The sequence below is a fragment of the Denitratisoma sp. agr-D3 genome (assembly GCF_054658675.1).
The window spans coordinates 111,933-167,424 of the sequence record NZ_BAAGIA010000002.1; the positions used below are offsets into that span (position 1 = coordinate 111,933).

The following is a 55,492-nucleotide window of genomic DNA, read 5'->3' on the forward strand; positions in this document are numbered from 1 at the left end:
AGCAGAACTACCGTTCCCACGGCAACATCCTCGACGCCGCCAACGCCATCATCAAGAACAACACCGCCCGCCTCGGCAAGAACCTATGGACCGACGCCGGCGCCGGCGAGCCCATTCGCGTTTACGAATCCGCCTCGGACCTGGAAGAAGCCCGCTGGATCGTCGAAGAGGTCAAGGCCCTGGCCCGGGACGGCCATGCCCGCCGGGAGATCGCCCTGCTCTACCGCAGCAACGCCCAATCCCGCGTCCTTGAACATGCCCTATTCAACGCCGGCCTGCCCTACCGGGTCTATGGCGGTCTGCGCTTTTTCGAGCGGCAGGAAATCAAGCACGCCCTCGCCTACCTGCGCCTGATCGCCAACAGCGACGACGACACCGCCTTCGCCCGGGTGGTGAACTTTCCCACCCGGGGCATCGGCGCCCGTAGCCTGGAACAATTGCAGGATGCCGCCATGAGCGCCGGCAGTAGCCTGTTCGGCGCCATTCCCCTGGTGCCGGGCAAGGCCGGGGCTTCCCTGGCCACCTTCGCCCAGCTCATCCACAAGATGCGCGAAGCCATGGACCTGCCCTTGCAGGAACTGGTGGAACACGTGGTGGAGCTATCCGGCCTGCGCAGCCACTACCAGAACGAACGGGAAGGCGAAGACCGTCTCGCCAACCTGGACGAACTGGTGAATGCCGCCGCCGGTTTCGTCGCCGAGGAAGGCAACGTCGGCGAGGAAGGAGAACTCTCCGCCGACCTCGCCGCCTTCCTTACCCATGCCGCCCTGGAAGCCGGCGAACACCAGGCCGGCGAACAGGACGACGCCCTGCAACTGATGACCGTGCACTCCGCCAAGGGCCTGGAATTCAACATGGTCTTCCTGAGCGGCCTGGAGGAAGGGCTGTTCCCCCACGAAAACTCCGCCATGGAGGAAAAGGGCCTGGAAGAGGAACGCCGCCTCATGTACGTGGCCGTCACCCGCGCCCGTCAGCGGCTGTATCTCTCTTTCGCCCAGACCCGCATGCTCCACGGCCAGACCCGCTACAACGTGCCCTCCCGCTTCCTCGACGAAATTCCCGAAGGCCTGCTCAAGTGGCTCACGCCCAAGGCCAAGAAGGGTTTCGGCGGCGGTTACGAGCGCAGCCATGGCGGCGACTACGGCGACGATTACAACCAGGTAGCCGAAGCCAGCAGTTATCGCGGACGCCGCGAAACAACGAGTGGCGGACGCGGCTTCCACATCGGCCAGACCGTCATGCACGCCAAGTTCGGCCTCGGCGTCATCGTCAATGCCGAGGGCGGTGGCAGCGACGCCAAGGTGCAGGTCAATTTCGGCAGCCACGGCATGAAATGGCTGGCCCTGGCCATCGCCAAGCTGGAGCCGGTGTAATGCCCATCGCCCAACTCCCCGGCGTGGACCTGCACTACGAAGTGAGCAGCCAGGATGCACCGTTGCCCTGGCTGACCCTGGCCCATTCCCTCGCCGCCGACCACACCATGTGGGACACCCAGGTGGAAGCCCTGGCCGGCCAATTCCGCATCCTGCGCTACGACCTGCGCGGTCATGGCCGCAGCAGCGTGCCCCCCTCGCCGTGGACCTTTGCCGACCTGGTGCACGACGTACTGGCCCTGTGGGACCACCTGGGCATCGCCCGTTCCCACTTCGTCGGCCTTTCCATCGGCGGCATGATCGGCCAATACCTGGCCCTGGACGCCCCGCAACGCCTGGACCGGCTGGTGTTGTGCAGCACCAGCAGCGGCTACGGCGGCAACCGCGAAGCCGTGGCCAAGCTCTGGGAACAACGCATCGCCCAAGCCAGCAGCGCCGGCCTGGACGCCATGGTGGACGGCACCCTGGGGCGCTGGTTCACCGAGCCCTACCGCCTTGAAGCCAAGGAGGAAATGGCTCGCATCGGCGGTCTCATCGCCGCCACCCCCGTGGCCGGCTACGCCGCCTGCGGCCGCCTGGTCGCCAGCCTGGACACCACGGACCGCCTGCCCGCCATCGCCACGCCCACCCTGGTGCTGGTGGGCGACGAAGACGCCGGCACCCCGCCAGCCATGGCCGAGGCCATCGCCGCCGCCATCCCCGGCAGCCGCCTGGAAGTCCTGCCCCAAGCCAGCCACCTGCTCAACATCGAGCAGGCCGAACTGTTCAACGCCCTGCTGGATGCCTTCCTCGCGCCAGCGTCCTGACGCATCCCGCACTCCTCCTTTGGCAGTAGGTACGCGGATCTGGCGAGCTTATTGCGTAAGCTGAAGGAACTTTCACCGCGACGCAGCAGTCAGTCCCCCGCCATGATGTCCATTCCCGCCCCCTTCCGCCGCCTGATCGCCCGCCTCCTGGCGGCAACCCTGCTCGTGGTGGGCCTATTGGACCCGTCCGCCGTACTGGCGGAGACCCTGCAAGATCATGCACCGCAACAGTGCGCCTCCCTGATGGCCGATCCCCACCCCGCACCGCCGGTAACCCTGACCGACGTCGACCTGGGGGACTCGGCCGGCGACCTGGAACAACTGCTGCGTCCCAGCAGCCTCGCCGTCCTGCCCCCTCCCCTCCCCCGTCTGGCCTTTCTTCCCCCCGCGACCGGCAGCGTGCCCGTCGTCGTCGCCCCCCTCCTGCGCCCGCCCATTTTCCGCGCCTGAAGCCCGCTGCTTGCCATTGGAATACCCCTTGGCATAGCCCTTGCGGACGAGACCGTTGAACCCTCGGTTCAACGGGCCCCGTTCTCTCTTCAGACCTTTCGGAAGTCGCCATGAATCGCCCAACCATCACGCTGTCGCGTGCCCGGTTCCGCCTCTGCTGCGGAGCGCTGGCCTGTGCCCTGCTGCTCCCGGCGGCCCAGGCCGAGGACAAGACCGCTGCCCGCTACAGCCTGCAACAACTCACCGCCCTGGCCCTGGAGAACAACCGGGGCCTGCACGCCGCCGCCGACCAGGTGGACGCCGCCCGGGCCGGCATCGACACCGCCCGGGCCTTTCCCAACCCGGAACTGGAAGCCCTGCGCGGCACCCAGCGCGCGCGCCTGCCCGGCACCACCGAGGGCGACACCAAGGGCGTTTGGGTCACCCAGCGCCTGGAATACCCCTGGGTCCGCAGCGCCCGTATCGACGCCGCCGACGCCGGCTACGACGCCGCCCGCTCGGAACAGCAACTGACCCGCAACGAACTGCTGGCCCGGCTGCGCTACCGCTTCTACGAACTGCTGCGACAGGAGGCCGAGCTCAAGGCTGCCCGGGAAGACCAGGACACCATGGGCCAGATCGCCAAGCGCATCCAGCTCAAGGTGGACAGCGGCGAGTCGCCCCGTTTCGAGGCCATCAAGGCCGACACCGAACTGCTCAACGCACGCAAGGTAGCCCAGAGCGCCGAGCTGCGCATCCGTCAGACCCGCGCCGTGCTGCGCCAATTGGTGGGCGCCGCCCTGCCGGCGGGTTTTGAGGTGGCGGGCAGTTTGGAAACGCCGGCCCCGGTGCCGGCCCTGGACGCCCTGCGCAACGAGCTGCTGGAGCGCAACCCCGAGTTGGCGCGGATGCGCGCCCTGACCCGCCAGGCGGAAAGCCTGCGCGACCACGAAAGCCGCCAGCGCTGGCCGGCCCTGGCGCTCAAGGGCGGCTACGACCAGACCCCGGACAACCGCGACACCCGCCTCGGCCTGGTACTCACCGTACCGATCTGGGATTGGCGCGGCGGCCCCGTGGCGGAAGCCACGGCGCGCCTGGCCAAGGCCCGCAACGAGGAAGCCTTCGGCGAATTCACGCTGCTGCAAAACCTGGAAACCGCCTGGCAGCAATGGCAGATCGCCACGGCCCAGGTCGGCGCCCTGGAGTCGGGCATCGTCAAGCAGGCCGAGGCCGCCCTCAAGGTGGCCGAAGCCGCCTACCGCTACGGCGAGCGCGGCATCCTTGAATACCTGGACGCCCAGCGGGTCTACCGCGCCGCCCGCAACGAACTCATCGCCGCCCGCTTCGACCAGCAGGTGGCCGCCATCGAAATCGATCGCTTGCGGGCCGCCCCCGCCGAAGCGAACACCGCCGTCAAAGGAAACGCCCCATGAGCACGCCCGTCCTGCTCCCCCGCCTGTTGGCCATCGTCCTCGCCTGTAGCCTGGGCATCGCCGGCTGCGACAAGGAAAAGCCCGAAGCCGTCAGCAACGCGCCGGCCCCCGACCCCAATCTGGTGACGGCCCCCGACAGCCTGCTCAAGGTACTCAAAGTGGCCGAAACCGGCACCGCCCCGGTCAGCGAAACCCTGCGCGTCGCCGGTCGTATCGACTTCGACGAACAACGGGTGGCCCGCATCGGCGCCCCCGTCACCGGCCGCGTCATGGAACTGCTGGCCAACCCCGGCGACCCGGTAAAGCAGGGCCAGCCCCTGGCCCAGTTGCATAGCGTCGAGCTGGGCAACGCCCAACTGGCCTACGTCAAGGCCGCCGCCCAGGCCAAGCTGCAAGCCCAGAACGCCGAACGGGCGCGGCTGCTGTTCAAGTCCGACGTGATCGGCGCCGCCGAATTGCAGCGGCGCGAATCGGAACACGCCATCGCCCAGGCCGAGCAACGCGCCGCCGCCGACCAGTTGCGCGTATTGGGCGTCTCGGCCAAGTCCCTCGACACCATGGCCAGCAGCGGCGGCATCAACTCCGTCTCGCCGGTGGTCGCCACCCTGTCGGGCATCGTGGTGGAACGCAAGGTGGCCAAGGGCCAGGTGGTGCAACCCGCCGACGCCCTGTACACCGTGGCCGACCTGTCCCGGGTATGGGCCATCGCCCAGGTGCCGGAAGCGGAAAGCAGCGCCGTCAAGGTGGGCCAGACCGTGGAGGTGGAAGTGCCCGCCCTGGGCAACGGCCCCCTCACCGGCAAGCTGATTTTCGTCAGCGACATCGTGAACCCGGAAACCCGCACGGTGACCGTGCGCACCGAGATGGAAAACCCCCATCGCGACCTCAAGCCGGCCATGCTGGCCACCATGCTGATCCAGTCGCGGCCCCAGGAACGCCTGGTGGTGCCGGCCGCCGCCGTGGTGCGCGAGGACAACGACGACTACGTCTACGTCGCCACCAGCGACAAGCAGTTCCGCCTGACCCGGGTCAAGCTGGGCAGCGAGCACAAGGGCTTGCGTGTCGTCGAAACGGGCCTCAAGCCCGGCGACAAGGTGGTGGTGGAAGGCGCCTTTCACCTCAACAACGAGCGCAAGCGGGCCGAACTGGAAGGTGCCGCCCCCGCCGCCGAAACGCCGGCCGGCCATTAACGGAGAGACACCATGATTGAGAGTCTTGTCCGTACCGCCCTCCAGCAGCGGCTGGTGGTAGCGGTCATCGCCGTGGTGTTGCTGGCCTTCGGCCTCAACGCCGCGCGCAAGTTGTCGGTGGATGCCTTCCCCGACGTGACCAACGTCCAGGTGCAGATCGCCGCCGAGGCGCCGGGGCGCTCCCCCGAGGAAGTGGAGCGCTTCGTCACCGTGCCCCTGGAAATCGCCATGACCGGCCTGCCCGGGCTGACGGAAATGCGTTCCCTCAACAAGCCCGGCCTGTCCCTGATCACCCTGGTGTTCACCGACGAAACCGACGTGTACTTCGCCCGGCAACTGGTGATGGAGCGCCTGATGGAGGTGGGCGGCCGCATGCCCAGCGGCGTGACGCCGGTGCTGGGGCCCGTGTCCACCGGCCTGGGCGAGGTGTACCAATACACCCTGGACCGGCCCGACGACGGCAACCGGGAACTGACCGAGAAGGAACTCACCGAGCGCCGCATCGTCCAGGACTGGGTGGTGCGCCCCCTGCTGCGTTCCATTCCCGGCGTGGCGGAAATCAATTCCCAGGGCGGCTTCGAGAAACAGTACCAGGTGCTGGTCAGCCCCGACCGGCTGCGTCACTACCAGCTCACCATCCAGCAAGTGTACGAGGCCCTGGCCCGCAACAACGCCAACTCCGGTGGCGGCGTGCTGCCCCGCTACGCCGAGCAATACCTGATCCGCGGCGTCGGCCTGATCAAGGACCTGGACGACGTGGGCGCCATCGTGCTCAAGGAAGTGGGCGGAACGCCGGTGTACATCCGCGACGTAGCTGAGGTGAAGATCGGCGCCGGCACCCGCGCCGGGGCGGTGGTGAAGAACGGCGTGACCGAATCCGTCGGCGGCGTGGTGATGATGATCCGCGCCGGCAACGCCAAGGAGATCGTCTCCCGCATCAAGGAACGGGTGGCCGAGATCAACGCCAAGGGCATGCTGCCCGACGGCCTCAAGATCGTGCCCTACTACGACCGCTCCGAGCTGGTGGACGCCGCCATCCACACCGTGGTCAAGGTGCTGCTGGAGGGCGTGGTGTTCGTGGTCGCCATTCTCATCATCTTCCTCGGCGACATCCGCTCCGCCGTGGTGGTGGTGGCGACCCTGGTGCTGACGCCCTTGATGACCTTCCTGGTGATGAACCACTACGGCCTCTCCGCCAACCTCATGTCCCTGGGCGGCCTCGCCATCGCCATCGGCCTGATGGTGGACGGCTCGGTGGTGGTGGTGGAAAACGCCTTCGCCCACCTGGGTCGCAACGAAGCGGGCGAATCCCGGGTGCGGGTGATTTTCAACGCGGTGAAGGAAGTGGCGACGCCGGTGATCTTCGGCGTCGGCATCATCATCCTGGTGTTCCTGCCGCTGATGACCCTGGAGGGCATGGAGGGCAAGATGTTCGCGCCCCTGGCCTACACCATCGCCATCGCCCTGTTCATCTCCCTGGTGCTGTCCCTCACCCTGTCGCCGGTGCTGTCCTCCTACCTGCTCAAGGTGGAAGTGGGCCACGGCGACCACGAGACCAAGGCCATCGCCAAGATGAAGCAGCCCTATCTCAAGCTGCTGCACTGGGCCCTGGCCAACCAGAAAAAAACCCTCATGGCCGCCGCCGGCCTGCTGCTGTTCACCCTGGCCCTGTTCCCCTTCCTCGGCACCGCCTTCATTCCCGAAATGAAGGAAGGCTCCGTGGTGCCGGGCATCAACCGGGTGCCCAACATCTCGCTGGAGGAATCCATCAAGATGGAAATGGAGGCCATGCGCCTGGTGATGCAGGTGCCCGGCGTCAAGTCCGCCGTGTCCGGCGTCGGTCGCGGCGAATCGCCGGCCGACCCCCAGGGCCAGAACGAATCCACCCCCATCGTCAGCCTCAAGCCCCGCGACGAATGGCCCCGGGGCTGGACCCAGGACGACATCGCCGAACAGATGCGGGAAAAGCTCAAGGCCCTGCCCGGCGTGCAGATCGTCATGGCCCAGCCGATCTCGGACCGGGTCGATGAAATGGTCACCGGCGTCCGTTCCGACGTGGCGATCAAGGTCTTCGGCGACGACCTCGACACCCTCAAGAAAAAGGCCGAGGAAATCGCCAAGGTGGCCCAGGGCATCCAGGGCGCCGAGGACTTGCGCGTCGAGCGGGTAACCGGCCAGCAGTACCTGTCCATCGACATCGACCGCCAGGCCATCGCCCGCTACGGCCTCAACGCCAGCGACGTGCACGACGTGATCGAAACCGCCATCGGCGGCAAGGAAGCCACCCAGATCTTCGAGGGCGAACGCCGCTTTGCCGGCGTGGTGCGCCTGCCCGAGCGCTTCCGCAACGACGTGGAGGCGATCCGCAACCTGATCGTGTCCGCCCCCAACGGCGCCCAGGTGAACCTGGAATCCATCGCCAAGATCCAGGTGCTGGACGGCCCTTCCCAGATCAGCCGCGAGCTGGGCAAGCGCCGCATCGTGGTCGGGGTGAACGTGAAGAACCGCGACCTGGGCGGCTTCGTCGCCGAGTTGCAGCAGAAGGTGGAAAAGAAGGTGAAGCTGCCCGAGGGCTACTACCTCGAATGGGGCGGCCAGTTCCAGAACATGGAACGGGCCCTGGGCCACTTGGCGGTGATCGTGCCGGTGACCATCGGCGCCATCTTCTTCCTGCTGTTCCTGCTGTTCGGCTCGGTGAAAATGGCCGGCCTCATCATCCTGGTGCTGCCCTTCGCCTCCCTCGGCGGCGTGATCGCCCTCTTCCTCACCGGCGAATATCTGTCGGTGCCGGCCTCGGTGGGCTTCATCGCCCTATGGGGCATCGCCGTGCTCAACGGCGTGGTGCTGGTCAGCTACATCCGCAACCTGCGCCAGGAAGGCTATTCCGTCGCCGACGCCGTGGTGCACGGCGCCACCCAGCGCTTCCGCCCGGTGATGATGACCGCCACCGTGGCCCTGCTGGGCCTGATCCCCTTCCTCTTCGCCACCGGCCCCGGCTCGGAAGTGCAGCGCCCCCTCGCCATCGTGGTGATCGGCGGCCTCATCACCTCCACCCTGCTCACCCTGGTGATGCTGCCCACCCTGTACAAGTGGTTCGACGAGGAACCCGTGGAAACCTGACCCGTCGCTCCCTGCCCCCACGGGCAGGGAGCACGACCGCGCAATTTGATCGACAATACGCCGACCGTGAGAGCCGCCATGAAAGAAATCAAAGCCATCATCCGTCCCAACAAACTGCCCGCCCTGCGCGAGGCCCTGCGCAGCGTGCCCGGTTTTCCCGGCATGACCGTGAGCAAGGCAGAGGGCCTGTCCGCCCCGGAACGGGTCGGGCCGGGCAAGAGCAGCATCAAGGAAGAACTGACCGACTACACCGCCAAGACCCGGATCGAGATCGTCGCCCCCGACGAACTGACCGATCAGATCGTGGACCGCATCGTCGCCGTGGCCAACACCGGCCACATCGGCGACGGCCTGGTCTGGGTCACCCCCATCGACCGGGCCGTGTTCGTACACAAAGTGATGCCGGGCGCCGAGGCGGTGAAGGATTATCCGAAGTAGGCACACGCCCGCAAACGATCCTTCGCCAAGCAAAAAAGAAAGGCCTCCATATGGAGGCCTTTCTCATTGGGTCGCCGTGGACTTCATAAAAATACTGTGTTTATATGCAAGCCTTTACATGACAAACGGGAAGAGGTCCATGTGTCCAATCATCTCTTTACTTCCCGTTTTGTCGTCTACAACACGTTAGGCCTATGGCGACAATGACAATTCTTGAGGCTGTCACTCTTGCAATTGCTGTTCTAGGAGCAGTGCTTGGTCTCATTAACACCTGGCATCAGCTAGATCGCACGCGCGTAAAGTTGAAGGTCGTGCCCAAGCACGCAATACCTTACGGGGCCGCAGATGCCAGGCTAACCTTCTGCATTGAAATTACAAATCTCAGTGCGTTTGCGGTTACCGTTGAAGAAGCTGGTGTTTTCTACAAAGGCACAGACTCACGTGGTGCATACACTCAGCCCATCCTTATCGACAACAGACCTTGGCCTCGTAGACTCGAATCCCGCGAGTCCGTCACCGTCTATGGTCAACCACCGTCAGTGAAGCCGGGGCATCCTCTGAAGTGTGCCTACGCCCGTACCGCATGTGGCGTAGTACGTCGGGGCAGTAGTCCGGCCTTTAGGCAGTTGGCTGCAAATGCGGCCTAACCCTTCGCTCGAGACGACCTGCGCAAAAAGCTGCACAGGCGCCTCAATTCCACGTTATGCATCGGAGATTCATCTATGGAACTAGCGCCGCAGGTTGAAGACTTAGCGAAGGCGATTCAAAGCCTTCCGTCGCTGCTGGACGCCGTATCTACGTTACCTCTGTCCGGGTGGATTGTTCTCGTCGCATTTTTTCTCTGGCTCTTGGCGAACAAGAATATTCCCCGCGTTTTCGATGTACTTGAACGAAAGGAAAAGCGACGGCTTGAGCAGTTTGATGCTTACGTTTCATCGCCAAACTCTGGTGACGCAAACACAATTAAGGTAATCCAAGACCTCAGGGATGCTCACTATTTCAAGATAGCCACAGGCATATACGCTGAAAGTCGTGTCCGGAATGCTTTCATCAAGTTGCATGAAGCGACTTCCCACCTCATTACATGGCGCCATATTTGTCGAGCGCATCCTTACCTGAAGGTTGCTGCGGATGAAACCGTTACAGTCAGAGAGTTGGATTTTTCTGAAAAACTCAGTTACTGGTACAACCAGCTATCCGCGTATTTTTTCTTGCTTCTCTCCGCAACGTTAATCAGCCTTGTCATTCTCTCCGGGAGCAAAACTCTAACGTCGTTCTCCTATGGCTTTGGCGGTGGAATCGTGTCGGCACTATTCGCCATGTTCATCTTTTCGCAGAATTGGCCCGTCCATGCAGCAAAGAAAATTGCTAAAGAGCTTGAAGGTCACCGGAGTGCAGGCCCCGATGCATAACCCTGCGGTTCGCTGGATGCTGCGCGATAAAGCCACGCAGCACCAGTGACCTTCACGTTAGCCCCCCGACATTTTTCCTTCATATGCCGCCAGCAGAACTAAAAGAATGGATCACTCTTACTAAGGATGCCTTGCTTGGTGTAGCGGCATTTATTACCACCATCGTTGCTGTCTACGGTGCGCTGATATGGAAGCGCGAGATGGCGGGAAAAGAGATTTATGCTGCAACGAAGACTCTGATCATGGAAAGCCATCTTCTCACCACGGCGACAAATCAGGCACGACGTCCGATTCAAGACCATGAACGAAAGGCGTTCTCTGCTGAGGAGATTAAGCAGACGACAGAAAATGAAAGATGGCGCGTATCTGAAGCCGATGCCTACAAGATGCGAATGAATGCCTTATCTCTTGCCAGAGAAAGATATCAAAGCGCATTACTTGAGGTTCGAGTGCTTGTCGGAACGAAGGTCTATCTTGGTTTTATTGACTTCGGTGAACTCGTAACGGAGGTAGTCCGTCGTATAGGAAACTACATTACTCTACTGCAAGACCACACAAAGATAGTTCTGCCAGAATCGCCTGAGGTTCAGGAAGCGTTGCGTGGTTTGTGTTCGTACGACGATAACTCCGATGAGCTTTCTTTGAAAATTGGCTATGCTCGTCTAGACGGAGAAAAGCACTTGCTTCCCTTTTTGCATCGAAAGAGTATCCGTGGCTAACCCATCATTCCACCGGACCTGCGCAAAAAGCCGCGCAGGCCGGTTATCTCCACTTTAGGTGCTTCATGCCCATCATCGACACGCTGCTAACTGCCGCTTACGAAGACACTCAACTACTCATCAAGAACGATGCGCTCGGTGACGATTTCTCTGTGCCAAGAGATGTTGATTTTGTATTACGAACAAAAGAGAAGGAAAAGGCAGAAACCATTTCATTGTTTGTTCAGGACAACCAGTACGGTGTCCCACGCATCGAAGAAGTAGAAGGTGACTTTCGAATCGTTGTGACAATTCATATGCCGATCACGCAGCAAGTGCTCTGCTCCGTATCTGGCCTAATGGGATGCCTCTCTGAAATATTCGGCGCTGAGTACGATGGGTGGGGCTGTGTCATTCAGCGGCACACCTAACCTCTCAGCCAACCGGACACCCAGCAAGCTGAGCTTTGGGGGGCCTCTCCTCTGGATTTTCGGCGTGGTTGCCTCCAAAGTTAGCCTCGCCTAACCCCATGCCGGCAAGAGAAAAATTCTGCTCCCACGAGGAATACATTGCCGCCGCCGCTCCTGACGTCCAGGAGATACTGCGGGCAGTGCAGGCGGTGGTTGAAGCCAACCTGCCCGATGCGCAACGCTGCATCGGCTACGGCATGCCCGCCTACCGTCACGGCAAGATCTTTTTCTACTTCGCCGCCTTCAAGCACCATCTGGGCATTTATCCGCCGCTGCGGGCGGATGCGGCATTGGTGCGCGAGCTTGCGCCCTATCGGAACGAGAAGGGGAATCTCGCCTTCCGGTACAAGGAACCGATTCCCTACGCCCTGATCGCCAGGGTGGCCGTGGCGCTCCACGATCAGTACGCCACGGGCCACGAGGACACCTAGCCATACCAATGCACTGACTGCGCTTGGCCTGGTGCGGCGACGGCCATGGCGCGACTTGTTGCGCGCCTGGTCGTATCATGTCGGTCGTCATGGGTTCATACCGTCTTTCCCCACTGCAAATGGTTGTTGGCGCGGCGGCCATCGTCGCCCCGGTGCTGCACTCCGTCACGGACGTGATGGAGTGGTATCAAGGCGGGTTCTCGACGCCACAGCTTTGGCTGAACTACCTGGCCTTCCTGCCGATGTGTTGGTTGCTGTTGGGCGTGTACGTTATCCAGCAAAAGCGCCTCGGCTACGCGGCCCTCGTGGGGGCACTGCTTTACAGCGTCTCCTTCGCTTATTTCACCCACTCAACGCTGTACGCCTTGGCGCTACATGTTGCCGACTATGAAACCCTTTGGCGTGGTCTCGGTACGACCTATACGGTTCACGGCGGATTCATGGTCGTCGGCGGCCTTCTCTTTGCCTGGGAGGCCTATCGCGCCAGCAATCTGCCACGGATTGCGGTTCTGCTCTTCGCTGGCGGCCTGTTGTTGAATCTCGTCCTCACGGGATTGCCGACCCCCGACCTGATGCAAACCCTTGGCACGGGGCTGCGCAATGCCGGTCTGGTGGGCATGGGCCATGCCATCCTTTTCCGCCGCACGCCGGATGGGGCCTGACCTTGCCGTGGGCCCGTTCGGCGATGACACGCCAACCTTCCTTTCCGCCTTTTCCTGATCGCCCATGAGACTTTCCCGCCTGGTCCGTTTCTCCCTGCTCATCCTGTCCATCCTCGGCGCATCCAACACCTTGGCCCAGCCGGCGTTTCAGCTTTCCTCCAAGTTTTACGAGGTCAGTTTTATCCAGGGAAACGTCTGGAAGGGGCAGCATCGTTTTGGCAAGGTCTTTTGTCTGACCTTTCCCCGCAGCGCTGAGGCGGAAAGCCTGGCCGAGGCCCTGTACAACAACAATACCCTCTACTTCAGCCGTGCCGCATACAAGGACCAGACGGCCCTGTACGTCGCCACTTCCATGGTGCCTGTCGGACGCACCGCCGAGGTGGAGATTGGCAACCTGGCCGCGCAGAACCAAAGGAATGTGGACGCCTACCCCGCCAACTTCGCCCAACGCCAGCTCACGGGGGTGCTGGGGCCCTCGCTGGTCCTGACGATACGCAACTCCACCGAGGGGGCCAAGGGCTCGCCGTTCCCCTTCGCCCGCTCGATCGCGAACCGACCGGATGGCCTGCTTTACTCCCTGTCCGTTCACCGGCTCTTCGTGCATGGCCGAGACCGCATCGAGGTGGCCGGGCTGCGCTACTTCAAGACGCCGCTGGGCCCTGAGGGAGAAGCGGACGCCGTGGCGGAATTGTCGAATCTCGTCGAGGCCGCCGCCGACTCCCTGCAATCCTGCACGGCCAGCCTGCCGACCCAGGCGCCCTAGCCTGGCGCGATTGACGGCACGCAAACCCGCCACGGCATTTCCCTTCACCATGAGACGACCCGCCATGAAAACAATACGACTGCTGCTGCCCTGCCTGCTGATTCCCCTGGCCCAGAACGTCGGCGCGCAGGAAGCAAAGTCCGGGGCGAATACCAACCCGGTCCTGGAAGAACGGCTGAAGAACGCGCAGGTGAAGGAAACCCAGCTCAGCAACGGGGCGGTGATCCGGGAAGTCCGCGTTGCCGGCAGCCTGCAACCGAACGTCGACCTGGGGTGCGTTACGATGAAGGAAGTCACCAGCGAATTCAATCCGCCTGCCCTGCTGTACGCGGCCAAGCAATGCATCAAGGCGCAGGAATACGCAAAGGCGTGGGCCTTGCTGACCACCGGCTACGGCTTTGCCTATTACGACTTGAAACGGCTGGCGGATAAATCCACCCAGGGGGCCAGGACGGTACTCATCATGAATACCTTCGCCGACTTGACGAAGGAGGAAAGGGAACAGTCGTCGAGGACGAGCAAGGAGATCCAGGCCGATCCCGAACAGGTCAAGGTCTACTGCGCGGAGCTGACGAGAATCGGACCGCCCAGCTACGAACCCCAATGGGCCATTCTTCACGGCATCGGCGCCTACCAGGAGCCACGCAACGGCCACTACCTGACGAACGTGGACACCAAGGCCCTGTGGCAAGAAGTGCTGCGGAACCGCTGCACGCCGACGCAATCCTGATCCGGTGCCGCCAGGGGCCACCGGGGCGAAGCAACCCGATGCAATCCGGGTGCGGGTGTTGGCGGGTTGGACGACCCGAGCGTCATCGTTTACGCTTCACCATCGCTGCCGATAAAAGGAACCTCCATGATCTACAAAGGTAGTTGTCACTGCGGGAACATTGCGTTCGAGGTGGACGGGGAGCTGACCCAGGTCGCGGATTGCAACTGTTCCATTTGCTCGCGGATGGGATCGCTGCATTGGTTTGTCCCCCGGGAAGCGCTGCGGCTGCTCACTCCCGAGGGCAACCTGGCCACCTATACCTTCGGCAAACATGCCATTCAGCACCATTTCTGTCCGACCTGCGGCATTCATCCTTTTGGCGAAGCGACCGACCCCGCGGGCCAGCGCAAGGCGGCGATCAATGCCCGTTGCCTTGAGGGCGTCGATCTTTCGGCCTTGTCGGTCATGCATCTTGATGGCCGTTCCCGCTAGCAGCGCTGCCGTCCCCCGGCGCCGACCGTCTTGCACCGCCCTTCAACCCGTTTTCCCTTGCGCATGCTGATGGCCGCCCCATGAAGATCAGTTTCCCCATCAACGTCGTCCAGGCGTTCCGTTGCGGCATGACGGGCATGCGCGCTTTGCGCGTGTCCGATCGCCCCTGGCAGCGCAGGATGCCATTCCGCGCCGTTCTGTTCCTGGCCGCTGCGCTGTTGCCCGTCCTGGCCCAGGCTGCGGGCTGGCAGGAACGCCCCGACTGGCAGGCCATCTTCGCCACCCAGGGCGCCAACGGCACCATCGCGGTGGCGGATGAGCGCAAGGGCGGCAGCCAGTGGTGGGTGGTGGACGCCGAGCGCGCCCAGCAGCGTTTTATTCCCGCCTCCACCTTCAAGATTGCCCACGCCCTGTTCGCCCTGGAAGCAGGCGTGGTGCGGGACGAGTTTCAGGTGTTCCCCTGGGACGGTCAGGTGCGTGACTACCCAGCCTGGAACCGGGACCAGGACCTGCGTTCGTCCATGCGCAATTCCACCGTGTGGGTCTACCAGTGGATCGCCGGCCAACTAGGCGAGGACCAGGCCCGCCGTTATCTGCTTGCCAGCAACTACGGCAACGCCGACCCGTCCGGCGGCAAATATGGCTACTGGTTGGACGGTCGCCTGGCGATTTCGGCCCAGGAACAGATCGCCTTTTTGCGCCGCCTGTATCGGAACGAACTGCCCTTCAAGCTGGCCCACCAGCGCCTGGTGAAGGACGTGATGATCGTGGAGGCGGGCCGCGACTGGATACTGCGCGCCAAGACCGGCTGGAGCGGCAGCCTCGGCTGGTGGGTGGGCTGTGTGGAAAAACCCGACGGGCCGGTGTTCTTCGCCCTCAACATCGACACGCCGCAGCGGGCCGACGATCTGCCCAAGCGCGAGGCCGTCGGCCGCGCCGTGCTGCGTTCGCTGGAGGCCCTGCCGTGACGCCGCAGCAGATCGCCGCTTACCTGCGGTAACAGGCCGTCCCCCGGTGGACACACCCCATTCATACCTCGGCGCTAACATGGCCTTTTTGTTTCAGGGAGACAATCATGACCCTCAGAGAATGGGCCACCCCCCTCACCATGGGCAGCTTCGCCTTGATGGCCGTCACCGGCGTGCTGATGTTTTTCCACCTCGACAGCGGCCTCAACAAGCCCGCCCACGAGTGGCTGGGCTGGGCCATGGTGGCCGGCGTGGTCTTGCATAGCGCCGCCAACTTCGGTTCCTTCAAACGCTACTTCAGCCAACGCGCGGCCCTCGCCGTGATCGGTGCCTTCCTGCTGGTGCTGGTGCTTTCCTTCCTGCCCCTGGGCGACAAGGGCGGTGGCGGCAAGCCGGCGCCGGTGAAGGCCGCCGAGGCCCTGATCGACGCCCCCATCCCGGTGCTGGCCCAGCTCACGGGCAAGGATGCCCAGACCCTGGTGGCGCAACTGAACCAAGCCGGCATCCCGGTCGCCGCCGACGGCAACCTGCGCCAGGCCGTGTCCGGCCGCAAGCAGCAGATGCAGGCCCTGGGCCTGGTCCTGGACAAGGACAAGTAAGCCGCCCGCTCAAGCCCCCTCCCGGGCCGCCGATTCCGGGTGCTAGGCGCGCCCGGCGTTGTGTGTTGAAATGGCATCGGTATATGCCGATGAGGTGAGCCATGGCAACCGTCAGCCCCGAGCAACTCCAGCAACTGGCCCCCAGCGCCCGCTCCAGCTACCGGGAGGCTTTGCTTTCCGGCGCGCCGGTGCTGGAACAATTCGACATCGCCGCCAACAACCTGCGCCTGGCCCATTTCCTGGCCCAGGTGCTGCACGAGTCGGGCGGCCTCACCATCCAGTTCGAGAACCTCAACTACAGCCCCGAGCGGCTGGTGAAGGTGTGGCCTTCCCGCTTCCTGCCCAAGGGTCCCCTCGATCCCCAGGCCTACGGCCACAATCCCGAAAAGCTCGCCAACGCGGTGTACGGCGGTCGCATGGGCAACGTCGCCCCCGGCGATGGCTACGCCTATCGTGGTCGCGGCCTGCTGCAACTCACCGGCAAGGATAGCTACCGGGAGGCTACCGACATCCTGCGCCAGGCCACCCCGACCGCCCCCGACTTCGTCGTCGAACCCGACCAGGTGGTGGCGGCCCCCTGGTGCCTAGCGGTGGCCGCCGCCGAATGGCGCAGCAAGGGCTGCAACACCCTGGCCGACCAAGACGACCTGCGCCGCATCACCCGCGCCATCAACGGCGGCTACATCGGCCTCGCCGAGCGGGGCGAATGGCTCAAGCGCACCAAGGCCCTATGGCCCTGAGTAGCCCTGATCGGCCCTGATTTCCTTTTCATCCACCCACGCAACGGAGGCAAGCATGGCATCGTTCAAGGAAGCATTCGACAAAATCGCCGAGGGCATCAGCGACCTCACGTCTCTCGAAGTCACCACCTACAAGGGCACGGTGAAGCTCGCCGCCGCCGACGTGAAGGCGGCCAGCTTCGACAAGATCCTCGACAGCGCCATCAGCCAGGGCAACCTGACCCTGGTCGCCAGCACCCGCGCCAAGCTGGACGGCGACACCACGGTGTTCTACGACAAGGACGCCAGCCCGGCGGAGATCAGCGCCCATAACCAATTGGTGGATAGCGCCGCCGCCAAGCGGACCGCCTTGGTGCAACTGTTCCAGGCGGCCATCGTCAAGATGGTGGACAACTAGTCCGCCGCCATGGACGGCGATCTCGCCGAGCTGGGGGACGGCCTCGACCAGGCCAGCCAGGCGCGGCAACTGCCCGACCCCTGGCTGGCCGTGGCCGGCGACGAGGGCAACAACCAGGCCAACAGCGCCCTCTACCTGCGGGCCCTGGGCGCCCGTCTGGCCAGCCTCGGCTACCTGACGGCAGAGGCGGCCAAGCGCGAGCAACTGACCCCGGAACTGAGCGCGGCGATCCGCGCCTTTCAACAGGACGCCGGCTTCAGCGGCGCCGATGTGGACGGCTGGGCCGGCCCCCAGACCAAGCGTCGTCTGCAACAACTGGTGAGCTTCGAGGAGGAGCAATCGCCCGCGCAATGGGGCGAACTGGGCCGCGATCCCACCGCCTATCCCGCCGTGGGCCGTGCCGTATACCTGCGGCTTTACTGCCTGGGCTTTCTGCCCGATGCGCCGGCCTTGTCCGCCACCAGTGAATGCCAGTTGGCACACAACCCGGCCCTGCGCGACGGCCTGGGCCGTTTTCTCGCCAGCGCCCAAGCCCTCGGCCTGGCGGTGGCGGACACCACACCCCGCCTCGACACGACGGTGCTGGAACTGCTCTACGGTCACGACGCCCTGATCGCCGCCCTGGCCGACCACCCCGGCTTCATCGACGACCCGGCCAATGACGGTTTCGTGAATGCCATCGCCCGGGTCGAGCTTTGGCTGCTGGGCTACGACGTCGCCCTGGGTCCGAGCCAACCCCTGGTGCGGCGCCCGCAGGGCAGCCACGGTCCCCACAACGTCCCCGACTACGTCTGGATGGACCCGGTGGCCGAGGCCCTGGCGGACTTCACCGAAAAATTCCCCGAGGCCCGCAGCGCGTTGCCGAATCGACGCTTTTCCACGGCCTTCTTCGCCCAGTTGGCCGCCCTGGATGCGGCCGACGACGAGGACCACGATCCGGCCCTGGTGGACGCCCTGCTGGCCCGGGCCGCCAAGCACAGCAACGACCTGATGGATAAGCTGGGGCAACTGGCCAGCCGCCTTTGGGATGGCGCCAAGCGGCTCTGGGCCTGGCTCAAGCGCGCGGTGCGCGGCGTCTGGCAGCGGCTGGAGGACGAGTTGTGGAACCTGGCCCGCTTCATCGCCAAGGGCGCGCGGGAATCCTTCGTCCTGGTGACCCAGGCCATCGACATCGTGCACCGGGGCGCGGTCTATCTGCGCGGTACCTGCTTCCCCGGCAGCGATCCGACCCGGGCCGTACTCGGCTACGACCACGACTTCGACGCCCGCCTGCTGCTGGCGACCGGCGCCGGAACCGCGGCCGCCCTCAACCTGGTGCAGCAGGACGCCGCCGAGACGCCCTATTTCACCGCCGCCTGCCGCATCGTCGGCCTGACCCTGGCGGCCCTGCGCGACACCGCGAGCACCCTGGCCGTGGGCGCCGTCGCCTGGTTCACCGTGTTGCTGGCCCTGACCCGGATCGCCGCCGACCTGCGCGCCATCGGCGCCACGGTGCAGGGCCTGGCGGACTACAACACCGGCGCCGCCACCCTCTACGCCAACCCGGTGCGCTGATCCCGCACCGTCCCGCGAGGCGCCTTCCGCGCCGCGCCGCCGCCCGCGCGGGGCGGCAAGAAACACCGCTGGTCCGCATCCTGCAAATGGATGGGTATTCGAACCCGGAGCCCAACCATGAGCTTGACCGTTGCCGGCTATGCCAATTCTTCCGCCTCCGCCGCCATGGCGGCGCTGCAAAAAACCTACGCCCTCGGCGAAGCCGCTGCCCAAGCGGATTCCCAGGGGGATAGCAGCACCGACGGAACCCGCGTCAGCCTTTCCTTCACCGGCCGCAAACTGGCGAACAGCGTCGAAAACCTGGGTAATGACAACGCCCTGACGACCCCGACCAGCGCCACGGTGCAGGACCTTTCTGCCGCCCTCGCCGACAAAATCGGCAATCTTTTCCGCGACGCGGGCATCAACAACGATCAGCCCGTGCAGTTCAGCGTGGACGGCCAGGGGCAGGTGCAAGTGAGCGGCGTCGATACCGCCACCCAGCGTCGCGTTCAGAATCTGTTGAGCCAACAGCCGACCCTGGCCAACGACATCCGCACCCTCAGCGCCGTGGGCGCCCAGGTCCAGGCCCAGGAAAGCCTGGGCGGCCAAACCCTCGGCACCGCCGCCAGCGGCGACGCTCAACAGGTGGCGGCCCGCTACGCCGCGCTGTTTTCCGGCATGCGCCCCGCCGCCGAGATGACCATCAACTACGGCAGCAACCAGGTGTTGTTGATGGCGGACGGCAAACTCTGGCGCGGCAGCATCCAGGCCGGTTGAGTCGGAACTGCATCAACGGGACTAATTAGCACGGCACCGTCAGCCGGCAACTTGCCGCGCGCTACGGCGCTGTACCCGCATTTGAATATCCGTGCAGGGACGTGGCGCAATGATCGGCACTTCCTCGGCCGGTCAGCCATACCCTTGGAACAATCTGATCAAGTCGCCGCCGTTCGGGCTGAGCCTGTCGAAGCCCAGCGTTCACACACTACGCGGTTCGACAAGCGCAATGGACTTGGTCCAACCTTCCCTAGCGCACGACGATGGTGGGCTTGACCCCGAGGCTGGAGACGATGCGCGCCACGGCAGCCTCGGCCTCGGCCCGGCTGGCGAAGGGACCGATCTGCACCCGGTGCAGGCTGCCGGCCACTTCGGTGCGCAGCTTGTCGGCAAAGGCATCCAGCTCCCGCGCCATGTGAGCGCGGAAGGACTCGGCGTTGTCCGGGTTGCCGAAGGCCCCCAACTGGATGAAGGTGCCCTTGCTCTCGGCCACGGCCACCGGCGCGGGCGTCGGGCGGGGCGCGGCTTCCGACCTGGCCTGCGCAGCCATGGGCTCTTCCCTGGCTGCCGGCTTGGCGGCGTAGGCCGGCAGCTCGTCGCCGGGCAACACGCTTTCGACGATAACGAAGCCAGAGCCGCCACCCACCAGGTCGAGTTTCCAGGCGGCGGTGTAGGACAAGTCCATGATGCGGTCGGCGTGGAATGGGCCCCGGTCGTTCACCCGCACCACCACCGACTTGCCGTTGGCCGGATTGGTCACCCGGGCGTAGGAGGGAATGGGCAGGATGGGATGGGCGGCGGTCATGCCGTACATATCGTAGGGCTCGCCGGAGGAAGTCTTCTGCCCGTGGAACTTGCGCCCATACCAACTGGCGATGCCCTGGGCCTTGTATCCGCCCAGGTTGCGCAGGGGTACGTAATCCTTACCCAGCACCGAGTAGGGATTGTTGGCGAACTTGTGCAGGGGTTCGATGCGCGGCACCGCATCGGGAATGGCGTCCATGTCCTCGGGCGGATTGTCGCCGGGGCCGTCGTCCAGGTAGAAGCCACCACCCTTCTTCAAGGCGTAGTTGGGCTTGGCGGCGGCTTTCTTGGCCACGGGCTTGGCTGCTGCTGGCTCGCTCTCCACCGCAACGGGGCGCAGGGCGGACGTACCGCAGGCGGACAGCAGCAAGAGGGCGACGAGGGCGAGACAGGTGGAGGAAGAAAAGGGAATCCGCATGGCAGGACGGGGTTTGATCGGGATCGGCGGTCGCCCATCTTCCCACAAGCAGGAACCGGACAGGCGCGGAAAAAGCCGAGATGTCCGATCTTCTTTGCTGTTGCCGGTGATCGTCGATGACCCGGCTGGATCACCCGTCATTGACCGTGGACACCTACCAAATCTTCCACCAAGGCCGGCTCGGGTTGAAGGCGGCGTTGTCGCGTTGGCTGCGGTGGAAGTAGGGGTAGAGCAGGTCTTCCATGGTGTAGAGACCCGTGCGGCGGCTGGGGAGATTGTCCAGGGCAAACAGGATGCCGTTGCCGAAGGCCTCGCGGGAGATGGACTCGTGCTTGAGCCGCACGGTCTGGTAGGGGAAGCCGAACAGGATTTCATGGGTGCCGATGATGCCGCCGGCACGCACGGTCTTGATCGCTCCCTGATCCACCCCCAGCTTGTTGGCGATGACCTTGGCCGTGCCCGAGACTTCGGGCTTGGTCTTGAAGTGTTCCTCGATGATTTCCACGTCGGTGTGGGGTGCGATGTTCTTGAGGATCTTGGCGGCGATCAGCAGGAAGTTGATGCCCAGGGTGATGTTGGGGGAATGGATGATCCGGGTTTTTTTCGCCATCTGCTTGAGCCGGGCGATGATGGTCTCGGGGTAGTGAGAGACGGCGGTGACGATGCTGATGCCGCGCTTCACCGCCTCGTCGCCGTAGTAAGCAATGCCTTCCGCCGACGAGAAGTCCACGATCACGTCCACTGGGTGGCGGTCCAGTAGTTCCCCGGCGCTGAACTCCTCCGCTGAAAAGATGATACCGGGCTCGTCCGACTCCACACCAAGGAACTCCGGCACCGAGCGATGCTCCAGGGTATGGGAACGACGGACGACCCAGCGCAGGTTGGTTTGCTTGGATTCCAGCAGGATGGAGGCAACCGCCTTGCCGGTCTTGCCAAAGCCAATGAGCCCGATGTTCATGTCTCTCTCCTTTGTGTGTGCTGCGCTCGCGGAACGACACCATGGCAACCATGGCGGACGGGCGAGCGTCAGTTCTTGGCGGAGGCCGCTGCTGCGGCCTGTTTTGCCCTGTCGCAGAGGGCGTCGATGCTGCGCTCGAAGCTGAAGCCGAGGGCAAGCTGTTGGTAAAGCTCGGGGCCGAGGCGGGCGCTGACGCCCTTGGCGATCAAGGCCACCGCCATCAGGCTGATGACCAGTCCGTGACCGTCCACCATTTCCATGACGATGATGGCGGAGGTGATCGGTGCCTGGGTCACGGCGGCCAGCAGGCCGGCCATGCACAGGGGAATGAGAGGCAGGTTGGGGTCGGCGAAGAGGGGGGCGAGATCGGCCCCCACCGCCGCGCCCACGGCGAGGGACGGCGCGAAGATGCCGCCGGGGATGCCGGAAAAATAGCTGACCAGGGTGGCAAGAAAGCGGCTTATTGGGGCGTACCAGGGCAACACGGTTTCACCGGCGATGGCGCTGGCGGTGATGGCGTAGCCGCTGCCGTAGGAAATGCCGCTGCTGACAAAGCCGATGAGGGCGACGGCAAAGCCGCAGCCGCCGGCGAACCACACCGGATGCTGACGCCGCCAACGCCAGATGGAAAGATGGGCGTGCTGCTGCGGCCACAGCATCATGCGGCTGAACTGGCCGCCGATCAGGCCGCAGGCCACGCCGGACAGCACCACAGGCAGCAGCACCGCGACGCCCACCTCCGCCGCTTGCAGATGGCCGAAGTAGCTGTAGTTGCCGACCAGGGCGATGGAGACCAGGCCGGAAAGAATGATGGTGCTGACGAGCACGCCGCTGGTGCGGGTTTCCAGTCGCTTGCCGAGTTCCTCCACGGCGAAGACGATGCCGGCCAGGGGCGTATTGAAGGCGGCGGCCACTCCCGCCGCGCCGCCGGCGAGGATGAGGTCCTGCCGGCGCAGGGCGCGGGAGTAGGGCAGGAAGCGATGGGCAAAGTGCATGATGGACGCCGCCACCTGGACCGAGGGACCTTCCCGACCCGCCGAAAAACCGCCCACCAATGCCAGGCAGCCGAACAGGATTTTCCCCAGGGCGATGCGTAGGGAGACCAGGGTGTCCACCGGTTGGCCCTTGGCGGCACGGCGGGTGGCGGCGATCACCTGGGGAATGCCGCTGCCCTGGGCACCTGGTGCGTAGCGCGTGGTCAGCCACACCGTGGCCATACCCACGGTCGGTGCCAGAATAAAGGGCACCCAGGGCCTTTCCCGGGACAGCCAGAAGAACAGGGCCAGGGCGCCGTCGGCCAGCTTGGCGAAGGCCACCACCAGCAAACCGGCGCAGGCCGCCGCGCCCCAGAGGGCGATGCGGGTTTGCCAGCGCGCGCTGCTGACGGTGCGGCGCATGACGGCCAGCTTGATCATCGCAGCAGCCGAACCTCGACCCGCTCTTCCGGGTCATTGCAGGTGCGGGACGGGCAGGCCACCTGGGCAACCTTGGGGTTGTCGCAGCTCATGTTCTGCTGCCGCAGCTGATCGCCGCGCGCGCCGAGCTGCACCAGCTTTTCCGCCACCGCGTTGAGGCGCTGGGTGGCCAGGGCGAGACACAGCGAACGGCTGCCGACAAAGCGTGCCCGCGCCGTGAGTTGGGCATCCTGCTGCCGGTCCGCCCGCAGTTGATCGGCAATGCCGCGCAGGCCATCGAGGGCTTCGGGCGAAAGCTGAACGACGCCGGTGGGGAAGTACACCGTCAGGTCCGCCGCCACCTGGTTTTGCACCGACGGTTCTTCGCTCAGGGGCTTGCGGGCACTGCCCGGACGACGGGAAGTGGGGCTGCTTGTCGTGGTGGCATTGACGGTCGACGTCGACGCGGTGGTCGCGGCGCGGTCGTCGGCGGGTTTGCTGCCCGTGGTGCCGCAACCCGCCAGCGCGAGCACGACAAGCCATGGCAGGGTTTGGCGAGAAAAAGTGAATCGGCGCATTCAGAGGTCCGCCAATGGTTGGTCGGCGAATGCGTCGTCACCGATGTGCAATTGCTCGATCAAGGCCTCCAGGGAGGCGTCGAGGTTCAACAGGGTTTTGGCGGGCAGGGCGGCCAATGCTTCCGGCAACAGCCCCGCCGCCGGCCCCGGCGCATTGGCGAGTACCGTGCGCGCCGCGCCGGTCAAGGTCAGGCCCACCCGGCGCTGGTCTTCCTGGCTGCGCTGTTTGGCCAGATAACCTCGGGTCACCAGCTTTTCCACCAATTGGCTGCACGTGGACTGGTGGATGGACAGTCTTTGGGCCAGCTCCGACACACCCACCTCCGGCGTGTTGGCAACCTCCTGCAATATCCACAACTGGGAACCCGACAAGCCGCAGGTTTCCTCCACCACGCGGAAGTGCTGACGCACCGCGCCGAAAATGAGGCGGAATTTCTTCAATACCTGGATGGGCAATTTCTTGCCAGCCGCTTTTGCCATTTGCTTTGCATTCCCTCATCGAGGCCGTCCGATGACGGCAGATGGTGAAATGGTACCAAATATATTTATATCAATGTAAGTTGGCGTGACGCCCAAAAGAAAACGCCACACCGTTTTCGGTATGGCGTTTCGTGTGGCTGATGCGAGAAATGCGGCTCGGTAGGCTACTTCTGCACGAGCATGCGATTTTTGTGCACGCTCATCAGGATGCCGATGCCGAAGAACAGGGTCACCAGGGCGGTGCCGCCGTAGCTGATGAGGGGCAGGGGCACGCCCACCACGGGCAGGATGCCGCTCACCATGCCCATGTTGACGAAGGCGTAGGTGAAGAAGATGAGGGTGATGGAACCGGCCAGCAGACGGGTGAATAGGGTGGGTGCGTTGCCGGCGATCATCAGGCCGCGGGCGATGAGCATGGCGTAGACCACCAGCAGCGCCAGGTTGCCGAGCAGGCCGAACTCCTCGGACATGACGGCGAAGATGAAGTCGGTGTGGCGTTCGGGAATGAATTCGAGCTGGGCCTGTGTACCCTGGCCCCAGCCCTTGCCGAGGATGCCGCCGGAACCGATGGCGATGGTGGACTGGATGATATGGAAGCCCTTGCCGAGGGGATCGGACTCGGGATCGAACAGGGTCATGATGCGTGCCCGCTGGTAGTCGTGCAGCTTGGCCCAGGCCAGGGGCGCGGCGGCACCGGCGGCGGCGGCGAGGCCGATCATCACCTTCCAGGGCAGGCCAGCGAAGAAGATGACGTAGAAGCCCGCCGCCAACACCAGGATGGCGGTGCCCAGGTCGGGCTGCTTGGCGATCAGGGCCACCGGCGCCAGCAGCAGTAGGGCGGCGATGCCGTAGTCGCGGAAGCGGATCATGGATTCGCGCTTCTGGAAGTACCAGGCCAGCATGAGGGGCATGGCGATCTTCATCAGCTCGGAGGGCTGGATGCGCATGAAGCCGAGGTTGAGCCAACGCCGCGCACCCTTGGAGATGTCGCCGAACAGGGCCACCGCCACCAGCAGCAGCACGCCGAATAGGTAGAGGGGCAGGGCGATGTGCATCAGCCGCTGGGGTGGGAACTGGGCGGCCATGCGCATGACGGCCAGGGCGGCAATGATGTTGATGAACTGGGCCGGCAAGCGGTCGGGCGAGGCGCTGGCCAGCACCACCAGGGCGATGCCGATGAGTATGCCGGCCAGGGTCATCAGTGGCGGATCGATGGGGGCGATGAGCTTGTACCAGAGTTGTCGCAGCATCAGTCGCCGTCCCCCGCTTCCTGTTCCCCGGCGGGACCCTTGGGCATCTTACCGAGGAGGTAATAGTCGAATACCTGGCGCGCGATCGGCGCCGCCGCCGCCGCGCCGAAACCGCCGTTTTCCACCAGTACCGCCAAGGCGATGCGCGGCGCATCGGCGGGGGCGAAGGCGATGAACAGGGCGTGGTCGCGCAGTTCCTTCTTGGTGCCGCCTTCCTTGTACTGGCTGCCCTTGAGGGAGAACACCTGGGCGGTACCGGTCTTGCCCGCCGCCACATACTCGGCACCGGCAAAGGCACGGGCGCCGGTACCTTCCTTGTTCACGCCGATCATGGCCTTCTTGATGGTTTCGATGTTCTCGGGCTTGAGGGGAATGGTCTTCACCGGCTGGGGTTCCACCATGGTCTGCTTGCCGGTCTTGGTGTCGGTGATGTACTTGACCAGGTGGGGACGGTACATGACGCCATTGTTGGCCAGGGTGGCCATGGCCTGGGCCAACTGGATCGGGGTGTAGGAGTTGTAGCCCTGGCCGATGCCGATGGAGATGGTTTCCCCGGCGTACCACTTCTGCTGCTCGGGACGCTTGAAGCGACGCTGCTTCCATTCTGGGGAGGGCAGCACGCCCTCGGCTTCGCCGGGAATGTCCACCCCGGTGCGTTGACCGAAACCGAACTTGCCCATGAAGCTGGCGATGCCGTCGATGCCCATGTCGTTGGCCAGCATGTAGTAGTAGGTGTCGCAGGACTGGACGATGGAGGCGTACATGTCCACCGTGCCGTGGCCGCCCTTCTTGTCGTCGCGGAATTGGTGGCCGCCGAAATTGAAGAAGCCCGGATCGAAGATGGTTTGCTCCGGCCGCCGCTTGCCCGCCTCCAGCGCCGCCAAGGCCATGTAGGGCTTGAAGGTGGAGCCGGGGGGATAGGTGCCGTACACCGCCCGGTTGATCATGGGCTTGTCGGGGGAGTCGTTGAGATCCTGCCAGCTTTGGGAATCGATGCCGTCCACGAACAGGTTGGGATCGAAGTTGGGCATGGAGACCAGGGCCAGGATGCCGCCGGTGGCGGGCTCGATGGCCACCAGGGCGCCCTTGCGGTCGCCGAAGGCCTTTTCCACCACTTCCTGCAACTTGGCGTCCACCGTCAGGGTCAGGTTGTTGCCCGCCACCGGCGCGGTGCGGGCCAGGGTGCGCACGGCGCGGCCGCCGGCGTCCACTTCCACCTGCTCGAAACCGGTGACGCCGTGCAGTTGGAATTCGTAGTGCTGCTCGATGCCGCGCTTGCCGAAATGCTCGGTGCCCCGGTAGTTGTCGTCCTGTTCCTGGTCGGCGATTTTTTCCACGTCCTTGGCATCGATGCGACCGATGTAGCCTAGCAGGTGGGAAGCCAGATCGCCGAAGGGGTACTGGCGGAACAGGCGGGCCTTGATCTCGACGCCGGGGAAACGGTAGCGGTGGGCGATGAAGCGGGCCACCTCCTCGTCGGTGAGACGGTTGCGGATGGGCAGGGATTCAAAGTTCTTCGACTCTTCCAGCAGGCGCTTGAAACGCTTGCGATCCTTGGGTTGGATATCGATGATCTTGGACAGGCCGTCGATGGTGGCTTCCAGGTTAAGGGACTTGGAAGGGGTGATTTCCAGGGTGTAGGCGGAGTAGTTGCGGGCCAGCACCACGCCGTTGCGATCCACGATCAATCCCCGGTTAGGAACGATGGGCACCAGGGAAATGCGGTTTTCCTCGGCCCGGGTCTTGTAGTAGCTGTACTGAAAGATCTGCAACCAGACGAAACGGGCGAACAGCAGGAAGAAGCAGAGCAACACGAACCCCGCCGCCACTCCAAGCCGGGCGCGGAATTTTTCGAGACCTTCCTGAGGGTTGGTGAATTCCATCATTCGCCTCCGCAGGGGGCGAATGATGTGAACACACGTGCTTCCCCTCCCGACCACCCCTTCCGAGAAGGGGTGGTGACCAGGTCAGGCGCCGCAGGCGCCCAAACCAGTCGCCCCCTCCCATGGGGAGGGGGTGGGGGGAGGGCTGTCGACTTCGGGAACAGGCCCATATGAGCTGCGCTCATATGGGCCTGTTCTCGTCCCGCTCCACCGGCCGGTACTGGGGCAGCAGCAGCAGGAAGGTGATGGGGTACCAAAGCAGGCCGCCACTGATGCTGGAGACGAACCAGAGCACACCGGGAAAGGCGCCCCCAGCCATCAGGCGCACCACCAGCATGACCACCTGGGTCAGCAGCAGCAGGGGCAACACATGGATCGCCTGGTAGCTCAAGGGGAACCAAAGGATGCGCCGCGACAGGCCGGCGGCAGCGAAGGCCAGCAACACATAGGCGAAGGCGTGCTGGCCCATGACGCTGCCGTCGGCCACGTCCATCAGGATGCCGAGGATGAAGCCGGTTCCCATGCCCACCTTGAGCGGGTGATGGATGCACCAGAAGGTCAGCACCAGGGCAACCCAGTCGGGCAGGCCGGGAAAGCCGCCGAGGGGAATCATGTTGAACAGCAGTGCGACGACCAGGGAAAAGAGGATGAACCAGTGACGGACCGGCAGCAGGATGCGGCGGGAGGTGTGGGTGGCTTGCAGGGTCATCGTCCGGCCTTTTTCACCCGGCGGCCCTTGCCCGGTTTTTCGTTGGGTTGCTCGGGGTCGTCGGGCTGGGGCGGCAGTCCGCTACGGGGGGAGAGCACCAGCACCTCGCCGTGTTTTTCGACGCCGGCCAGGGGTTCGCAGATGATGCGGGCGAAGGCGAATTCGTTGTTGCGGTCGATGCGGGCGACCTTGGCCACCGGCAGGCCCGGCAGGTAAACGCCGTCAAGGCCCGAGGTCACCAGCACGTCCCCCGGCTGCACTTCGGCGTTGGAGGCGAGGAAGCGCAGTTCCAACATGCCGGCGCCGGCGCCGGCCAGCACGGCGCGCAGGCCGTTGCGCTGGACCTGGATCGGGATCGCCTGGTTCTTGTCGGTGAGCAGGGTGACTTCGGCGGTCAGGGGAAAGGAGCGGGTGACCTGGCCGATCACGCCCAGGTCGTCGATCACCACCTGGCCCGGCTCGATCTGGCTTTGCAGGCCCTTGTTGATGATGACGCGGCGGGCGAAGGGATCGCGGGCGGCGTAGAGGATTTCCGCCACCTGGCCGGACACGGGCTGGCGCTCTTCCATGTCGAGCAGGGCGCGCAGGCGCTTGTTCTCGTCCTCCAGGTGCTGTTGCCGCAGCATCTGGGCGGCGGTAGACAATTGGCGGCGGTGCAGGACGTCGTTTTCCTCCTGCAACACCGACATCCGGGTCAGATACTTACTCATGTCCTCACCCGCCTCGACGGGCAGGTAGGCGAGTTTTTGCAAGGGCAGGGAGACGGTGGCGACCCCGAGGCGCAGCCATTCCAGGGTGTGGAAGCGCAGGTCGGCGATCAGGCAGAGGATGGACAGCGTGGTGAAAAAGGCGAGCTGGGCCAGGGGCGCGGGGCCCCGCTTGAAAAACGGTGGTGGCGAGTGGCCGACGACGTTCATTGCTGCCTTGCGTTTTCGCCCCGGAAATGAAAAAGCGGCGCAGGGTCTGCGCCGCCGTGCAGGCTAAGGGGCGAGGGGATTATTCGTTCGCGAAAATACTGCCCAGTTTGTCCATCTTCTCCAGCGCCAAGCCGGAACCGCGCACCACGCAAGTCAGCGGATCGTCGGCCACCAGCACGGGCAGGCCGGTTTCTTCCATCAGCAGGCGGTCCAGATCGCGCAGCAGGGCGCCACCGCCGGTAAGGACCATGCCCTTCTCGGCGATGTCGGCGCCCAGCTCGGGAGGGGTCTGTTCCAGGGCGATCTTCACGGCGCCGACGATCTGGTTGAGGGGATCGGTCAGGGCCTCGAGGATTTCGTTGGAGGAAATGGTGAAGGAACGGGGAATGCCCTCGGCCAGGTTGCGGCCCTTCACTTCCAGCTCGCGCACTTCGGAGCCGGGGAAGGCGGAACCGATTTCCTTCTTGATCTGCTCGGCGGTGGTTTCGCCGATCAGCATGCCGTAGTTGCGGCGGATGTAATTGATGATGGCTTCGTCGAACTTGTCGCCACCGACCCGCACGGAACCGGCATAGACCATGCCGCCCAGGGAGATAACGCCCACTTCGGTGGTGCCGCCGCCGATGTCCACCACCATGGAACCGCAGGCATCGGACACGGGCAGGCCGGCGCCGATGGCGGCGGCCATGGGTTCCTCGATCAGGTACACCTGGCTAGCGCCGGCGCCCAGGGCGGATTCGCGGATGGCGCGACGTTCCACCTGGGTGGAGCCGCAGGGCACACAGATGATGATGCGGGGGCTGGGGGAGAACAGGCGGGAATCGTGGACCTTCTTGATGAACTGCTTGAGCATCTGCTCGGTGACGGTGAAGTCGGCGATCACGCCATCCTTCATGGGGCGGATGGCGATGATGTTGCCCGGCGTCTTGCCCAGCATCTGCTTGGCCGACGCGCCCACGGCCTGGATCGTCTTCTTGGCGTTGGGACCGCCTTCGGTGCGGATGGCCACCACGGAAGGTTCATCCAGCACGATGCCGCGGCCGCGCACGTAGATGAGGGTGTTGGCAGTCCCCAGGTCAATCGCCAGATCGTTGGAGAAATAAGAGCGCAGAAGGCCGAACATGTATTTCCAATCAGTGAGTTAGCGCGGAAAGAAGAGCTTTTCGAGAAAGCGCAAAACGGTGCTTATGATACCCTAACGCGCTTGACCTTATAACCCGCACAAACAGGGATTTTTCCCCATGTCACTGAATCTTGAGGAAATTGGCCGCATCGCCAAACTGGCCCGTCTCGAGTTGTCCGCCGCCGAGGCGGAGACCACCCGCGACCAGCTCAACAACATTTTCGGTTTCATCGAGCAATTGCAGGCAGTGAACACGGACGGCATCGAACCCATGGCCCACGCGGTGGACGTGGTGCAGCGGCTACGGCAAGACCGGGTCAGCGAGGGCGACCACCGCGCCGCCTTCCAGGCCATCGCCCCGGAAGCCGAGGCCGGCCTCTACCTGGTGCCCAAGGTGATCGAATGAATCTCGCGATTCATTCCTTTCACTAGCTCCCTATCCCCTGTCCCCCGCCCTGAGGGTGGGGGTTACTAATCGGCGACTCCGCATGGCGGAGACGAAATGAAATGATCAACGCTTCCCTCAAAGAACTGTCCGCTGCCCTGGCGACGAAACAGGTTTCCGCCGTCGAACTGGCGACCCTGTTCCTCGACCGGATCGAAAAACTCAATCCGACCATCAACGCCTTCGTCACCGTGGACCGGGCCAAGACCCTGGCCCAGGCCGCCGAAGCCGATGCCCGCCGCGCCGGCGGAGAAACCGGCCCCCTGTTGGGCGTGCCCCTGGCTCACAAGGACATCTTCTGTACCGAGGGCTGGCTCACCACCTGTGGCTCCAAGATGCTGCACAACTTCGTCAGCCCCTACGACGCCACCGTGGTGACCAAGCTCAAGCAGGCCGGCATGGTGACCCTGGGCAAGGTGAACATGGACGAGTTCGCCATGGGTTCCTCCAATGAAACCTCCCACTACGGTGCCGTGAAAAACCCCTGGGACCTGAACCGCGTCCCCGGCGGCTCCTCCGGTGGTTCCGCCGCCACCATCGCCGCCCGCCTGGCACCGGCCGTGACCGGCACCGATACCGGCGGCTCGATCCGTCAGCCCGCCAGCCTGTGCGGCCTCACCGGCCTCAAGCCCACCTACGGCGTGGTCAGCCGCTACGGCATGATCGCCTTCGCCTCGTCTTTGGACCAGGCCGGCCCCATGGCCAAGAGCGCCGAGGACTGCGCCCTGTTGCTCAATGCCATGGCCGGTTTCGACGAGCGCGATTCCACCAGCCTGCAACGGGATGCCGAGGACTACCGCCGCGACCTGGACAAGCCCCTGACCGGTCTGCGCATCGGCCTGCCCACAGAATTCTTCGGCCCCGGCATGGACGACGACGTGCGCGCCGCCGTTGACGCGGCCTTGGATCAGTACCGCCAACTGGGCGCCACCACGGTGGAAGTCAGCCTGCCCAACTCCGGTCTGTCGGTGCCCGCCTATTACGTCATCGCCCCCGCCGAAGCCAGCTCCAACCTGAGCCGTTTCGACGGTGTGCGCTACGGCCATCGCGCCGCCGAGTACCACGACCTCAACGACATGTACGCCAAGAGCCGCGCCCAGGGCTTCGGCGCGGAGGTGAAGCGCCGCATCCTGATCGGCACCTATGTGTTGTCCCACGGCTACTACGATGCCTACTACCTAAAGGCGCAAAAGATCCGCCGCCTGATCGCCAATGACTTCACCGAGGCCTTCAAGGTCTGCGACGTGATCGCCGGCCCCGCCTCGCCTTCCGTCGCCTTCAAGTTCGGCGAGAAGAGCGCCGATCCGGTGCAGATGTATCTGTCCGATATCTACACCATCTCCACCAACCTGGCGGGCTTGCCCGGCATGTCCCACCCCTGCGGTTTTGGCAAGGACAATATGCCTGTGGGCCTGCAACTGATCGGCCCCTGGTTCGGCGAAGCCAAGATGCTGAACGCCGCCCACCAATACCAGCAAGCCACCGACTGGCACCTGCGGCAGCCGCAAGGCCTGGGGGCATGAGCGTGACGATTCCGTCTTGGCGCGGTGCCGCCCCCCTGGCGGCTTTGCTGCTGGGTGCCTGCGCCACGCCAACAGCGCCGCCGCCCGTGGTGGCCGATGCCGCCCCGGTCGAGGCGGAAGAACCCAAGTGGGAATCCCAGCCCCTCAAGCATCTGCTCGGGCGCAATCTGAAACCCATGGCGGAAATGCCCATCAACGCCAAGACCAAGTGCAGCTTCCGCGACCCCACCGGCTATCGCGGTCAACTGGCGCTGAAGGTGAAGAACACCACAGTGGAACAGCTCACCGCTTCCGTCACCATTCCCAAGCGGGGCAGTTGCAGCTTCGACCTGAAGGACTTTCGCCAGACCGCCAGCGGCGCCTCGGCGGTCCTCAGCCACAAGGCGAGCGAGTGCACCCTGCGCCTGTGGACCCAGGGACGGCAGCTCACCGTGGGTTTCAACAACTGTCCCCAGCAATGCAGCGGGGAATCCTTCGATTATTTGTGGCCGATTCTGGTGGACGCCAAATCGGGCCGTTGTTCCTGAAAGACGAGATATGAGCGCTAAGTGGGAAGTCGTGATCGGGCTGGAAACCCATGCCCAGCTGCAAACCCAATCCAAGATTTTTTCCGGCGCGGCCACCGCCTTCGGCGCCGAGCCCAACGCCCAGGCCTGCGCGGTGGACATCGCCCTGCCCGGTGTGCTGCCGGTGCTGAACCGGGAAGCCGTGGTCTGCGCCATCAAGTTCGGTCTGTCCGTGGGCGCGCAGATCGCCCCCCGTTCCATCTTCGCCCGCAAGAACTACTTCTACCCCGACCTGCCCAAGGGCTACCAGATCAGCCAGTTTGAAATCCCCGTGGTGTCCGGCGGCGGCCTGACCATCCAGGTGGAAGGCCAGGAACCCAAGTTCGTCCGCCTGACCCGCGCCCACCTGGAAGAGGATGCGGGCAAGTCCCTGCACGAGGACTTCCACGGCAAGACCGGCATCGACCTCAACCGGGCCGGTACGCCCCTGCTGGAAATCGTCTCCGAGCCGGACATGAGCTCCGCCGCCGAGGCCGTGGCCTACGCCAAGGCCCTGCACAGCCTGGTGACCTGGATTGGTATCTGCGACGGCAACATGCAGGAAGGCAGTTTCCGCTGCGACGCCAACGTTTCCGTGCGCCGCCCCGGCGAGCCCCTGGGCACCCGGCGCGAAATCAAGAACCTCAACTCCTTCCGCTTCCTGGAACAGGCCATCAACTACGAGATCCAGTGGCAGATCAGCGAGATCGAGGACGGCCGCAAGATCCAGCAAGCCACCGTGCTGTTCGACCCGGACACCGGCGAAACCCGCGCCATGCGCAGCAAGGAAGACGCCCAGGACTACCGCTACTTCCCCGACCCCGACCTGCTGCCCCTGGAAATCAAGGCGGACTGGATCGCCGAGGTGAAGGGGGGCCTGCCGGAATTGCCCAGCGCCATGCAGCAGCGTTTCCAGGCCGACTACGGCCTCTCCGCCTACGACGCCATCACCCTCACCGCCAGCCTGGACACGGCCCGCTACTTCGAAACCGTCGTTACCAAGGTTGGCACGGCCGGTGCCAAGATTGCCGCCAACTGGGTCATGGGGGAAGTGGCGGCCCGCCTCAACAAGCAAGGCCTGGACATCGCCGCCGCCCCCGTCAGCGCCGAACAACTGGCCGGCGTGGTGGCCCGCATCCTGGACAACACCATCTCCAACAAGATCGGCCGCGACGTGTTCGATGCCCTGTGGAACGGTGAAGGCAAGGACGCCGACGCCATCATCGAAGCCAAGGGCCTCAAGCAGATCACCGACAGCGGCGCCATCGAGGCCATCATCGACGAAGTGCTGGCCGCCAACCAGAAGTCGGTGGAAGAGTTCCGCGCCGGCAAGGACAAGGCCTTCAACGCCCTCGTCGGCCAGGCCATGAAGGCCACCAAGGGCAAGGCCAATCCGCAGCAGGTGAACGATCTGTTGAAGAAAAAACTGGGGGCCTGATCCGCCTCTCCGGCAAAACAAAAGGCCACCCGCGGGTGGCCTTTTTCATGGCGGTGAAGTCGCGACCTACTTCTTCTCGTCCTTGCTGCGCAGCACCTTCAGGCGCTGGCGGTCGGTTTCGAAACGGGTCTTGGTTTCCTCGATTTCCTTGCCCTTGGCTTCCAGGGCGCCGTTCTGGGCGACGATGTCGGCCTCGTTGCGGCGGATGGACTCCTTCAGGTCCGGCGGCAGGGGCTTGTGGCTGTAGAACTCGGCCTCCTTGGCCAGCTTGGCCTTGGTCTTGTTGGCCGCCTCGATCTTTTCCTGGGTCTGCTTCATGCTGCGCTCGATCTCGGCGATCTGCCGATCGCGGGCCGTGTCCAGGTCCTTTTCCGTGGCGTAGGTGTTGAGCAGGGCGAGGTCGCGGCGACGCTGCTCCAGGGCCTGGCGCTCTTCCTCCCGCTTGCGCTTCTGCTCCGCGTCGCGGACCGCCTGCTGGGCTTCGCTCAGGGGCGCTTCCTGGCTGCGCACCTTCTGCCCCTTTTCATTGAACTCGACGTAGGCCTTGTTGCGGCAGGTTTCCGGCAGCACGTCGCCGCAGGCCCGCACGCCGTTGTCGTCGGTGCAACAAAAGGTACGCGCCGCCAAGGCGGGGCCGCTGACGGCGGCGATGGCCAGGGCCAGCGCGGCATGAGGGGCGAAGCGTGTGAACATGGTCAGTCCTCCCGGATTCCGTACTGCGCACGATAGCGGATCACCGCTTCCAGATTGCTTTCCAATTCCTGATTGCCTTGCAGATAGGCGATCAGGGCCTGCAAATTGGCCACCGCCACCACGGGGATGCCGTAGCTTTGCCGCACTTCCTGCACGGCGGACAACTCGCCCGTGCCTTTTTCCTGACGGTCCAGGGCGATCACCACCCCGGCCGGCGTGGCGCCGGCGGCGCGGATCATCTCCACCGATTCACGCACCGAGGTGCCGGCGGAAATCACGTCGTCCACGATCAGCACCCGGCCCGTGAGGGGCGCACCCACCAGGGTGCCGCCCTCGCCGTGGTCCTTGGCCTCCTTGCGGTTGTAGGCGAAGGGCACGTTGCGGCCCAGGCGCGAGAGGCTGATGGCGATGCCCGCCACCAGGGGGATGCCCTTGTAGGCGGGGCCGAACAGCACGTCGAACTCGACGCCCGAGGCCAGGATGGTCTTGGCGTAGAAGTCGCACAGGGCGGCCATGGCATCGCCGTCGTTGAACAACCCGGCATTGAAGAAATAGGGCGAGAGGCGGCCGGCCTTGGTCTTGAACTCGCCGAAGCGCAAGACGCCCTTGGCGCAGGCGAAGGCGATGAAATCGCGGCTAAAGTCTTGGTTTTTCATAGGCGTGCGATTCTACATGGCAAGCCGTGGCACCGCGCGGTCATGGTCCTCGGCTAGAATCGGACGCAGGGCAAACCCGGTGAAAACCGGGGACGCAAAGCCACTGGGCTACCGTGTACGCACGATGCCGGCAGGGCCGCCGGACGCCAAGTCCGTACGTTCCCCCTTTTCCGGGGTTGCCGTTTCGGGCCGCCCGCGCCCCACAGGAAAAGGGAAGCACCATGAGCATCCATGCCGATCTGCGTCACGTCATTTACGCCTTGTCCGATGCCCTCGACCTGGTGGGGGTGGACGACGTGGCCCACGGCAAGCGGGTCGGCATCATGGCGGCGGAATGCGCCCAGGCCATGGGCCTCTCCCGGACCGACACCACCTTCCTGTTCGACCTGGGCATGCTGCACGATATCGGCGTGTCCTCCACCCACACCCACCAGAAGCTGGTCGGCGAATTCGATTGGGCCGGTTCCCAACTCCACGCCGAGCTGGGTTGTGCCCTGCTCAAGGACTTCGCTCCCCTGGCCGCCATGGCGGAGCCGATCCACTACCATCACACCCATTGGGAGGCCCTGCGGCAATTGCCCCTGGACCCGGCGGTGGCGCGCCAGGCCAACCTGATTTTCATGGTGGACCGGGTGGATGCCCTGGCGGCGCCCCACTACAGCGACGGCAGCCTGTTGGAGCACATGGCTGACATCCGCGCGCAGATCCAGGCCCGTCGCGACAATTATTTCGCCCCGGAACTGGTGGACGTCTTTCTCGACATTTCCCGTTCCGAGGCCTTCTGGCTGCTGCTGGAACCCAGTTCCATCCAGGGCTACCTGCAAGACCAGTTGGCCTTCGACCGCCGCTACGAAATGTCCATGGCGGAGCTCAAGCAATTGGCGGAAATCTTCTCCCGCATCGTGGACGCCAAGAGCCCCTTCACCGCCCAGCACTCCCTCGGCGTGTCCCGCCTGGCCAAGTTCCTCGCCGGCAAGCTCGGCATTTCCCCGGACAATTGCGAGAAGATCGAAATCGCCGGCCTGCTCCACGACCTGGGCAAGCTGCGGGTGCCCGATGAAATCCTCGACAAGCCCGGTGCCCTGGACACCCGGGAACGGCTAATGATCCACACCCACAGCTTTGAAACCTTCCGCATCCTGCACAACATCAAGGGCTTCGAGGAAATCGCGCCCTGGGCCGCCTATCACCACGAAGAGCCCGGCGGCGGCGGCTATCCCTTCCGCCTCAAGAGCGAATCCCTGCCCCTGGAGGCGCGCATCCTGCGCATCGCCGACATCTTCCAGGCCATGGTGCAGAACCGCCCCTACCGCCAGGGCCTGAACGCCGAGGACACCCTGGCCTTCCTCGGCAAGGTGGCCGGCGAGGACCCGGTGGACCAGAAAATCGTCGCCGTCGTCGCCGCCAGCATCGACGATGCCATGGCCACCGCCCGCCCCCAATACGCCGACCTGCCCCAGGTCTGAGCGGGAGTGGTAAGTTACGGCCGGGCCATCCCCCGGCCGTTTCCCTGGATTTCCTGACCCACGGTTGTCCTCGTGGCACCCACCTATTCACGTATTCCTATGCTGCGCATCGTTTCCCTCAACCTCAACGGCATCCGCTCCGCCACCAGCAAGGGGCTGTTCGACTGGATGGCAGGCCATGACGCCGACATCCTCTGCTTGCAGGAACTCAAGGCCCAGGCCGCCGACCTGAACGACCTGATGAAGGCGCCGCCGGGCTACCGGGGCTTTTTCCACTATGCCGAGAAAAAGGGCTACTCCGGGGTCGGCATCTACGCCAAGCGGGCGCCGGACCGGGTGGTGGAGGGCATCGGCCACGCCGGCTTCGACGCCGAGGGCCGCTACCTGCGGGCCGATTTCGGCAAGCTGACGGTGATTTCCGTCTACGTGCCCTCGGGCTCCAGCTCGCCGGAGCGGCAGCAGGCCAAGTTCGTCTTCATGGACGAGTTCTACCCGGTGCTCGCCGCCCTGATCGCCGAGGGCCGGGAAGTGGTGATCTGCGGCGACTGGAACATCGCCCACAAGGAAATCGACCTGAAAAACTGGAAGGGCAACCTGAAGAACAGCGGCTTCCTGCCGGAAGAGCGGGCCTGGCTGTCCCGGGTGTTCGACGAGCAGGGCTGGGTGGACGTCTATCGCCGCCTGTATCCCGAGGCCGGCGGCGAGGCCTACACCTGGTGGTCCAACCGGGGCCAGGCCTGGGCCAAGAACGTGGGTTGGCGCATCGACTACCAGATCGCCACGCCGGGGCTGGCGGCCCAGGCCCGAGCCGCACAGGTCTACAAGGAACAGCGGTTTTCCGACCATGCTCCCCTCACCGTGGATTATGATTTTCCTTTGTAGTTAACCCATCGTCCGTTCATCTGAGGGGGAGTCGTGACCGCCGCCCGGCCGACCATCAAGGAAACCGTCAAACGGGGTCTGCACCGCTCCTATTGGATGCCCCTCTTCGTCGTCCTGGTGACGGCCGTGAGTTGCGCCGTGCTCTGGTGGCTGCAACTGCGGGATCAGGAAATCCTGCTCAGCCAGTCGCGCAAGACCGCCGAACGGCGCGCCATCCAACTCAACACCGCCGCCAGCGACAAGCTCGACACCTTCCTGCGCAGCATGGATCTGGCCCTGCTCCACCTGCGCGACATCTACGTCAACGACCGGCGCTCCCTCGACCAGGCCGTGCAATCGGTCAGCAAGAGTTATCCGATGGCGACGGTCAGGAACGTCGTGATCTTCGACGCCCAGGGGGATTTGGTTTATTCCTCGGACAGCCATCAAAGCAGAATCAACGTCAGCGACCGGGATCATTTCCGCGTCCACCTCAACAGCCGGGAAGACCGCCTGTACGTGGGCAAGCCGATCAAGAGCCGCCTGTCCAACGAATGGCTGATTCCCTTGACCCGGGGCATCTACCGGCAGGGGAAAATGGTCGGCGCCATCGGCATCCGGCTGTTGCCCGAACAGTTGTCGGCCAACCTCAACAGCCTGACCATGCGGGAAGGGGACCGGGTCTTCGTCACCCTGCCGAGCGGCGACTTCATCTCCAGCAGCCACAATTGGCAGCAATACGTCGGCCACCAGCTCGCCGCGGGGCATCCCCAGCTGCGCGCAACGCCGGGCCAGACCGGGGTGTTCTACGGCACTTCGGAAATGGATCAGACCTCCCGCATCTGGGCCTGGCAATATCTGCCCCAGGGCTCGCTGCTGGTTTCCGCCGGCCTGGACGAGGCGGCCGAACTGGCGGTCATCGCCGAGCTGACCCAGAACAGCCGGCACCGCCTGCTGCTCGGCCTGTTCGCCACCATGCTGACCAGCATCGCCATCGCCCTGTTGATCCTGCGCCTGGAGCGGGAAAAGGAACACATCAGCGCCAGCCAGCGGCGTTACCTGGCCCTGCTCAAGACGGTGGGGGACGGCATCCACATCCTCGACCACGAAGGCAATCTGGTGGAAGCCAACGACGCCTTCTACCAAATGCTGGGCCGGCCGGCGGATGGCAAGCGACCCCTCAACATCCGCGACTGGGACGTGGTGCTCGGCGCCAGCAACGACTCCCTGGCCCTCGATGCCGACTTCCAATCCACCTTCACGCGGGAAATTCCCCAGTACACGGAACGCAACATCCGCACCGCCGATGGCCGCGTACTCACCGTCGAGGTGGCGGCCCAGGGCATCCAGCTCGACGGTCAGCACTACCTGCTGGCCTCCTATCGCGACCTGACCCCGCGCAAACAACTGGAAGCCTCCCTGCGGGAACGGGAGGAACTGCTCAGCCACCTCTACGAAGTGCTGCCGGTGGGGATTTCCGTCAGCGACGCCGAAGGCAACGTCATCGACTGCAACCGGGCCTCGGAGGAAATCCTCGGCATCACCAAGGCTCAGCACCTGGCCCAGAACCATCATGGCCGGGAACAGTTATGGAACGTGCTACGCCCGGACGGCAGCCCCATGCCGGCGGAGGAATACGCCAGCGTGCGCGCCCTGCGCAGCGGCAAGACGGTGCGCAATGTGGAGATGGGCGTCGTCACCCAGTACGGCACGCGCTGGCTGATGACCAGCGCCCTGCCCCTGAAGAATCCACGCTATGGCGTGGTGGTGGCCTACGTGGACATCACCGAGCAGGTGCTGGCGCGCCAGGACGAAGAGAAGAGCCACGCCCTGCGCCAGGCCCTGTTGGACAACAGCGCCGTGGGGATCTTCCTGGCTTCCGCCGACCGCAAGCTCGAACAGGCCAGCCTCCGTATCTTCGAGATGTTCGGCTATCGCCCGGAGGAACTCATCGGCGCGAGCTTTGAGAAGGTCCATGTGGACCGTGTCCATTTCGAGGACTTTCGTCCCAACTACGACAAGTTGCTGACCAGCACCCTGGTCAACATCGAGTATCCCTTCCGGCGCAAGGACGGCAGCGTGTTCTGGTGTTCCGTCTCCGGCACCCCCCTGGACCGGCGCGACTTGTCCAAGGGCGTGATCTGGACCCTGCTCGACATCACCGACCGGCGCCAACTGGCCCAGGAACTGGAAAAGCAGCGGCGGGATCTCCAGACCATCCTCGACAACATCCCGGCCCTGGTGGGTTATTGGGACAAGGACCTGCGCAACCGCTTTGGCAACAAGACCTACCGCGAGTGGTACCACCTGGGCTCGGAGGGGCTGCCCGGCATGCACATCCGCGACCTGCTGGGGGAAAAAATCTATGCCCTCAACCTGCCCATGATCCAGGGCGCCCTGGCCGGCGAACCCCAGGAGTTCGAACGCACCCTGGAGGACATCAAGCCCGGCCAGGCGACGCGCCACGTACTGGCCCACTACGTGCCCGACGTCCGGGACGGCAAGGTGGAGGGCTTCTACGCCCTGGTGTTCGACATCACCCCGATCAAGGAAGCCGAGCTGGCCATGCAGCGGGCCAAGGAGCAGGCCGAGCAGGCCACCCAGGCGAAAAGCCAGTTCCTAGCCAACATGAGCCACGAAATCCGCACCCCGATGAACGCGGTGATCGGCTTCACCCGCCTGGCGGCGGAGCGGGCCGTCGGCGGCGAATTGAAGGATTATTTGAACAAGATCCAGAAATCCTCCGAAGCCCTGCTGGCCATCCTCAACGACATCCTCGACTATTCCAAGATCGAGGCCGGCCGGTTGAAGATGGAGCAACGCCCCTTCGACCTGGCGGCCGCGGTGACCCAGGCGGTGGACTTGTTCGCCTTCCAGGCCAGGGAAAAGGGCCTGGACTTGCAGGTACGCCTCGCCCCCGACGTGCCGCCGGTGGTCACCGGCGACGCCCTGCGCCTCGGACAGGTGTTGACCAATCTGCTCAGCAACGCCATCAAGTTCACCCAGCAGGGGGAAATCCGGCTCAACGTGGAAGTCGCCCAGCGCAACACCGGTCACTGCGCCCTTCGCTTCAGCGTCCGCGACAGCGGCATCGGCATTCCCTCGGAACAGCTCACCCAGCTGTTCCAGGCCTTTTCCCAGGGGGATGCCTCCATCACCCGGCGTTACGGCGGTACCGGCCTCGGCTTGGCCATCAGCCGCCGCCTGACGGAATTGATGGGGGGCGAGATCGCCGTGTCCAGCCTGCCGGGGCAGGGCAGCACCTTCAACTTCACGGCCCGCTTCGGCCTTGGCGGCGTGGCGGAAGACCTGACGAGCATCGCCCACCCCGGCCGCCACCCCGCCGCCGTCGAGGCCTTGCGCGGTCGCACCATCCTGCTGGCGGAGGACAACAAGCTCAGTCAGCAGGTGGCCACCACCTTCCTCGAAATCGCCGGCATGACGGTGGTCGCCGTGGACGACGGCGAGAAAGCCCTGGCCCAAGTCCGGCAACGTCCGTTCGACCTGATCCTGATGGACATCCACATGCCTGGCATGGACGGCCTGGCCGCCACCCGCGAGATCCGCGCGCTCCCCGGCGGCACGGTGCCGATCCTGGCCATGACCGCCGCGGCCATGGACGAGGATAGACAGGATGCCCTGGCGGCGGGCATGGACGACGTGGTTGTCAAACCCTTCGATCCGGAAACCCTGCTCGCCGCCCTTTGCCGCTGGGTCGGACAAGCCCACGGCGCCGACATCGCCCCGGCGGCGGACACGCCCCAACCCCGCTTCGATGTCACCGCCGCCCTGGCCCGACTGGGGGGCAGCCGCGAGCATTACGACGCCATCCTGCATTTGTTCGCCGACCACAACCGGGACACCGCGAGCCGGCTCGGCAAGCTGTTGGCCGCCGCCGACCGCAAGGGCCTACGCCAACTGGCCCACGGCCTCAAGGGCGAGGCGGGCAATGCCGGCGTGTCCGGCGTGCAACGGGCAGCGGCGCGACTGGACCAGGCAGTGCGCAAGGAATGGACGGAGGATGGCCCGGCACCGGCCGCCATCGTTGCGGCAGTGACGACGCTGACCGAACAGCTCTCTGCCGCCATGGCCAGCATCGACGCCTGGCTGGCGCTGGGCAAGGAAACCGCCCCCAGCAGCAGCGCCACGGTCGATCTGGACCGGGCCGAATTGGAAGCCCGTTTCCATGCCCTGGAAAATGCCCTGCAACGCAACAGCCTGGAAGCCCGCAAACAAATCACCGAACTCCACTTGCTGCTTCCCGGCGAGCTGCCCCAGTTGAAGGAAATGGAAAACCTGATCCGCGGCTTCCGCTTCCGCGAAGCGCGGGAACTCCTTGCCGCCCTGCGCCAACACCTTGCCGCCGTCCCCTCCGACCATGGCTGACACGCTCAAAGCCCCTGCCCGGCCCGCCATCCTGCTGGTGGACGATGTGCCGACCAACCTCGAAGTCCTTGCCGGCATCCTCGGCAAGGACTACGAACTCAGCTTCGCCCTGTCCGGTGCCGAGGCCCTCGAACTGGTGGGTCGCAATCCGCCCGACCTGGTGCTGCTGGACGTGATGATGCCGGAAATGAGCGGCCACGAAGTCCAGCGCCGCCTGCGCGCCGAGCCGACCACCCGGGACTTGCCGGTGATTTTCATCTCCGCCGACTCCTCGGAAACCAGCGAGTTGGAAGGGCTCAACCAGGGCGCCGACGACTACTTGGTCAAGCCGGTGATCGGCCCGGTGCTGCTGGCCCGGGTGCGCAACCTGCTGGCCCGGCGCCAACTGGAACTGGCCCTGCGCAAAAGCGAGGAGGCTTTCTCCACCCTGGCCGCCACCGCGCCGGTGGCCATCCTGCTGCTGGAGGACGGCCTCCGCTGCCGCTATGCCAACGCCCGCTGGAGCCTAATCAGCGGCCAGGCCGACGCCAGCAGCAAGGGAGCGACTTGGCTGGACATGGTGCACTCCGAGGATCGCCCCGAGGTCACGGCCGAACTGAGTCACGCCCTGGCCGAGGGCGGCGGCTTCCACCGGGAGTTCCGCGTCCTCTCCCTCACCGAACTGACCTGGGTCTACGGCCAGGCTGCCCTGCTCCATCAGCAGCCCGAGGATGCCGGGCCGATCCTGGTGCTGACCCTGACCGACATCACCCAGCGCAAGCAAACCGAGGCGGCCCTGGCGGCGAAGGAGCGCCACCTGGAAACCCTGATCGGCGCCATGGACGACCTGGTGCTGACCCTGGACACCGCCGGCCACATCAGCACCTTCCACAATCCGGGCATCTTCCCCCAGCTGACCGACGTGTCGGCCCTGATCGGCCGCGACTACCACCAGTCGCTGCCGGCGGATCTGACCGCCGTGCTGACCGACGTGATTCCCACCCTGATCACCCAATTGACGCCCATCGCCCGGGAGTTTTCCCTGACCCCCGTGGACGGGGGGCAGCCGCGCTATTTCCACGCCATCTTCAGTTCCCTCCAGGACGGCTCCGGCTGGCCCACGGGCTTCCTCTGCGTGGCCCGCGACATCAGCGACCGTCGCTCCATGGAACAGGAATTGGAACGGCTCGCCACCACGGACACCCTGACCGGCGTCGCCAACCGCCGGCGCTTCATCGAACAGGCCGAAACCGAGCTGCGCCGCTGCCTGCGCTTCAAGACCCCGGCGGCCCTGTTGATGCTGGACATCGACTACTTCAAGCGGGTCAACGACACCTACGGCCACGCCGCCGGTGACGAGGTGCTGTGCCACCTGGCCCGCCTGGCCGACCATCGTCTGCGCAGCAGCGATCTGTTCGGCCGTCTGGGCGGTGAGGAATTTGCCGTGTTGCTGCCGGGCACCGACCTGGCGGGTGCCGTCAATTTCGCCGAACAGTTCCGCCAGTACGTCTACGACCATCCGGCCCGCACCGACAGCGGCGAAATCACCTGTTCCGTCTCCATCGGCGTCAGCATCTTCCTGCCCGAGGACGGTAGCAGCGAAGCCATCTTCGCCCGCGCCGACCACGCCCTGTACCGCGCCAAGGAAGGTGGGCGCAACCGGGTGGAGTTTTACCGCCTGGCGGAAAACTAATCCCGCGTCCCGGGCGTCCACCTTGCCGCCATGACGCAAATCATTGCGCTGCCTGGGCAAAATGAGTAGCCTTGCCCTGTTCCAGCTTTCACCCGTCCTTCTAAGGAAAATTCCATGACCGATACCGTGACCAAAGAAAAACTCATCGCCGACTTCAAAGTAGTGGTCGCCGATGCCGAAGAACTGCTCAAGGCCACTGCCGGCCAAGCCGGCGACAAGGCCGCCGAACTGCGCGAAAAGCTGCAAGGCCATCTGGTGAACGCCAAGCACAACCTGGCCGAAGCTCAGGAAAAGGCCATCGAGAAGGCCAAGGCCGTGGGTCGCGCCACCGACGACTACGTGCATGACAATCCCTGGCGCTCCGTCGGCATCGCCGCCGGTTTCGGCCTGCTGGTGGGCCTGCTGATCGGTCGTCGCTGAAATTGGCATCGTCCCGCCCCGGTCTGGGGGCATCCCTGCGCAACTTCCTCGCCCACGGCCTGGAGCTTGCGCAGGTTCGTCTCGAACTGGCCCTGACCGAACTCGAGGAAGAAAAGAACCGCCTGCTCAAGCTGTTGGCTTGGGGTGCCGCGGCGGTGTTGCTGCTGGTGATCGGCCTGGTCTTCCTCGCCGTTTTCCTCACCGTGCTGTGGTGGGATGAGCATCGCCTGCTGGCCCTGGGCTTGAGCACCCTGTTCTTCCTCGGCGGCGGCGTGGCGGTCCTGGCCATTGTCTCGGCCCATGCCCGGCGACGGGAACCGCCCCTGGCCGCCACCCTGGATGAATTGCGCGAGGACCGCGCAAGCCTGCAAACACCCCGGTCGTGAGCTCGTCCCTGCAACTGGCCCTGAAGAAGCAACGCCTAGTGCTGCGCAGTACCGGCTTGCGCCAGGCTCTGGCCGTGGATTGCCAACCCCTGTCGCCCCTGTTCACCACAGCGGACAAGGTGGTGGATGGCGTCTATTGGCTGCGTGCGCGCCCCGGCCTGGTGGCCGCCGCCGCGGCCCTGGTCGTGGTTCTGCGTCCCCGCACCGTGTTCCGCTGGGGACGCCGCGGTCTGGTGGCCTGGCGCCTGGTCCGCCTGCTGCAAGACCGCCGCCCGTCTTAACTGCCTGGACCCCTGTCGCTAAAAAGGGAAGCCGGCGGCTTTCCCTGCCTGTTCGCCGCCATCCGTCGTCGTCGTCGCCGCTACCATGGCGCCATGGCCCGTTTTTCCCACGCCCTTCGACTCCTTCCCCTTGGTGCGGCCCTTTGCCTGGGCGGCTGCGGCAGCTTGCCGCAATGGGGCACCAGCACGACGATCGCCCCGGGGGCGCCGAGCCGCATCCGCTCCGACAACGCCCTGGCACGCAGCAACGAGGTGGTGATCTTCGCCCTGGGTCTGATGGAAACCGGCTACCGCTTCGGCGGCAAGAACCCGGAGGCGGGCCTAGACTGTAGCGGCATGGTCAGCTACGTGTTCGACAAGGCCACGGGGCTGCGGCTCAGCGGCTCCGCCGCCGACATCGCACGCAAGGGCAAACCGGTGGACAAGCACGCCCTGCTGCCGGGGGACCTGGTGTTCTTCAACACCGCCAACCGGCCCTATTCCCACGTCGGCATTTACATCGGCGACGGCCGCTTCATCCACGCCCCCAGCAGCAAGGGCGCGGTGCGGACCGAAAGCCTGGAACGGGGCTGGTTTGCCTCGCGCTTCGAAGAAGCTCGCAGCTACCTGGATTAGGACGGTATCACCGCAGCGGCGGGAAAGGGGAACGGTACGTGGTGTCCGACTTGCCACGCCGGCGAATCGCAGCCACGGCCCTCCTTCAAGCGAAAACGCTGACCGCCTCGCTCGTCGCCGTGTCCGTGCCGTAAGTCTTGGCCAGGGCCTGACGCTGGTTATCGGCCTGGGCGTTTTGCCGCGCCGCTTCCGCCTCGGCCTGCTGCGCGGCTTCCTGCCGGTACAAATCGGTGCGGCCCCGGCTTTCCAAGCGACCGCCGATGGCGGCCACCTGGTAATCCTGGGTGGACGGATCCTTCGGTGCCAAGGCCGTGGCCTGGATGTGCAGGCCTTTTTCAATGTTGGCCTGGGGCTCCCGCTCCGGCGAGGTGTCGATGCCGACCTCGCCACCGTTGATGTAGCGCTTGCCATCGGGCCCCACCGCATAGGAATAAGTGGGGCCGCCGGTGATCAAGTCGCGACCGACCGCCATGTGGGCCTGTTCGTGGGCGATCACGTCCCGTTCGATCTGACGCAGCTGTTCCAGTTGCCGCTGTTGTTCCGGGGTCAAGGTCGTCGCCGTGTAGCGGGTGCTGCCGCTATCGTCCGCGGTAGACTGGGTCGACGCGGTATCGCCCTGGCTGCCTTTGAGGGTGGCAGCGTTCTGCTCCCGCAGCATGGGCACGGCAACGCCCTTCGCTTGGGAGATCCCAATCGAGTGCAGAGAGGAAGAGAGGCTGTTGGTCGTCAGCGCCACCGCAGGAACCTCAACGTAAGTAGAGGATTACGCTAGCTTTATAGCTTATTCGGAGGACGACGGGAAGGGTGGGGAAGGGGGAAAAGCGGGATGTGACAAACCGTGCGCTGCCAGGGCAACGCACGGGGTGGGGGAGGAATTACTCCTGGCTGATGTACACGTTATTCAGGAAGGCATCGGCGTCGAAGCCGGCGTTGGGCGCGGCCACGGCATTGGCCGTGTGCACGTCCTGCAAGCCGAGCTGAACTTCCGCTTGGGCAGGCACCCAACCGGCGTTCATCACTTCGTCCTCGAAAGAACCGAATTCGTCCTGAATGATCTTTCCTGAGCTCATATCCATCACCATCAACATGATGAGTCCCCTTTAGTGTTTGCGTGGACCCGGAGCCGCCGCCATAACGGCAACCGCGTGTTCACTATATCGACCGCCCAATCGCAAAGATAAGATGGGAATAAGCAAATCAATTTCAAGTGTTGCGGACTTGCCACGGAGCAACACGCAAGAGCAATGCCATTCCCGGTAGGGCGAGGACGAAACAGAGCAGGAAAAAGCCGGGCCAGCCCAAAACCTCCACCAGCCAGCCGGCGGAGGCGTTGATGAAGGTGCGCGGCACGGCGGCCAGGCTAGTGAATAGGGCGAGCTGGGTGGCGGTGTAGCGGGGATTTGTCGTTCTTGCGATAAAGGCAACAAAGGCCGCCGTGCCCAGGCCCACCCCCAGGGCCTCCACCCCGATCACCAGGGCCAATTGGCTCAACTGGGCCGGTCCCACGCTGTCGTTATGGCCCAGCCAGGCCATCCAGGCGAAACCGAGGATGGACAGCAGCTGCACCAAACCGAACAGCCACAGGGCCCGATTGATGCCCAGGCGCACCATCCAGAGGCCTCCCAGCAGGCCGCCGATCACCGCCGGCCAGAGCCCGGCGTTCTTCGCCACCAGACCGATCTCGGACTTGGAAAAGCCCATGTCCAGGTAAAAGGGCGTGGCCAGGGCGGTACACAGGGAATCCCCCAGCTTGTAGAGGAAGATGAAGGCCAGGATCAGGGCCGCCTCGCGCCAGCCGGCCCGGGTGATGAACTCATGGAAGGGCTCGACCACCGCCTCCCTCAGGGTCTTGGGGGCATTGCCCACCAGGGCGGGCTCCGCCACGCGCAGGGTCATCAGGGCGCCGGGCAGCATGAACAGGGCGGTCACGGCGAAGACCTGGCCCCAGGGCAGGTGGTCGGCCAGGATCAGGGACAGGGAGCCGGGTACCAGGCCGGCGATGCGGTAGGCGTTCACATGGACGGAGTTGCCCAGGCCCAGCTCGTCGTCGGACAGGATTTCCCGGCGGAAAGCGTCGAGCACGATGTCCTGGGTGGCCGAGGCGAAAGCCAGCAAAGCCGCCAGGGCCATGATGGCCTGCAACTCATTGCCCGGCGCGAACAGGCCCAGGGCGCCGATCAGCCCCAGCAGCAGCAACTGGGTCAGCAGCATCCAGCCCCGGCGGCGGCCCAGCCAGGGCAGGGCGTAGCGGTCCAGCAGGGGCGACCAGAGGAACTTCCAGGTGTAGGGAAACTGGATCAGGGCGAACAGGCCGATGGCCTTGAGGCTGATGCCCTCGGTGCGCAGCCAGGCCGGCAGCAGGTTGAGCAGCAGGTAGAGGGGCAGGCCGGAACTGAAGCCGGTGAAGACGCAGATCAGCATGCGCCGGGTGAACAGGGCGGAAAGCCAGGGTGGAGTTTTCATGGCCGGATCATACGGCCCCCTTCCCGCTCGAAACGGCGGGAAGACGGGGAGAAAACCCGGGCTTCGCCCCGCCGCGCAGGAGGGCCGCCCACACCGGTGCGGACCTCGGCTTCCGCCGCCGCCGTTTTGCAAGGCCGGCGGACTGAGTTACCCTTGGCCCCAAGGGCTCCGGCAAGCGGGGCCCTTGTCCTGTACTGAAAGCATTCCAATGATCGACCCCACCCTGTTCAAGACCGGCATGCGGCAGCTCACCGCCGCCGTCACCCTGGTCACCACCCAGACCGCCGACGGAAATCGCAGCGGCCTCACCGCCACGGCCGTCTGTTCCGTTTCCGCCGAGCCGCCGATCCTGCTGGTTTGCGTCAACCGCGCCAGCGGCAGCTACGCCGCCATCCGCGAGGCTGGCCGCTTTGCCGTCAATGTCCTGGCCGCGGAGGACATCGACCTCTCCAACCGCTTCGCCAGCGCCGTCAGCGGCGACGAGCGCTTCCACCACGGCGAATGGGACAGCCTCGCCAGCGGCGCCCCGACCCTGGTCAACGCTCTCGCCAACTTCGACTGCACCCTGCTGGAAGTCAAGGACATGGGCAGCCACGGCGTCTTCTTCGGCCAGGTGGAAGCCCTGCGCATCCGCCCCGGCGACGACCCGGTGCCCCTGCTCTACGGCGAGGGCAACTACGGCACCCTGCAAGGCCTCTGACCATGGATCACGCTGACTGGCGCCGGCAACGGGTCGCGGAACTCACCGCCCCCGACGGCTGGCTCAGCCTGGCCGGCCTCTACTGGCTGGAAAAGGGTGCCCAGACCGTGGGCAGCGCCGCCGACAACGCCCTGGTGCTGGACGCCGGCCCCGCCCATTGGGGCACCCTGGTCGTGGGCGAGGACATCCGCTGGCAGGTGCCGGGGCAAGCTGAACAAGTGCTCGCCAGCGACGCCCAGGGCCAGCCCAGCGTGGTGCGGGACGGCGAGGCCAGTTTCATCCTGATCGAGCGCGACGGCCAGGTCGCCCTGCGCCTGCGCGACAACGCCAGCCCGGCCCGCCTCGCCTTCGTCGGCATCCCTGCCTTCGACTTTGCCCCCGACTGGCAACTGAACGCCCGCTGGGACCCGACCCCGCAAACCCTGGAGGTCGCCACCATGAGCGGCGGCCTGGAAACCCGCCAGCTTCCCGGCCGGGCCCTGTTCGACCACGCAGGCAAGACCTACAGCCTCACCCCTCTGGACGTGGACGAAAAGGGCCTGTTCTTCGTTTTCGCCGACCAGACCAGCGGCAAGAAGAACGGCAACGGCAGCTACGGCGCCGGCCGCTTCCTGTGGGCCCGGTTACCGCAGGACGGCCACCTGGTGCTGGACTTCAACCGGGCCTACAACCCGCCCTGCGCCTTCACCCCCTTCGCCACCTGCCCCCTGGCACCACCGGAAAACCGATTGCCCTTTTCGGTGACAGCAGGGGAAAAGTATTCCCCCCATCCGTAGGGATCGGCCATGAACAAAACCCGACTGGAGGCCTTCAGCGATGGCGTGCTGGCCATCATCATCACCATCATGGTGCTGGAACTGAAAGTCCCCCACGGTGATTCCCTGTCGGATTTGCAGCCCCTGCTGCCGGTCTTTCTCAGCTATGTGCTGAGCTTCATCTACGTGGCGATCTACTGGAACAACCATCACCATCTGCTGCATGCCGCCCGCCATGTGAGTGGCGGCGTGCTGTGGGCCAATGCCCATCTGCTGTTCTGGCTTTCCCTGATTCCCTTCACCACGGCCTGGATGGGAGAAAACCATTTCGCCGCCGGGCCCACTGCCCTGTACGGTTTCGTGCTGCTCATGGCGGCCCTTGCCTACTATCTGCTTGAGCAGGCCATCATCTGCAACGATGGTCAGGACTCACTGCTGAAAACCGCCCTCGGCCAGGACTGGAAAGGCAAGCTCTCTCCCCTGTTGTATCTGCTGGCCATGGGCGCCACCTTCCTGCAACCTTGGATCGCCGAAGGCATCTACGCCCTCGTTGCCCTGATTTGGCTGGTGCCGGACCGCCGCATAGAAAAGGCGCTGGCAGCGAAAGAATCGCCGCCAGCGCCCTAGCGTTAGCGCACTCCGCTACTGGAGTCCGGCCCAGCAGGGCGGAAAAACATCAACCGGCAGCCGCCACCAGGGTGGGATAGTCGGTGTAGCCCTTGGTGAAGTCCGTCTGGCCGTAACCGTAGAAGGTGGCCATGTCGAAGGGGTTCTGCGCCACGTTCAGTTGCAGACGGCGGGGCAGGTCGGGGTTGGCGATGAAAGTCTTGCCGAAGGCCACGGCGTCGGCATGGCCGCTGGCCAGTTCCTGCTCGGCGGTTTCCCGGTTGAAGCCCTCGTTGGCGATGAAGACGCCCTTGAAGCGCTTCTTCAGCTCGGGGCTGATGCGGCCCTCGCCCAGGGATTCCCGGGTGAACACGAAGGCCACGTTACGCTGGCCCAGTTGTTCCACCACATAGCCGAAAGTAGCCAGGGGGTTGGAATCGCCCATGGTGTGGGCATCGCCGCGGGGTGCCAGATGCACGCCAACCCGACCAGCACCCCAGACGGAAATGGCGGCGTCCGTCACTTCCAGCAGCAGGCGGGCGCGGTTCTCGATGGGACCGCCGTAGGCGTCGCTGCGCTTGTTGGTGCTGTCCTGGAGGAACTGGTCGATCAGGTAACCGTTGGCGGCATGGATTTCCACGCCGTCGAAGCCGGCCTTCTTGGCATTCTCGGCACCCTTGCGATAGGCCTCGACGATGCCCGGCAACTCGGCGGTTTCCAGGGCACGGGGGGTGACATAGGGCCGCATGGGGCGCAGCAGGCTGACGTGCCCTTCCGCCGCGATGGCGCTGGGCGCCACGGGCAGTTCGCCGTTGAGCAGTTCGGGGTCGGAAATGCGGCCCACGTGCCAGAGTTGGCAGAAGATGCGGCCGCCGGCGGCATGCACCGCGTCGGTCACCAGCTTCCAGCCCGCCACCTGCTCGTCGGACCAGATGCCCGGGGTGTCGGGATAACCCACGCCCTGGGGCGTGACCGAGGTGGCTTCGGACAGGATCAGGCCGGCGCTGGCACGCTGGGCGTAGTACTCGGCCATCAAGGCGGTGGGCACGCGACCGGCTGCGGCGCGGCAGCGGGTCAGGGGGGCCATGACGATGCGGTTGGGCCAGGTCAGGTCGCCGACTTTGATGGGATCGAAAAGGGTGGTCATTCGTTACTCCTGATGGAAAAGTAAGGGCGAAAAATCAGAGGTCGTTCTGCATGCGCTTGAGGAACTGGGCAATCAGCGCCTCGTTGCGGGAATAGAAAATCCATTGGCCCACCTTGCGGGTGGTCACCAGACCGGCCTTCTGCAAGGTGGCCAGGTGGGCCGAGACGGTGGACTGGGACAGGCCCGCCTTTTCGAAGATCTTGCCGGCGCACACCCCGTTGTCGAAGGGGTAGTGCTGTTCGATGAAGATCTTCTCCGGCGTTTTCAGCCAGGCCAGAATCTCCCGCCGCACCGGGTGGGCGAGGGCCTTCATGATGTCGTCCATGTCGGGAGCGGGGGCCTTGGCCATGAATTTCCTTCACAATTAATTTCGAATTACAGCGAATCAAATTTCGCTACGGAACGAAATATAAATCGTCGCTTTACGAAATACAAGCCCCCGGTGAAAATGGACAACCGTCGTCCCTGTTACCCTTGCGCTCCATGACCGCCGCCATCGCCCCCCTGCCCGTCCCCCTCGATCACGCCTACCGCCTGCTCAACCACGGCCCCGTCACCCTGGTCAGCACTGCCCAGGGCGAACGCAGCAACGTGATGGCCGCGGCCTGGGCCATGCCCCTCGACTTCGATCCGCCCAAGGTGGCCGTGGTGGTGGACAAGAACACCCTGACCCGGCAGCTGCTGGAAGCCAGCGGCGAATTCGCCCTCAACATCCCCTGCCGTCGCATCGCCGCCGAGGTGCTGCGGGCCGGCAAGCTGAGCGGCCTCGCCCTGGCAGCGGAACAGGACAAATGGACGCCGGCGGGATTGAAGAACTTCCCCGCCGAACGCATCGGCGCGCCCCTGGTGGCGGATTGCGTCGGCTGGCTCGAATGCCGCATCGTCGCCGAGCCCCACAACCAGCAGCAGTACGATCTGTTCATCGGCGAGGTGGTGGCCGCCCAGGCCGATCCCCGCGTCTTCCGCGACGGCCGCTGGACCTTCGACCACGCCGACGACAGCCTGCGCACCCTGCACTACGTGGCCGGCGGCCACTTCTTCACCACCGGCGCAAGCGTGGACGTGGACGCACCATGAGTCTTTCCGCCCAAGACATCGCCGCCCTGGACGCCTGGTGGCGAGCCAGCAACTACCTGGCCGCCGGCATGATCTACCTGCGCGCCAATCCCCTGCTGCGGCAGCCCTTGCAACGCGAACACCTGAAACAGCGCCTGCTCGGCCACTGGGGTTCCGACCCGGGCATGACCCTGCTCTACGGCCATTGCAACCGCCTGATCCAGCAACGCGACCTGGACATGATCTTCATCGCTGGTCCCGGCCATGGCGCGCCGGCGGTGCTGGCGCCGGCCTGGCTGGAGGGCGGCTACAGCGAAGCCTGGCCGGAGGTGGGTCGCGACGAAGCCGGCATGACCAAGCTCTTCGCCCGCTTTTCCGCCCCCGGCGGCATCGGTAGCCACGCCACGGCGGAAACACCGGGTTCCCTCCACGAGGGTGGCGAACTGGGCTACAGCCTGTCCCACGCCTTCGGCGCCGCTTTCGACAACCCCAAGCTAATCGTGACTTGCGTGGTGGGCGACGGCGAAGCCGAGACCGGTCCCCTCGCCACCGCCTGGCATTCGGCCAAGTTCCTCAACCCGGTGCGGGACGGCGCGGTACTGCCCGTGCTCCACCTCAACGGCTACAAGATCGCCAACCCGACCTTGCTGGCGCGCATTCCCGAAGCGGAATTGCGCAGCCTGCTGGAAGGCTACGGCTGGTCGCCCCGCTTCGTCACTTACGCCGGCGGCGAGACGCCCCAAGCGATTCACAACACCCTCGCCGTCGCCCTGGAGGACTGCGTGGATGCCATCCGCGCCGCCCAGGCCGAGGCGCGTAGGGGCCACGCCGCCGAAGCAAAGCGGGTGCGCTGGCCCATGATCGTGCTGCGCAGCCCCAAGGGCTGGACCGGCCCGGCGACCGTGGACGGCCATGCCGTGGCCGGCAGTTGGCGCGCCCACCAAGTGCCCCTCAACGACCTGGCCCACCACCCGGAACGCTTGGCCCAACTGGCGCAATGGCTGCGCAGCTACCGCCCCGAGGAACTGTTCGACGCCGCCGGCCAGCCGATGCCCCAGGTGCTTGCCCTGGCCCCCGCCGGGCCGCGCCGTATGAGCGCCAATCCGGTGGCCAACGGCGGCCTGCTGCGCCGTGCCCTGGACCTGCCCGACTGGCGGCGCCATGCCCTGGACCTTGGCGGCCCCGGCCGCGAGCGCCACGAGAACACCCGCCCCCTGGGCCGCCTGCTGCGGGACGTGATGGTGGCGAACCTGGACCGCTTCCGCGTCTTCGGCCCCGACGAAACCGCGTCCAACAAACTCGACGCCCTGTTCGAGGTGACCGCCAAGACCTGGTTGGCGGACCGCCTGCCCGGCGACGATGACGGCGGCTTCCTCGCCGCCGACGGCCGGGTCATGGAAATGCTCTCCGAACACACCCTGGAAGGCTGGCTGGAGGGCTATCTGCTGAGTGGGCGTCACGGCTTCTTCGCCACCTACGAGGCCTTCGCCCACGTCATCGATTCCATGTTCAACCAGTTCGCCAAATGGCTGGACGCCAGCCGCAAGGTGCCCTGGCGGGCGCCGGTATCCAGCCTCAACCTGCTGCTCAGTTCCACGGTCTGGCGCCAGGACCACAACGGCTTCAGCCACCAGGATCCGGGCTTCCTCGACGTGGTGACCAACAAGAGCCCCGCCGTCACCCGCGTCTACCTGCCGCCGGACGCCAACTGCCTGCTGGCGGTGGCCCACCACTGCCTGCAAAGCACCGACACGGTGAACGTGATCGTGGCGGACAAGCAAAGCCACCTGCAATACCTGGACGCCGACGCGGCGGCGGCCCACGTGACCGCCGGCATCGGCCCCTGGGACTGGGCCGGGCGTGAAGACGTGCAAGGGAAGGGGAAGGACGAACCCGACCTGGTGCTGGCCTGCTGCGGCGACGTGCCCACCCTGGAGGCCCTGGCCGCCGCCGAGATTTTGCTGACCGAACTGCCGCAACTCAAGCTGCGTTTCGTGAACGTGGTGGACCTGTTCAAGCTCGCCCCCGCCGAGGAGCATCCCCACGGCCTCGACGACCGGGCCTTCGACGCCTTGTTCACCGCCGACAGGCCGGTGGTGTTCAACTTCCACGGCTATCCCTGGCTGATCCACAAGCTCACCTACCGCCGCCACCGCCAGGAACGCATCCACGTGCGCGGCTACAAGGAACAGGGCAATATCAACACGCCCCTGGAACTGGCCATGGACAACCAGATCGACCGCTTCAACCTGGTGATCGACTGTCTTGACCGCCTGCCCGGCCTGGCCGCCGGGGACTTGCGTCGCCGCATGGCGGAGGCCATCATCGAACACCGCAACCATGCCCACCGCGAAGGCGTGGATCCGGAATCCATCAATCAATGGCGCTGGTCGCGACCAGCCGACCGCGCCTGACCCACGAGAGGAGAACACCATGGCCCTGATCGAATTCCAACGTCCCGACGGCAGCCCCTGTCGCGGCTACCTGGCCGAAGCCGGCCGGGGCAAGCCGGGCATCGTGGTGATCCAGGAATGGTGGGGACTCAACCCGCAGATCTGCGGCATCGCCGACCGCTTTGCCGCCGCCGGCTACAACGCCCTGGCGCCGGACCTCTACCAGGGCCGCATCGCCGGCGATGCCGCGGAAGCCAGCCACATGATGAGCCACCTGGACTTCCCCGGCGCCACCCACCAGGACATTCGCGGCGCGGTGAACCACCTCGCCGCCATCAGCGGCAAGGTGGGCGTCATGGGCTTTTGCATGGGCGGCGCGTTGACCATCGGCGCGGCGGTGCATGTTCCCGGCGTGGCCGCCGGGGTCTGCTTCTACGGCATCCCGCCGGCCGAGTTCGCCGATCCGGCCAAGATCACGATCCCCTTCCAGGGCCACTTCGCCAGCCGCGACGACTGGATCACCCCGGACAAGGTGGACGCCCTCGAGGCGGCCATGAAGGCCGCCGGAAATCCGCCGGAAATCCACCGCTACGTCGCCGACCACGCTTTCTTCAACCAGTTGCGGCCCGAGGTGTACGACGCCGAGGCGTCTGCCCTGGCCTGGCAGCGCACCCTGGCCTTCCTCGCCAAGCACCTGGGATGAAAACCGCCTACGCCGACATCGCCGCCTACGTCACCAAGGACGGTTCGGAAATCCGCGAGCTATTGCACCCGGACCACCACGGCAATCTCAACCAGAGCCTGGCCGAGGCCACGGTGCCGCCGGGCGGCAAGACCCGGCTGCACCGCCATGGACGGACGGAGGAGCTGTATCACGTCAGCGCCGGACGGGGCCTGATGACCCTTGGGGAAGAACACTTTGCGGTGGCGGTGGGCGACACGGTGCTGATCCCGCCCGGGGTGGCCCACTGCATCGAAACCGTCGGCGAGGCGCCGCTGCGCATCCTCTGCTGTTGCAGCCCGGC

57 protein-coding genes and 1 riboswitch (2 of these 58 only partly in view) are annotated in these 55,492 nt (G+C 65.0%); of the genes, 40 read left to right on the forward strand and 17 right to left on the reverse strand.

Annotated features, from left to right (window positions below):
- From ACYQ2U_RS05525 to ACYQ2U_RS05625, 21 genes are all read left to right on the forward strand, one after another.
- A protein-coding gene (locus ACYQ2U_RS05525) for a UvrD-helicase domain-containing protein (protein ID WP_459949353.1) crosses the window boundary here: on the forward strand, positions 1-1,373 show its 3' portion. 829 nt of this gene lie to the left of the window's left edge; only the last 1,373 of its 2,202 coding nucleotides appear in the window; its start codon lies beyond the left edge, outside the window; its stop codon occupies positions 1,371-1,373.
- On the forward strand, positions 1,373-2,179 hold the full coding sequence (gene pcaD, locus ACYQ2U_RS05530; protein ID WP_459949354.1) for a 3-oxoadipate enol-lactonase: 807 nt from the start codon (positions 1,373-1,375) through the stop codon (positions 2,177-2,179). Before ACYQ2U_RS05525 ends, pcaD begins: the two co-directional genes overlap by 1 nt.
- A gap of 102 nt (positions 2,180-2,281) precedes the next feature.
- Positions 2,282-2,629, forward strand: coding sequence for a hypothetical protein (locus tag ACYQ2U_RS05535; RefSeq protein WP_459949355.1), 348 nt, complete (start codon positions 2,282-2,284; stop codon positions 2,627-2,629).
- 110 nt (positions 2,630-2,739) lie between these two features.
- Positions 2,740-4,041, forward strand: coding sequence for a TolC family protein (locus ACYQ2U_RS05540; protein WP_459949356.1), 1,302 nt, complete (start codon positions 2,740-2,742; stop codon positions 4,039-4,041).
- Entirely contained in the window at positions 4,038-5,231 is a 1,194-nt protein-coding gene (locus ACYQ2U_RS05545; protein ID WP_459949357.1) for an efflux RND transporter periplasmic adaptor subunit, read from the forward strand. Before ACYQ2U_RS05540 ends, ACYQ2U_RS05545 begins: the two co-directional genes overlap by 4 nt.
- Positions 5,232-5,243: 12 nt before the next feature.
- Positions 5,244-8,351 (forward strand): efflux RND transporter permease subunit, encoded by a 3,108-nt coding sequence (locus ACYQ2U_RS05550; RefSeq protein WP_459949358.1) that lies wholly within the window; start codon positions 5,244-5,246, stop codon positions 8,349-8,351.
- A gap of 78 nt (positions 8,352-8,429) precedes the next feature.
- Positions 8,430-8,789, forward strand: coding sequence for a P-II family nitrogen regulator (locus ACYQ2U_RS05555; protein ID WP_459949359.1), 360 nt, complete (start codon positions 8,430-8,432; stop codon positions 8,787-8,789).
- Positions 8,790-9,511: 722 nt separating this feature from the next.
- Entirely contained in the window at positions 9,512-10,201 is a 690-nt protein-coding gene (locus ACYQ2U_RS05560; protein WP_459949360.1) for a hypothetical protein, read from the forward strand.
- An 83-nt stretch (positions 10,202-10,284) separates the two neighbouring features.
- Positions 10,285-10,920 carry a hypothetical protein gene (locus ACYQ2U_RS05565; RefSeq protein WP_459949361.1) on the forward strand — a complete coding sequence of 212 codons (636 nt, stop codon included), beginning with the start codon at positions 10,285-10,287 and terminating at the stop codon, positions 10,918-10,920.
- A 65-nt stretch (positions 10,921-10,985) separates the two neighbouring features.
- Positions 10,986-11,330 carry a ribonuclease E inhibitor RraB gene (locus ACYQ2U_RS05570; RefSeq protein WP_459949362.1) on the forward strand — a complete coding sequence of 115 codons (345 nt, stop codon included), beginning with the start codon at positions 10,986-10,988 and terminating at the stop codon, positions 11,328-11,330.
- Positions 11,331-11,428: 98 nt separating this feature from the next.
- On the forward strand, positions 11,429-11,800 hold the full coding sequence (locus ACYQ2U_RS05575; protein WP_459949363.1) for an iron chaperone: 372 nt from the start codon (positions 11,429-11,431) through the stop codon (positions 11,798-11,800).
- 77 nt (positions 11,801-11,877) lie between these two features.
- Positions 11,878-12,462 (forward strand): hypothetical protein, encoded by a 585-nt coding sequence (locus tag ACYQ2U_RS05580; RefSeq protein ID WP_459949364.1) that lies wholly within the window; start codon positions 11,878-11,880, stop codon positions 12,460-12,462.
- A 64-nt stretch (positions 12,463-12,526) separates the two neighbouring features.
- On the forward strand, positions 12,527-13,225 hold the full coding sequence (locus ACYQ2U_RS05585) for a hypothetical protein (RefSeq protein WP_459949365.1): 699 nt from the start codon (positions 12,527-12,529) through the stop codon (positions 13,223-13,225).
- 64 nt (positions 13,226-13,289) lie between these two features.
- Entirely contained in the window at positions 13,290-13,955 is a 666-nt protein-coding gene (locus ACYQ2U_RS05590) for a hypothetical protein (RefSeq protein ID WP_459949366.1), read from the forward strand.
- A 126-nt stretch (positions 13,956-14,081) separates the two neighbouring features.
- Positions 14,082-14,429 carry a GFA family protein gene (locus ACYQ2U_RS05595; RefSeq protein WP_459949367.1) on the forward strand — a complete coding sequence of 116 codons (348 nt, stop codon included), beginning with the start codon at positions 14,082-14,084 and terminating at the stop codon, positions 14,427-14,429.
- A gap of 179 nt (positions 14,430-14,608) precedes the next feature.
- A complete protein-coding gene (blaOXA, locus tag ACYQ2U_RS05600; RefSeq protein ID WP_459949929.1) occupies positions 14,609-15,397 on the forward strand; it encodes a class D beta-lactamase in 789 nt (262 codons plus the stop codon).
- A 107-nt stretch (positions 15,398-15,504) separates the two neighbouring features.
- Positions 15,505-15,996 carry a DUF4405 domain-containing protein gene (locus tag ACYQ2U_RS05605; RefSeq protein WP_459949368.1) on the forward strand — a complete coding sequence of 164 codons (492 nt, stop codon included), beginning with the start codon at positions 15,505-15,507 and terminating at the stop codon, positions 15,994-15,996.
- Between the two features lie 101 nt (positions 15,997-16,097).
- Complete coding sequence (locus tag ACYQ2U_RS05610; protein WP_459949369.1) at positions 16,098-16,736, forward strand: glycoside hydrolase family 19 protein; 639 nt, start codon at positions 16,098-16,100, stop codon at positions 16,734-16,736.
- Between the two features lie 55 nt (positions 16,737-16,791).
- Positions 16,792-17,133 carry a hypothetical protein gene (locus ACYQ2U_RS05615; protein WP_459949370.1) on the forward strand — a complete coding sequence of 114 codons (342 nt, stop codon included), beginning with the start codon at positions 16,792-16,794 and terminating at the stop codon, positions 17,131-17,133.
- Positions 17,134-17,142: 9 nt separating this feature from the next.
- Positions 17,143-18,687, forward strand: coding sequence for a peptidoglycan-binding domain-containing protein (locus tag ACYQ2U_RS05620; RefSeq protein WP_459949371.1), 1,545 nt, complete (start codon positions 17,143-17,145; stop codon positions 18,685-18,687).
- A gap of 117 nt (positions 18,688-18,804) precedes the next feature.
- Positions 18,805-19,446 (forward strand): hypothetical protein, encoded by a 642-nt coding sequence (locus ACYQ2U_RS05625; RefSeq protein ID WP_459949372.1) that lies wholly within the window; start codon positions 18,805-18,807, stop codon positions 19,444-19,446.
- Positions 19,447-19,696: 250 nt separating this feature from the next.
- Here ACYQ2U_RS05625 and ACYQ2U_RS05630 read toward each other — a convergent pair whose 3' ends face one another.
- The 10 genes from ACYQ2U_RS05630 to ACYQ2U_RS05675 form a co-directional block, all read right to left on the reverse strand.
- Complete coding sequence (locus tag ACYQ2U_RS05630; protein WP_459949373.1) at positions 19,697-20,668, reverse strand: septal ring lytic transglycosylase RlpA family protein; 972 nt, start codon at positions 20,666-20,668, stop codon at positions 19,697-19,699.
- Positions 20,669-20,822: 154 nt separating this feature from the next.
- Positions 20,823-21,626, reverse strand: coding sequence for a 4-hydroxy-tetrahydrodipicolinate reductase (locus ACYQ2U_RS05635; protein ID WP_459949374.1), 804 nt, complete (start codon positions 21,624-21,626; stop codon positions 20,823-20,825).
- A 68-nt stretch (positions 21,627-21,694) separates the two neighbouring features.
- Positions 21,695-23,041, reverse strand: a complete 1,347-nt coding sequence (locus ACYQ2U_RS05640) for a chloride channel protein (protein WP_459949375.1) — start codon at positions 23,039-23,041, stop codon at positions 21,695-21,697.
- Positions 23,038-23,598 (reverse strand): OmpA family protein, encoded by a 561-nt coding sequence (locus tag ACYQ2U_RS05645; protein ID WP_459949376.1) that lies wholly within the window; start codon positions 23,596-23,598, stop codon positions 23,038-23,040. The genes ACYQ2U_RS05640 and ACYQ2U_RS05645 overlap by 4 nt, the downstream gene beginning before the upstream one ends.
- Complete coding sequence (locus ACYQ2U_RS05650; protein ID WP_459949377.1) at positions 23,599-24,078, reverse strand: MarR family winged helix-turn-helix transcriptional regulator; 480 nt, start codon at positions 24,076-24,078, stop codon at positions 23,599-23,601. It abuts the gene before it with no gap.
- 164 nt (positions 24,079-24,242) lie between these two features.
- Positions 24,243-25,328, reverse strand: a complete 1,086-nt coding sequence (rodA, locus tag ACYQ2U_RS05655) for a rod shape-determining protein RodA (protein ID WP_459949378.1) — start codon at positions 25,326-25,328, stop codon at positions 24,243-24,245.
- A complete protein-coding gene (gene mrdA / locus ACYQ2U_RS05660) occupies positions 25,328-27,214 on the reverse strand; it encodes a penicillin-binding protein 2 (protein ID WP_459949379.1) in 1,887 nt (628 codons plus the stop codon). Before mrdA ends, rodA begins: the two co-directional genes overlap by 1 nt.
- Positions 27,215-27,392: 178 nt before the next feature.
- Positions 27,393-27,920 carry a rod shape-determining protein MreD gene (gene mreD / locus ACYQ2U_RS05665; protein ID WP_459949380.1) on the reverse strand — a complete coding sequence of 176 codons (528 nt, stop codon included), beginning with the start codon at positions 27,918-27,920 and terminating at the stop codon, positions 27,393-27,395.
- A complete protein-coding gene (gene mreC / locus ACYQ2U_RS05670; RefSeq protein WP_459949381.1) occupies positions 27,917-28,837 on the reverse strand; it encodes a rod shape-determining protein MreC in 921 nt (306 codons plus the stop codon). Before mreC ends, mreD begins: the two co-directional genes overlap by 4 nt.
- A gap of 79 nt (positions 28,838-28,916) precedes the next feature.
- Positions 28,917-29,960: a rod shape-determining protein gene (locus ACYQ2U_RS05675; RefSeq protein ID WP_459949382.1), complete on the reverse strand. Its 1,044-nt coding sequence runs from the start codon at positions 29,958-29,960 to the stop codon at positions 28,917-28,919.
- Between the two features lie 118 nt (positions 29,961-30,078).
- Here ACYQ2U_RS05675 and gatC point away from each other — a divergent pair, with 118 nt between their 5' ends.
- From gatC to gatB, 4 genes are all read left to right on the forward strand, one after another.
- Positions 30,079-30,366: an Asp-tRNA(Asn)/Glu-tRNA(Gln) amidotransferase subunit GatC gene (gene gatC / locus ACYQ2U_RS05680; RefSeq protein WP_459949383.1), complete on the forward strand. Its 288-nt coding sequence runs from the start codon at positions 30,079-30,081 to the stop codon at positions 30,364-30,366.
- Positions 30,367-30,467: 101 nt separating this feature from the next.
- Positions 30,468-31,928: an Asp-tRNA(Asn)/Glu-tRNA(Gln) amidotransferase subunit GatA gene (gatA, locus tag ACYQ2U_RS05685; protein WP_459949384.1), complete on the forward strand. Its 1,461-nt coding sequence runs from the start codon at positions 30,468-30,470 to the stop codon at positions 31,926-31,928.
- Positions 31,925-32,455, forward strand: coding sequence for a hypothetical protein (locus ACYQ2U_RS05690; RefSeq protein ID WP_459949385.1), 531 nt, complete (start codon positions 31,925-31,927; stop codon positions 32,453-32,455). The genes gatA and ACYQ2U_RS05690 overlap by 4 nt, the downstream gene beginning before the upstream one ends.
- A gap of 10 nt (positions 32,456-32,465) precedes the next feature.
- The gene (gatB, locus tag ACYQ2U_RS05695; protein WP_459949386.1) at positions 32,466-33,911 is read left to right on the forward strand and encodes an Asp-tRNA(Asn)/Glu-tRNA(Gln) amidotransferase subunit GatB; all 1,446 of its coding nucleotides are present in this window, start codon (positions 32,466-32,468) and stop codon (positions 33,909-33,911) included.
- Between the two features lie 66 nt (positions 33,912-33,977).
- On the opposite strand, the gene ACYQ2U_RS05700 is transcribed toward gatB, so the two are convergent.
- Positions 33,978-34,604 carry a hypothetical protein gene (locus tag ACYQ2U_RS05700; protein ID WP_459949387.1) on the reverse strand — a complete coding sequence of 209 codons (627 nt, stop codon included), beginning with the start codon at positions 34,602-34,604 and terminating at the stop codon, positions 33,978-33,980.
- Between the two features lie 2 nt (positions 34,605-34,606).
- Positions 34,607-35,260: an orotate phosphoribosyltransferase gene (gene pyrE, locus ACYQ2U_RS05705; protein ID WP_459949388.1), complete on the reverse strand. Its 654-nt coding sequence runs from the start codon at positions 35,258-35,260 to the stop codon at positions 34,607-34,609.
- Positions 35,261-35,319: 59 nt separating this feature from the next.
- A riboswitch (cyclic di-GMP riboswitch) is annotated at positions 35,320-35,404 on the forward strand.
- A gap of 77 nt (positions 35,405-35,481) precedes the next feature.
- Between pyrE and ACYQ2U_RS05710 the strand changes: the two genes are divergently transcribed.
- The 8 genes from ACYQ2U_RS05710 (at position 35,482) to ACYQ2U_RS05745 (ending at position 45,347) form a co-directional block, all read left to right on the forward strand.
- Positions 35,482-36,726, forward strand: coding sequence for an HD-GYP domain-containing protein (locus tag ACYQ2U_RS05710; protein ID WP_459949389.1), 1,245 nt, complete (start codon positions 35,482-35,484; stop codon positions 36,724-36,726).
- 99 nt (positions 36,727-36,825) lie between these two features.
- Entirely contained in the window at positions 36,826-37,608 is a 783-nt protein-coding gene (locus tag ACYQ2U_RS05715; RefSeq protein ID WP_459949390.1) for an exodeoxyribonuclease III, read from the forward strand.
- A gap of 33 nt (positions 37,609-37,641) precedes the next feature.
- Entirely contained in the window at positions 37,642-41,973 is a 4,332-nt protein-coding gene (locus ACYQ2U_RS05720) for a PAS domain S-box protein (RefSeq protein WP_459949391.1), read from the forward strand.
- A complete protein-coding gene (locus ACYQ2U_RS05725; protein ID WP_459949392.1) occupies positions 41,966-43,645 on the forward strand; it encodes a diguanylate cyclase in 1,680 nt (559 codons plus the stop codon). The genes ACYQ2U_RS05720 and ACYQ2U_RS05725 overlap by 8 nt, the downstream gene beginning before the upstream one ends.
- 114 nt (positions 43,646-43,759) lie before the next feature.
- Positions 43,760-44,065, forward strand: a complete 306-nt coding sequence (locus tag ACYQ2U_RS05730) for an ElaB/YgaM/YqjD family protein (RefSeq protein ID WP_459949393.1) — start codon at positions 43,760-43,762, stop codon at positions 44,063-44,065.
- 2 nt (positions 44,066-44,067) lie between these two features.
- Positions 44,068-44,451: a phage holin family protein gene (locus ACYQ2U_RS05735; RefSeq protein ID WP_459949394.1), complete on the forward strand. Its 384-nt coding sequence runs from the start codon at positions 44,068-44,070 to the stop codon at positions 44,449-44,451.
- The gene (locus ACYQ2U_RS05740; RefSeq protein WP_459949395.1) at positions 44,448-44,732 is read left to right on the forward strand and encodes a YqjK family protein; all 285 of its coding nucleotides are present in this window, start codon (positions 44,448-44,450) and stop codon (positions 44,730-44,732) included. Before ACYQ2U_RS05735 ends, ACYQ2U_RS05740 begins: the two co-directional genes overlap by 4 nt.
- 93 nt (positions 44,733-44,825) lie before the next feature.
- Complete coding sequence (locus ACYQ2U_RS05745; RefSeq protein WP_459949396.1) at positions 44,826-45,347, forward strand: C40 family peptidase; 522 nt, start codon at positions 44,826-44,828, stop codon at positions 45,345-45,347.
- Between the two features lie 85 nt (positions 45,348-45,432).
- Here the strand turns inward: ACYQ2U_RS05745 and ACYQ2U_RS05750 are convergent, their stop codons facing one another.
- The 3 genes from ACYQ2U_RS05750 to ACYQ2U_RS05760 all read right to left on the reverse strand — a co-directional run bounded on the left by ACYQ2U_RS05750 (position 45,433) and on the right by ACYQ2U_RS05760 (position 47,810).
- Complete coding sequence (locus tag ACYQ2U_RS05750; protein WP_459949397.1) at positions 45,433-46,083, reverse strand: putative metalloprotease CJM1_0395 family protein; 651 nt, start codon at positions 46,081-46,083, stop codon at positions 45,433-45,435.
- A gap of 139 nt (positions 46,084-46,222) precedes the next feature.
- A complete protein-coding gene (locus tag ACYQ2U_RS05755; RefSeq protein ID WP_459949398.1) occupies positions 46,223-46,417 on the reverse strand; it encodes a hypothetical protein in 195 nt (64 codons plus the stop codon).
- Between the two features lie 133 nt (positions 46,418-46,550).
- Positions 46,551-47,810: an AmpG family muropeptide MFS transporter gene (locus ACYQ2U_RS05760; RefSeq protein WP_459949399.1), complete on the reverse strand. Its 1,260-nt coding sequence runs from the start codon at positions 47,808-47,810 to the stop codon at positions 46,551-46,553.
- A gap of 208 nt (positions 47,811-48,018) precedes the next feature.
- Here ACYQ2U_RS05760 and ACYQ2U_RS05765 point away from each other — a divergent pair, with 208 nt between their 5' ends.
- From ACYQ2U_RS05765 to ACYQ2U_RS05775, 3 genes are read left to right on the forward strand one after another with little or no spacing between them, the layout of a single operon-like run.
- Entirely contained in the window at positions 48,019-48,510 is a 492-nt protein-coding gene (locus tag ACYQ2U_RS05765) for a flavin reductase family protein (RefSeq protein ID WP_459949400.1), read from the forward strand.
- A 2-nt stretch (positions 48,511-48,512) separates the two neighbouring features.
- A complete protein-coding gene (locus tag ACYQ2U_RS05770; protein WP_459949401.1) occupies positions 48,513-49,286 on the forward strand; it encodes a DUF1684 domain-containing protein in 774 nt (257 codons plus the stop codon).
- Between the two features lie 9 nt (positions 49,287-49,295).
- A complete protein-coding gene (locus ACYQ2U_RS05775) occupies positions 49,296-49,892 on the forward strand; it encodes a TMEM175 family protein (RefSeq protein ID WP_459949402.1) in 597 nt (198 codons plus the stop codon).
- Between the two features lie 49 nt (positions 49,893-49,941).
- Here the strand turns inward: ACYQ2U_RS05775 and ACYQ2U_RS05780 are convergent, their stop codons facing one another.
- The gene (locus ACYQ2U_RS05780; RefSeq protein WP_459949403.1) at positions 49,942-51,018 is read right to left on the reverse strand and encodes an alkene reductase; all 1,077 of its coding nucleotides are present in this window, start codon (positions 51,016-51,018) and stop codon (positions 49,942-49,944) included.
- A 34-nt stretch (positions 51,019-51,052) separates the two neighbouring features.
- Positions 51,053-51,367 carry an ArsR/SmtB family transcription factor gene (locus ACYQ2U_RS05785; protein ID WP_459949404.1) on the reverse strand — a complete coding sequence of 105 codons (315 nt, stop codon included), beginning with the start codon at positions 51,365-51,367 and terminating at the stop codon, positions 51,053-51,055.
- Between the two features lie 134 nt (positions 51,368-51,501).
- On the opposite strand from ACYQ2U_RS05785, the gene ACYQ2U_RS05790 reads away from it, so the two are divergent.
- The 4 genes in view from ACYQ2U_RS05790 to ACYQ2U_RS05805 are tightly spaced (at most 19 nt apart) and all read left to right on the forward strand, a layout consistent with a single transcriptional unit that may run on beyond the window.
- Positions 51,502-52,095: a flavin reductase family protein gene (locus ACYQ2U_RS05790; RefSeq protein ID WP_459949405.1), complete on the forward strand. Its 594-nt coding sequence runs from the start codon at positions 51,502-51,504 to the stop codon at positions 52,093-52,095.
- Positions 52,092-54,488, forward strand: coding sequence for a phosphoketolase family protein (locus tag ACYQ2U_RS05795; RefSeq protein WP_459949406.1), 2,397 nt, complete (start codon positions 52,092-52,094; stop codon positions 54,486-54,488). The genes ACYQ2U_RS05790 and ACYQ2U_RS05795 overlap by 4 nt, the downstream gene beginning before the upstream one ends.
- A gap of 19 nt (positions 54,489-54,507) precedes the next feature.
- The gene (locus ACYQ2U_RS05800) at positions 54,508-55,170 is read left to right on the forward strand and encodes a dienelactone hydrolase family protein (protein ID WP_459949407.1); all 663 of its coding nucleotides are present in this window, start codon (positions 54,508-54,510) and stop codon (positions 55,168-55,170) included.
- Positions 55,167-55,492 carry the 5' portion of a cupin domain-containing protein gene (locus ACYQ2U_RS05805; protein ID WP_459949408.1) on the forward strand. 31 nt of this gene lie beyond the right edge of the window, so only the first 326 of its 357 coding nucleotides appear in the window; the start codon lies at positions 55,167-55,169; its stop codon lies off the right edge, out of view. Before ACYQ2U_RS05800 ends, ACYQ2U_RS05805 begins: the two co-directional genes overlap by 4 nt.

Bases quoted from the DNA above. Each gene is read 5' to 3' on its own strand.
- pcaD (WP_459949354.1), top strand. From the start codon at position 1,373: ATGCCCATCGCCCAACTCCCCGGCGTGGACCTGCACTACGAAGTGAGC.
- ACYQ2U_RS05535 (WP_459949355.1), top strand. From the start codon at position 2,282: ATGATGTCCATTCCCGCCCCCTTCCGCCGCCTGATCGCCCGCCTCCTG.
- ACYQ2U_RS05540 (WP_459949356.1), top strand. From the start codon at position 2,740: ATGAATCGCCCAACCATCACGCTGTCGCGTGCCCGGTTCCGCCTCTGC.
- ACYQ2U_RS05545 (WP_459949357.1), top strand. From the start codon at position 4,038: ATGAGCACGCCCGTCCTGCTCCCCCGCCTGTTGGCCATCGTCCTCGCC.
- ACYQ2U_RS05550 (WP_459949358.1), top strand. From the start codon at position 5,244: ATGATTGAGAGTCTTGTCCGTACCGCCCTCCAGCAGCGGCTGGTGGTA.
- ACYQ2U_RS05555 (WP_459949359.1), top strand. From the start codon at position 8,430: ATGAAAGAAATCAAAGCCATCATCCGTCCCAACAAACTGCCCGCCCTG.
- ACYQ2U_RS05560 (WP_459949360.1), top strand. From the start codon at position 9,512: ATGGAACTAGCGCCGCAGGTTGAAGACTTAGCGAAGGCGATTCAAAGC.
- ACYQ2U_RS05565 (WP_459949361.1), top strand. From the start codon at position 10,285: ATGCCGCCAGCAGAACTAAAAGAATGGATCACTCTTACTAAGGATGCC.
- ACYQ2U_RS05570 (WP_459949362.1), top strand. From the start codon at position 10,986: ATGCCCATCATCGACACGCTGCTAACTGCCGCTTACGAAGACACTCAA.
- ACYQ2U_RS05575 (WP_459949363.1), top strand. From the start codon at position 11,429: ATGCCGGCAAGAGAAAAATTCTGCTCCCACGAGGAATACATTGCCGCC.
- ACYQ2U_RS05580 (WP_459949364.1), top strand. From the start codon at position 11,878: ATGTCGGTCGTCATGGGTTCATACCGTCTTTCCCCACTGCAAATGGTT.
- ACYQ2U_RS05585 (WP_459949365.1), top strand. From the start codon at position 12,527: ATGAGACTTTCCCGCCTGGTCCGTTTCTCCCTGCTCATCCTGTCCATC.
- ACYQ2U_RS05590 (WP_459949366.1), top strand. From the start codon at position 13,290: ATGAAAACAATACGACTGCTGCTGCCCTGCCTGCTGATTCCCCTGGCC.
- ACYQ2U_RS05595 (WP_459949367.1), top strand. From the start codon at position 14,082: ATGATCTACAAAGGTAGTTGTCACTGCGGGAACATTGCGTTCGAGGTG.
- blaOXA (WP_459949929.1), top strand. From the start codon at position 14,609: ATGCCATTCCGCGCCGTTCTGTTCCTGGCCGCTGCGCTGTTGCCCGTC.
- ACYQ2U_RS05605 (WP_459949368.1), top strand. From the start codon at position 15,505: ATGACCCTCAGAGAATGGGCCACCCCCCTCACCATGGGCAGCTTCGCC.
- ACYQ2U_RS05610 (WP_459949369.1), top strand. From the start codon at position 16,098: ATGGCAACCGTCAGCCCCGAGCAACTCCAGCAACTGGCCCCCAGCGCC.
- ACYQ2U_RS05615 (WP_459949370.1), top strand. From the start codon at position 16,792: ATGGCATCGTTCAAGGAAGCATTCGACAAAATCGCCGAGGGCATCAGC.
- ACYQ2U_RS05620 (WP_459949371.1), top strand. From the start codon at position 17,143: ATGGACGGCGATCTCGCCGAGCTGGGGGACGGCCTCGACCAGGCCAGC.
- ACYQ2U_RS05625 (WP_459949372.1), top strand. From the start codon at position 18,805: ATGAGCTTGACCGTTGCCGGCTATGCCAATTCTTCCGCCTCCGCCGCC.
- ACYQ2U_RS05630 (WP_459949373.1), bottom strand. From the start codon at position 20,668: ATGCGGATTCCCTTTTCTTCCTCCACCTGTCTCGCCCTCGTCGCCCTC.
- ACYQ2U_RS05635 (WP_459949374.1), bottom strand. From the start codon at position 21,626: ATGAACATCGGGCTCATTGGCTTTGGCAAGACCGGCAAGGCGGTTGCC.
- ACYQ2U_RS05640 (WP_459949375.1), bottom strand. From the start codon at position 23,041: ATGATCAAGCTGGCCGTCATGCGCCGCACCGTCAGCAGCGCGCGCTGG.
- ACYQ2U_RS05645 (WP_459949376.1), bottom strand. From the start codon at position 23,598: ATGCGCCGATTCACTTTTTCTCGCCAAACCCTGCCATGGCTTGTCGTG.
- ACYQ2U_RS05650 (WP_459949377.1), bottom strand. From the start codon at position 24,078: ATGGCAAAAGCGGCTGGCAAGAAATTGCCCATCCAGGTATTGAAGAAA.
- rodA (WP_459949378.1), bottom strand. From the start codon at position 25,328: ATGCTGCGACAACTCTGGTACAAGCTCATCGCCCCCATCGATCCGCCA.
- mrdA (WP_459949379.1), bottom strand. From the start codon at position 27,214: ATGATGGAATTCACCAACCCTCAGGAAGGTCTCGAAAAATTCCGCGCC.
- mreD (WP_459949380.1), bottom strand. From the start codon at position 27,920: ATGACCCTGCAAGCCACCCACACCTCCCGCCGCATCCTGCTGCCGGTC.
- mreC (WP_459949381.1), bottom strand. From the start codon at position 28,837: ATGAACGTCGTCGGCCACTCGCCACCACCGTTTTTCAAGCGGGGCCCC.
- ACYQ2U_RS05675 (WP_459949382.1), bottom strand. From the start codon at position 29,960: ATGTTCGGCCTTCTGCGCTCTTATTTCTCCAACGATCTGGCGATTGAC.
- gatC (WP_459949383.1), top strand. From the start codon at position 30,079: ATGTCACTGAATCTTGAGGAAATTGGCCGCATCGCCAAACTGGCCCGT.
- gatA (WP_459949384.1), top strand. From the start codon at position 30,468: ATGATCAACGCTTCCCTCAAAGAACTGTCCGCTGCCCTGGCGACGAAA.
- ACYQ2U_RS05690 (WP_459949385.1), top strand. From the start codon at position 31,925: ATGAGCGTGACGATTCCGTCTTGGCGCGGTGCCGCCCCCCTGGCGGCT.
- gatB (WP_459949386.1), top strand. From the start codon at position 32,466: ATGAGCGCTAAGTGGGAAGTCGTGATCGGGCTGGAAACCCATGCCCAG.
- ACYQ2U_RS05700 (WP_459949387.1), bottom strand. From the start codon at position 34,604: ATGTTCACACGCTTCGCCCCTCATGCCGCGCTGGCCCTGGCCATCGCC.
- pyrE (WP_459949388.1), bottom strand. From the start codon at position 35,260: ATGAAAAACCAAGACTTTAGCCGCGATTTCATCGCCTTCGCCTGCGCC.
- ACYQ2U_RS05710 (WP_459949389.1), top strand. From the start codon at position 35,482: ATGAGCATCCATGCCGATCTGCGTCACGTCATTTACGCCTTGTCCGAT.
- ACYQ2U_RS05715 (WP_459949390.1), top strand. From the start codon at position 36,826: ATGCTGCGCATCGTTTCCCTCAACCTCAACGGCATCCGCTCCGCCACC.
- ACYQ2U_RS05725 (WP_459949392.1), top strand. From the start codon at position 41,966: ATGGCTGACACGCTCAAAGCCCCTGCCCGGCCCGCCATCCTGCTGGTG.
- ACYQ2U_RS05730 (WP_459949393.1), top strand. From the start codon at position 43,760: ATGACCGATACCGTGACCAAAGAAAAACTCATCGCCGACTTCAAAGTA.
- ACYQ2U_RS05745 (WP_459949396.1), top strand. From the start codon at position 44,826: ATGGCCCGTTTTTCCCACGCCCTTCGACTCCTTCCCCTTGGTGCGGCC.
- ACYQ2U_RS05755 (WP_459949398.1), bottom strand. From the start codon at position 46,417: ATGAGCTCAGGAAAGATCATTCAGGACGAATTCGGTTCTTTCGAGGAC.
- ACYQ2U_RS05760 (WP_459949399.1), bottom strand. From the start codon at position 47,810: ATGAAAACTCCACCCTGGCTTTCCGCCCTGTTCACCCGGCGCATGCTG.
- ACYQ2U_RS05765 (WP_459949400.1), top strand. From the start codon at position 48,019: ATGATCGACCCCACCCTGTTCAAGACCGGCATGCGGCAGCTCACCGCC.
- ACYQ2U_RS05770 (WP_459949401.1), top strand. From the start codon at position 48,513: ATGGATCACGCTGACTGGCGCCGGCAACGGGTCGCGGAACTCACCGCC.
- ACYQ2U_RS05775 (WP_459949402.1), top strand. From the start codon at position 49,296: ATGAACAAAACCCGACTGGAGGCCTTCAGCGATGGCGTGCTGGCCATC.
- ACYQ2U_RS05780 (WP_459949403.1), bottom strand. From the start codon at position 51,018: ATGACCACCCTTTTCGATCCCATCAAAGTCGGCGACCTGACCTGGCCC.
- ACYQ2U_RS05785 (WP_459949404.1), bottom strand. From the start codon at position 51,367: ATGGCCAAGGCCCCCGCTCCCGACATGGACGACATCATGAAGGCCCTC.
- ACYQ2U_RS05790 (WP_459949405.1), top strand. From the start codon at position 51,502: ATGACCGCCGCCATCGCCCCCCTGCCCGTCCCCCTCGATCACGCCTAC.
- ACYQ2U_RS05795 (WP_459949406.1), top strand. From the start codon at position 52,092: ATGAGTCTTTCCGCCCAAGACATCGCCGCCCTGGACGCCTGGTGGCGA.
- ACYQ2U_RS05800 (WP_459949407.1), top strand. From the start codon at position 54,508: ATGGCCCTGATCGAATTCCAACGTCCCGACGGCAGCCCCTGTCGCGGC.